Annotated in this window: 49 protein-coding genes and 1 pseudogene (2 of these 50 only partly in view); 19 read left to right on the top strand and 31 right to left on the bottom strand. The window is 67.0% G+C overall.

The genetic code is table 11. The annotated features are described in order from the left end of the window. The 6 genes in view from ACSYAO_RS19945 to ACSYAO_RS19970 are tightly spaced (at most 34 nt apart) and all read right to left on the bottom strand, a layout consistent with a single transcriptional unit that may run on beyond the window. A protein-coding gene (locus ACSYAO_RS19945) for a phosphatidate cytidylyltransferase (protein ID WP_032129555.1) crosses the window boundary here: on the bottom strand, positions 1 to 674 show its 5' portion. Its footprint begins 322 nt before the window's first position; only the first 674 of its 996 coding nucleotides appear in the window; it begins with the start codon at positions 672 to 674; its stop codon lies beyond the left edge, outside the window. Beyond that, positions 671 to 1,300 carry a lysophospholipid acyltransferase family protein gene (locus ACSYAO_RS19950; protein ID WP_032129554.1) on the bottom strand — a complete coding sequence of 210 codons (630 nt, stop codon included), beginning with the start codon at positions 1,298 to 1,300 and terminating at the stop codon, positions 671 to 673. The genes ACSYAO_RS19945 and ACSYAO_RS19950 overlap by 4 nt, the downstream gene beginning before the upstream one ends. Positions 1,301 to 1,313: 13 nt before the next feature. Next, positions 1,314 to 1,751 (bottom strand): hypothetical protein, encoded by a 438-nt coding sequence (locus ACSYAO_RS19955; protein ID WP_049463285.1) that lies wholly within the window; start codon positions 1,749 to 1,751, stop codon positions 1,314 to 1,316. Further along, a complete protein-coding gene (locus ACSYAO_RS19960) occupies positions 1,748 to 3,052 on the bottom strand; it encodes a phosphatase PAP2/dual specificity phosphatase family protein (protein ID WP_180862765.1) in 1,305 nt (434 codons plus the stop codon). Before ACSYAO_RS19960 ends, ACSYAO_RS19955 begins: the two co-directional genes overlap by 4 nt. A 23-nt stretch (positions 3,053 to 3,075) precedes the next feature. After that, positions 3,076 to 4,827 (bottom strand): bifunctional alpha/beta hydrolase/class I SAM-dependent methyltransferase, encoded by a 1,752-nt coding sequence (locus tag ACSYAO_RS19965; RefSeq protein ID WP_049463287.1) that lies wholly within the window; start codon positions 4,825 to 4,827, stop codon positions 3,076 to 3,078. Positions 4,828 to 4,861: 34 nt separating this feature from the next. Then, positions 4,862 to 5,479 carry a CDP-alcohol phosphatidyltransferase family protein gene (locus tag ACSYAO_RS19970; protein ID WP_049463301.1) on the bottom strand — a complete coding sequence of 206 codons (618 nt, stop codon included), beginning with the start codon at positions 5,477 to 5,479 and terminating at the stop codon, positions 4,862 to 4,864. Positions 5,480 to 5,688: 209 nt separating this feature from the next. On the opposite strand from ACSYAO_RS19970, the gene purH reads away from it, so the two are divergent. From purH to purD, 3 genes are read left to right on the top strand one after another with little or no spacing between them, the layout of a single operon-like run. After that, positions 5,689 to 7,272, top strand: coding sequence for a bifunctional phosphoribosylaminoimidazolecarboxamide formyltransferase/IMP cyclohydrolase (gene purH / locus ACSYAO_RS19975; protein WP_049463288.1), 1,584 nt, complete (start codon positions 5,689 to 5,691; stop codon positions 7,270 to 7,272). 16 nt (positions 7,273 to 7,288) lie between these two features. Beyond that, positions 7,289 to 8,167 (top strand): hypothetical protein, encoded by an 879-nt coding sequence (locus ACSYAO_RS19980; protein WP_134951647.1) that lies wholly within the window; start codon positions 7,289 to 7,291, stop codon positions 8,165 to 8,167. Between the two features lie 58 nt (positions 8,168 to 8,225). Beyond that, a complete protein-coding gene (gene purD, locus ACSYAO_RS19985) occupies positions 8,226 to 9,509 on the top strand; it encodes a phosphoribosylamine--glycine ligase (RefSeq protein ID WP_049463290.1) in 1,284 nt (427 codons plus the stop codon). A gap of 123 nt (positions 9,510 to 9,632) precedes the next feature. Here purD and ACSYAO_RS19990 read toward each other — a convergent pair whose 3' ends face one another. The 3 genes and pseudogenes from ACSYAO_RS19990 to rpoH form a co-directional block, all read right to left on the bottom strand. Continuing rightward, the gene (locus ACSYAO_RS19990) at positions 9,633 to 9,965 is read right to left on the bottom strand and encodes a helix-turn-helix domain-containing protein (protein ID WP_049401752.1); all 333 of its coding nucleotides are present in this window, start codon (positions 9,963 to 9,965) and stop codon (positions 9,633 to 9,635) included. Continuing rightward, positions 9,949 to 10,288 (bottom strand): annotated as a pseudogene (locus ACSYAO_RS19995) (type II toxin-antitoxin system RelE/ParE family toxin). Before ACSYAO_RS19995 ends, ACSYAO_RS19990 begins: the two are co-directional and overlap by 17 nt. 217 nt (positions 10,289 to 10,505) lie before the next feature. Further along, positions 10,506 to 11,381 (bottom strand): RNA polymerase sigma factor RpoH, encoded by an 876-nt coding sequence (rpoH, locus tag ACSYAO_RS20000; protein ID WP_049428989.1) that lies wholly within the window; start codon positions 11,379 to 11,381, stop codon positions 10,506 to 10,508. 358 nt (positions 11,382 to 11,739) lie between these two features. Here rpoH and ACSYAO_RS20005 point away from each other — a divergent pair, with 358 nt between their 5' ends. The 3 genes from ACSYAO_RS20005 to ACSYAO_RS20015 all read left to right on the top strand — a co-directional run bounded on the left by ACSYAO_RS20005 (position 11,740) and on the right by ACSYAO_RS20015 (position 15,321). Next, the gene (locus ACSYAO_RS20005; protein WP_049463302.1) at positions 11,740 to 12,132 is read left to right on the top strand and encodes a BlaI/MecI/CopY family transcriptional regulator; all 393 of its coding nucleotides are present in this window, start codon (positions 11,740 to 11,742) and stop codon (positions 12,130 to 12,132) included. After that, entirely contained in the window at positions 12,129 to 13,655 is a 1,527-nt protein-coding gene (locus tag ACSYAO_RS20010) for a M56 family metallopeptidase (RefSeq protein ID WP_049463291.1), read from the top strand. The genes ACSYAO_RS20005 and ACSYAO_RS20010 overlap by 4 nt, the downstream gene beginning before the upstream one ends. A gap of 130 nt (positions 13,656 to 13,785) precedes the next feature. After that, the gene (locus tag ACSYAO_RS20015; RefSeq protein ID WP_223224702.1) at positions 13,786 to 15,321 is read left to right on the top strand and encodes a serine hydrolase domain-containing protein; all 1,536 of its coding nucleotides are present in this window, start codon (positions 13,786 to 13,788) and stop codon (positions 15,319 to 15,321) included. A 37-nt stretch (positions 15,322 to 15,358) separates the two neighbouring features. On the opposite strand, the gene ung is transcribed toward ACSYAO_RS20015, so the two are convergent. From ung to rhlB, 5 genes are all read right to left on the bottom strand, one after another. Beyond that, complete coding sequence (ung, locus tag ACSYAO_RS20020) at positions 15,359 to 16,072, bottom strand: uracil-DNA glycosylase (RefSeq protein ID WP_049400766.1); 714 nt, start codon at positions 16,070 to 16,072, stop codon at positions 15,359 to 15,361. Positions 16,073 to 16,081: 9 nt separating this feature from the next. Beyond that, positions 16,082 to 16,924, bottom strand: a complete 843-nt coding sequence (locus tag ACSYAO_RS20025; RefSeq protein WP_032129540.1) for a response regulator — start codon at positions 16,922 to 16,924, stop codon at positions 16,082 to 16,084. Positions 16,925 to 16,931: 7 nt separating this feature from the next. Next, positions 16,932 to 17,879, bottom strand: a complete 948-nt coding sequence (gene ftsX / locus ACSYAO_RS20030; RefSeq protein ID WP_010481047.1) for a permease-like cell division protein FtsX — start codon at positions 17,877 to 17,879, stop codon at positions 16,932 to 16,934. Between the two features lie 3 nt (positions 17,880 to 17,882). Beyond that, complete coding sequence (gene ftsE, locus ACSYAO_RS20035; RefSeq protein WP_032129538.1) at positions 17,883 to 18,569, bottom strand: cell division ATP-binding protein FtsE; 687 nt, start codon at positions 18,567 to 18,569, stop codon at positions 17,883 to 17,885. A 178-nt stretch (positions 18,570 to 18,747) separates the two neighbouring features. Further along, a complete protein-coding gene (rhlB, locus tag ACSYAO_RS20040; RefSeq protein ID WP_032129537.1) occupies positions 18,748 to 20,472 on the bottom strand; it encodes an ATP-dependent RNA helicase RhlB in 1,725 nt (574 codons plus the stop codon). A gap of 511 nt (positions 20,473 to 20,983) precedes the next feature. Here rhlB and trxA point away from each other — a divergent pair. The 3 genes from trxA (at position 20,984) to ACSYAO_RS20055 (ending at position 25,072) form a co-directional block, all read left to right on the top strand. Continuing rightward, positions 20,984 to 21,313, top strand: a complete 330-nt coding sequence (gene trxA, locus ACSYAO_RS20045; protein ID WP_049463293.1) for a thioredoxin — start codon at positions 20,984 to 20,986, stop codon at positions 21,311 to 21,313. A 228-nt stretch (positions 21,314 to 21,541) separates the two neighbouring features. Beyond that, a complete protein-coding gene (rho, locus tag ACSYAO_RS20050; RefSeq protein ID WP_005414668.1) occupies positions 21,542 to 23,287 on the top strand; it encodes a transcription termination factor Rho in 1,746 nt (581 codons plus the stop codon). Positions 23,288 to 23,497: 210 nt separating this feature from the next. Continuing rightward, positions 23,498 to 25,072, top strand: a complete 1,575-nt coding sequence (locus ACSYAO_RS20055) for a sensor domain-containing diguanylate cyclase (protein WP_032130287.1) — start codon at positions 23,498 to 23,500, stop codon at positions 25,070 to 25,072. Between the two features lie 34 nt (positions 25,073 to 25,106). Here ACSYAO_RS20055 and ACSYAO_RS20060 read toward each other — a convergent pair whose 3' ends face one another. The 13 genes from ACSYAO_RS20060 to ACSYAO_RS20120 form a co-directional block, all read right to left on the bottom strand. After that, the gene (locus tag ACSYAO_RS20060) at positions 25,107 to 25,997 is read right to left on the bottom strand and encodes an energy transducer TonB (RefSeq protein ID WP_032130286.1); all 891 of its coding nucleotides are present in this window, start codon (positions 25,995 to 25,997) and stop codon (positions 25,107 to 25,109) included. A gap of 61 nt (positions 25,998 to 26,058) precedes the next feature. Then, complete coding sequence (aceK, locus tag ACSYAO_RS20065) at positions 26,059 to 27,789, bottom strand: bifunctional isocitrate dehydrogenase kinase/phosphatase (RefSeq protein ID WP_049463294.1); 1,731 nt, start codon at positions 27,787 to 27,789, stop codon at positions 26,059 to 26,061. A 96-nt stretch (positions 27,790 to 27,885) separates the two neighbouring features. Further along, a complete protein-coding gene (locus ACSYAO_RS20070; RefSeq protein ID WP_005419760.1) occupies positions 27,886 to 28,245 on the bottom strand; it encodes a hypothetical protein in 360 nt (119 codons plus the stop codon). 53 nt (positions 28,246 to 28,298) lie between these two features. Continuing rightward, a complete protein-coding gene (locus tag ACSYAO_RS20075) occupies positions 28,299 to 28,715 on the bottom strand; it encodes a roadblock/LC7 domain-containing protein (RefSeq protein WP_049463295.1) in 417 nt (138 codons plus the stop codon). After that, entirely contained in the window at positions 28,708 to 29,256 is a 549-nt protein-coding gene (locus ACSYAO_RS20080) for a GTP-binding protein (protein ID WP_049463296.1), read from the bottom strand. The genes ACSYAO_RS20075 and ACSYAO_RS20080 overlap by 8 nt, the downstream gene beginning before the upstream one ends. Next, a complete protein-coding gene (locus tag ACSYAO_RS20085; protein WP_049463297.1) occupies positions 29,249 to 30,214 on the bottom strand; it encodes a hypothetical protein in 966 nt (321 codons plus the stop codon). Before ACSYAO_RS20085 ends, ACSYAO_RS20080 begins: the two co-directional genes overlap by 8 nt. A gap of 308 nt (positions 30,215 to 30,522) precedes the next feature. Further along, entirely contained in the window at positions 30,523 to 32,745 is a 2,223-nt protein-coding gene (locus ACSYAO_RS20090; RefSeq protein ID WP_049463298.1) for an NADP-dependent isocitrate dehydrogenase, read from the bottom strand. 228 nt (positions 32,746 to 32,973) lie between these two features. After that, entirely contained in the window at positions 32,974 to 33,528 is a 555-nt protein-coding gene (locus ACSYAO_RS20095; protein WP_223224701.1) for a hypothetical protein, read from the bottom strand. 1 nt (position 33,529) lies between these two features. Next, positions 33,530 to 33,760: a hypothetical protein gene (locus tag ACSYAO_RS20100; RefSeq protein WP_134951482.1), complete on the bottom strand. Its 231-nt coding sequence runs from the start codon at positions 33,758 to 33,760 to the stop codon at positions 33,530 to 33,532. 162 nt (positions 33,761 to 33,922) lie between these two features. Next, positions 33,923 to 34,432, bottom strand: coding sequence for a hypothetical protein (locus tag ACSYAO_RS20105; protein WP_049401650.1), 510 nt, complete (start codon positions 34,430 to 34,432; stop codon positions 33,923 to 33,925). A 45-nt stretch (positions 34,433 to 34,477) separates the two neighbouring features. Beyond that, complete coding sequence (locus ACSYAO_RS20110) at positions 34,478 to 34,771, bottom strand: LysM peptidoglycan-binding domain-containing protein (RefSeq protein ID WP_049401651.1); 294 nt, start codon at positions 34,769 to 34,771, stop codon at positions 34,478 to 34,480. Between the two features lie 285 nt (positions 34,772 to 35,056). Beyond that, positions 35,057 to 35,875: an NADPH-dependent 7-cyano-7-deazaguanine reductase QueF gene (gene queF / locus ACSYAO_RS20115; RefSeq protein WP_049463299.1), complete on the bottom strand. Its 819-nt coding sequence runs from the start codon at positions 35,873 to 35,875 to the stop codon at positions 35,057 to 35,059. A 547-nt stretch (positions 35,876 to 36,422) separates the two neighbouring features. Further along, positions 36,423 to 37,742: a M20 family metallopeptidase gene (locus ACSYAO_RS20120; protein ID WP_149908985.1), complete on the bottom strand. Its 1,320-nt coding sequence runs from the start codon at positions 37,740 to 37,742 to the stop codon at positions 36,423 to 36,425. Between the two features lie 186 nt (positions 37,743 to 37,928). On the opposite strand from ACSYAO_RS20120, the gene ACSYAO_RS20125 reads away from it, so the two are divergent. From ACSYAO_RS20125 to ACSYAO_RS20170, 10 genes are all read left to right on the top strand, one after another. Continuing rightward, positions 37,929 to 39,170 (top strand): efflux RND transporter periplasmic adaptor subunit, encoded by a 1,242-nt coding sequence (locus ACSYAO_RS20125; RefSeq protein ID WP_049461638.1) that lies wholly within the window; start codon positions 37,929 to 37,931, stop codon positions 39,168 to 39,170. Positions 39,171 to 39,244: 74 nt separating this feature from the next. Continuing rightward, the gene (locus ACSYAO_RS20130) at positions 39,245 to 42,478 is read left to right on the top strand and encodes an efflux RND transporter permease subunit (RefSeq protein ID WP_149908984.1); all 3,234 of its coding nucleotides are present in this window, start codon (positions 39,245 to 39,247) and stop codon (positions 42,476 to 42,478) included. Positions 42,479 to 42,509: 31 nt separating this feature from the next. After that, positions 42,510 to 45,632, top strand: coding sequence for an efflux RND transporter permease subunit (locus tag ACSYAO_RS20135; RefSeq protein WP_149908983.1), 3,123 nt, complete (start codon positions 42,510 to 42,512; stop codon positions 45,630 to 45,632). A 337-nt stretch (positions 45,633 to 45,969) separates the two neighbouring features. Then, positions 45,970 to 48,027 (top strand): TonB-dependent siderophore receptor, encoded by a 2,058-nt coding sequence (locus ACSYAO_RS20140; RefSeq protein WP_149908982.1) that lies wholly within the window; start codon positions 45,970 to 45,972, stop codon positions 48,025 to 48,027. Between the two features lie 162 nt (positions 48,028 to 48,189). Continuing rightward, positions 48,190 to 50,367 (top strand): YccS family putative transporter, encoded by a 2,178-nt coding sequence (yccS, locus tag ACSYAO_RS20145; RefSeq protein WP_149908981.1) that lies wholly within the window; start codon positions 48,190 to 48,192, stop codon positions 50,365 to 50,367. Positions 50,368 to 50,507: 140 nt separating this feature from the next. Beyond that, positions 50,508 to 51,302: an SDR family NAD(P)-dependent oxidoreductase gene (locus ACSYAO_RS20150; RefSeq protein WP_049461643.1), complete on the top strand. Its 795-nt coding sequence runs from the start codon at positions 50,508 to 50,510 to the stop codon at positions 51,300 to 51,302. A gap of 139 nt (positions 51,303 to 51,441) precedes the next feature. After that, positions 51,442 to 53,331 (top strand): MFS transporter, encoded by a 1,890-nt coding sequence (locus ACSYAO_RS20155; RefSeq protein WP_049461644.1) that lies wholly within the window; start codon positions 51,442 to 51,444, stop codon positions 53,329 to 53,331. A 182-nt stretch (positions 53,332 to 53,513) separates the two neighbouring features. After that, positions 53,514 to 53,801 carry a CD225/dispanin family protein gene (locus tag ACSYAO_RS20160; protein ID WP_005419784.1) on the top strand — a complete coding sequence of 96 codons (288 nt, stop codon included), beginning with the start codon at positions 53,514 to 53,516 and terminating at the stop codon, positions 53,799 to 53,801. Positions 53,802 to 53,835: 34 nt separating this feature from the next. Further along, positions 53,836 to 54,114, top strand: coding sequence for a CD225/dispanin family protein (locus ACSYAO_RS20165; RefSeq protein WP_032127177.1), 279 nt, complete (start codon positions 53,836 to 53,838; stop codon positions 54,112 to 54,114). A gap of 43 nt (positions 54,115 to 54,157) precedes the next feature. Further along, a complete protein-coding gene (locus ACSYAO_RS20170) occupies positions 54,158 to 54,583 on the top strand; it encodes a DUF2752 domain-containing protein (protein WP_006473646.1) in 426 nt (141 codons plus the stop codon). Between the two features lie 568 nt (positions 54,584 to 55,151). Here ACSYAO_RS20170 and ampE read toward each other — a convergent pair. The 4 genes from ampE to ACSYAO_RS20190 form a co-directional block, all read right to left on the bottom strand. After that, entirely contained in the window at positions 55,152 to 56,039 is an 888-nt protein-coding gene (gene ampE, locus ACSYAO_RS20175) for a regulatory signaling modulator protein AmpE (protein ID WP_032127176.1), read from the bottom strand. Positions 56,040 to 56,173: 134 nt separating this feature from the next. Next, the gene (gene nudC / locus ACSYAO_RS20180) at positions 56,174 to 57,079 is read right to left on the bottom strand and encodes an NAD(+) diphosphatase (RefSeq protein WP_049424057.1); all 906 of its coding nucleotides are present in this window, start codon (positions 57,077 to 57,079) and stop codon (positions 56,174 to 56,176) included. Between the two features lie 146 nt (positions 57,080 to 57,225). Next, on the bottom strand, positions 57,226 to 57,618 hold the full coding sequence (erpA, locus tag ACSYAO_RS20185) for an iron-sulfur cluster insertion protein ErpA (protein WP_005419789.1): 393 nt from the start codon (positions 57,616 to 57,618) through the stop codon (positions 57,226 to 57,228). A 31-nt stretch (positions 57,619 to 57,649) separates the two neighbouring features. Further along, positions 57,650 to 57,671: the final stretch of a bactofilin family protein gene (locus ACSYAO_RS20190; RefSeq protein WP_006398829.1), read on the bottom strand. The gene runs 443 nt beyond the window's last position; the window shows 22 of its 465 coding nt (coding positions 444–465); its start codon lies off the right edge, out of view; it ends in the stop codon at positions 57,650 to 57,652.

Here is a 57,671-nt window from a genome sequence, read left to right on the forward strand (position 1 = left end):
ATCAGATGCCTGCCCAGCAGCTTGCCCCAGATGTACTGCAGCACGTCCGAAGACTGCACCACGATCACCAGGAAGGCGAACAGCAGCACGTTGCGCGACGGGTCATGGCCGGGCACGTGCAGGTTCAGCAGCAGCGGCACATGCGAGATGCAGAACACGCAGATCATCAACCCCCACTGCACCTTCGCGGTCCGCTCCAGGTAGTGCGTGGTATCACCGCCAATGGTCGACAGGATCGGCAGGAACAGGAACGCGTAGACCGGGATCAGCAGCGTGTACATGCCGTACCAGTCGATCCAGACCAGGTAGTACTGCCACGGCAGCACGATGTAGAACGCGGCCAGCAGGGCGTAGTAGTCGCCCGAGCGGGTCGGCGCCAGGGTGATGAACTCGCGCAGTGCGAACAGCGAGATGATCGCGAACAGCACGATCACCCCGGCACGACCGAAGAACAGCGCCAGCCCGACCACGATCGCCATCACCCACCACGCGCGGATGCGCGAGACCAGGTTGGCGATCACCGCGCTGGGCTGCCCACGCTGGCGCCAGCGCAATGTCTCGGCCACCAGCGTGGCCAGCACCAGCACCGCACCCACGCCAGCAAACAGCAGGCCGGTCTGCTGACCGACACTCTGCGTGGCCAGGTCGCCGGACACATCGATCAGGAAGCTCATGCCCTGCCCCCGTTCGGCGCCAGGTCCAGCAGCGCCTGCCGGCTGCGGGCCAGGAAGGCGGCCTTGTCCTCGTCGGCCTGCAGCCGCAGCGGCGTACCGAAGGTGGCCGTGCACAGCAGCGGCAGCGGCAGGAACCGGCCCTTGGGCATCACCCGCTTCAGGTTGTCGATCCACACCGGTACGAATTCCAGCTCCGGGCGTTGCCGTGCCAGGTGATAGATGCCGCTCTTGAACGGCAGCAGCGGCTCTTCGCCCACGTTGCGGGTACCTTCCGGAAACAGAATCAGCGAGCAGTCTTCGTCCACCGCATCACGCAGAGCCTGCAGTGGATCCTGCTGGCGATGGCCGGCCTCGCGCTCGACCAGCACGCCGTTGAACACCGCATCGATCAGGTAGCGACGCAGGCCATCGCGCTGCCAGTATTCGGCCGCGGCCACCGGGCGCACCTGGCGCCGCAGTGCCGGTGGCATCGACGACCAGATCAGCACGAAGTCACCATGGCTGGCGTGGTTGCCGTAATACACGCGCCGTTCGCTGGACGGCGCACAGCCGATCCACAGCGCGCGGGCGCCGGTAACTACATGGATCGCGCCACTGCAGGCGCGCGCAATCAATTCAGCGAACATCGGTCCCTCCGGTTCACGTCTGCGGCCACAACACGGCCAGCACCAGCAGCGCACCCTGCACGCCTGTCAGCAGGTACTGCCGCAGCAGCAGGCGACGCATGCCTGCCCAGCGCAGGTCCCAGCCGCGCAGCGGCGCATCGGACGATACGCGGCGCAAGCCGCTGTCATGCAGCACCTGATCGATACGGCGCGCGGCGGCTTCGCCGTCCAGGCCTTCATTACGCAGCAGCTGCAGCAGACTCGCGTCCAGACCAACCCGCCATGCCTGGTAAGCCTGCGCGAGGCCCGCGGCAACACTGAGCAGCAACACGCCGGCGGCAATCATCGCCAGGCCAGGTTCGGTGCCGAGCAGCAGCAGCGCCACCAGCAGCAGGCCCAGCGACAGGCCGGCCGGCCAACGGCCCTGCCGCAGCAGCAGCTGCATGGTCACCAGATCGGGAACGGTACTCACGTGCGTGCTCCCGCTGCAGCAGTGATGGCATGCAGATGCGCCGCGCCCAGCACGACGCCCGGACGTGCCGTGCGCACGATCGCCACCGCGGCATCGGTATCGGTGGCACGACCACTGCGCAGCAGCCAGGCCGCCACACTGGCAGCACTGCGCGAATAGCCCAGCGCGCAACACACCAGCAACGGTCCATGCGCACGCAGCCGCTCGATGACCTCGGCCGCCTCGCGCAACTGGTGCGGCGTGGGCACCACCAGGTCCAGCATCGGCACGCTGGCATACGCCGCGCCCGGTGCACGACAGGACAGTTCGGCACAGGCATCGACCACGCCGACCAAGGGTGCCGGCAATGCAGCGCAGGGAACACGCCCCAGCCATACACCGTCCATCACCGGCACCGGCTGCGGCGCACGCCGCGTCCACAGCCGCGAATTGATCCAGGCCGCACCCAGGTACGGCGCCAGCAGCCAGCGTGCCGCCATGGTCAGGCGACCATCGGCACGCTTCTGGAACATCGCCGTACCGAGCCCCGCATACGCCAACGCCACCAGCAGCAGCGATACCACCGGCCACAGCAGCCACAACGCCGCGCCACGCAGAAGCACCACCGGCACCAGCAATGCAGCGGCCCCCAGCAGGTACAGCGCTGCCAGGCGCCAACGTCTGGCGTCACGCGCGGTGCGCCAGGCACGCAACGGTGGCGCGCCCTGCTCCGGCCACAGCCAGACGCACAGCCAACCGGCCAGCAGGCCGGTCGGGATATCGATGAAATGATGCTGGAATGTGGTCAGCACCGAGACGCCGATCAGCAGCGCCCACACATGCAGTACCCAACGCCACACCCCATGCAGGTACTGCGCGAATTTCACCCACAGCACGATCAGCAACACGATGTGCAGTGATGGCGCCTGGTTGAACGGCTTGTCGAAGCCCAGCAGCACATCGAACAACCAACCGAACACACCGCCGATCTCCGGCCGCTCGAAACTGAAGCGCAGTGGCCACAGCAGGAAGCAGGTCACCGCGATCAACTGTGCACTGAACAACCGCAACGCATGCCGGTCCAGCTCCAACCGTTGCCGGCACAGGAAGAAGGAAACCGCATAGAACAGATCGATCGACCAGTACGGCACGATCGTCCACGGTACGAACGGAATCTGCGTTTCCCATCCGAACGCCATCACCGGCAGTTCGGCATGGCGGCCGGCCATCCAGTTGGCGAAGCCATAGCTGGCGAAGAAGAATGGGCCCAGCAGGGCCAGCCACAACAGGGCGCGCCGCCAGGGGCGCCCCTCTGCGGCCAGCGGGGATGCGGCGAGCGTCGCCATCACGCGGTCCGGCGCGCCAGCGACACCGTGAAGATGCCGAAGTCGTCGATACGCTGCGCCACCTTCGCGAACCCGGCCAGGCGCACCAGCTCGTCCATTTCCTGCTGGGTACGGCGGCGCATCACCCACGCGGCGCCGCCACGGTGGCTGGTCAGTGCGCGTGCGATGAACTCCAGCTGCGGGTGCCACGGCTGGCCGGTATAGGCCAGGTAGCCGCCCGCCGGCACCGTCGCAGCAATGCCCTGCAGCGAGCGCAGCACCGCATCGTTGTCGGGGAACAGTTCGTACAGGCCCGATACCACGGCCAGCGTCGGTGCTGGATCGACCTTGGCCAGCTGTGCCGGGTCGAACGCATCACCCTGCTCGAAGCGCGCGATGTCGGCCGCCCCCAGGCGCTCGATCAAGGCCTGACCCTGGGTGACGTTCAGATCACTGAAGTCGCGCAGCACGATGCGCTCGGCGCGCTGTTCGCCCTGGCCCAGCGCTTCCAGCACGTAGCGGCCATGGCCGGCAGCCACGTCCAGCACGCGCACCGGCGTGCCCTGCCCGCGCAGGCGCTGGGCAGCGTCGCGCAGCAGTTCCTGCAGGTGCTGGCCGCGAATGCGGATGCCGCGCCAGCCGATCGCATCCAGATAGTTGCGATCGACCATGCGCCCCAACGGGCCCTTGCCGCGCGCCTCATCGCGATAGATGTAGTCGAGCGTGCTGCCCGAATCGAATCCGGTCTGCAGGCCCAGCGCGATGCCTTCGGACAACGTTCCGCCGAAGCGCAGGCCGCCACGTACCACGCGCCAGCGCAGGTCGGCCAGGCTGTTGCGTTCCGGTGGCCAGGCCAGGATCTCCGATTCTTCGAAAGTCGGCCCATGGCGGTGCGCATCGCGCCGCGACAGTTCGCGCAGCGGCTCGGCGAAACGTGCCTGGATGAAACTGCGGATACGCGCCAGCGCCGGCGCCCGATCGCGCTCGCCCAGCGTGTCGTGGAAGAAGCCCGGCAGATGCACGCGCTCCTTGATCGGGCTGGACAGGCGCTCGTAGAAGCGGTCCTGCGGGCCACGGTGCACCACGAAATCCGAGCCGGACACCAGCAGCAGCACCGGCACGCTGATCGCCTGCGCATCGGCGACGATGCGGTCGGCCGCTTCGTACAGGCCCAGCAACACGCGCACCGAGATCGGTCGGGTGATCAGCGGATCGGTGCGGTAGCTTTCCACCCGCGCCGGATCGTGGGTCAGCCACTGCGGCTTGACGTAGCTGTTGACGAAGAAATTGCCGCGCAGCTTCTGCATCAAGGCCAAGCCCGGGCGTGCGAACGGCACGTACAGCTTCACCTTGAACGCCGGCGAAGCCATCACCAGCGCGCGCAGGCGCGGCGCGTAGTCGTGCACCCAGGTGGCGGCGACCACCGCCCCCACGCTCTGTGCGATCACCACGATGTCTTCCACCGCGATGCCGTGCTCGGCGCCGATGTGGGCGATGAAGCTGTCCAGATCACGCACCAGCGCCGGGAAGCCCGGGGCATCGCCTCGTGCGCCGGGCGAACGGCCATTACCGCGTGCATCCCAGGCGAAGAAGGCGGTGTCGGGCAGGTCCAGCTCATCGACCAGGTGGGTGACCCGGCCAGAATGTTCATGGCCGCGATGCAGCAGCACGACAGCCTTGGTGGCTGGGGTCGCGGTGGTGCTCGCCCAGTACCGGTAGAACAGCGGTACCTGGTCGAAGCTGTGGAATTCCCGTTCCTGCGCCTGACGCATGCAATCTCCTGATTGTCTTTTTGTATCTGCTTGATTAATTAGGCGAAACCGACGCTTCCCGCAGTCCGCGACGGACGCGATTGATCATCGTCAGCACGCACAGCACCGCCATGGCCGCGGCCACGCCAGTGACAGTCATCGCAGCCCCCCAGCCGAACGCCAGCAGCAGGCCCAGCACGCCGATGACGAACGCGCGGTCGCTCTTGCCCATCGGGCCGTCATAGCGGCGGCTGGCACCGACCATCAGCCCCAGCACCCCGGTGTACTCGCTCAGGGCCGCCGTCCAGGCCAGCAGCCACAGCGCTTCCGGGCGCACGCCCGGCACGCTGAGCAGGCTCAGGTACAGCGCCGCGTCGGCGATCACATCGCACAGCTCGTTCAGATAGGCGCCCAGCCTCGACTGCTGGCCGAACTCGCGGGCCAGCATGCCGTCCACCGCGTTGAGTGCCATGCGCAGCAGCATCCACAGCGGCAGCAGCAGGTACAGCAGGGGCTGGGCCGGCGCGCAGCACCACACGGCGGCAGCCACCAGCAGCGAGACCACGGCGGCGGCCACGGTCACCGTATTGGCGGTGATCCCCATGCGGTACAGGCCGCGTACGGCCGGACGCAACAGGTCCTGGAAACGTCCTTTCAATGCATAGATCGACACGATCTGTACCTGCTGATCCTTGGCAGTCCGGGCACAGCCTACCCGATCGGGGCGATGCCGCCCCATCGGATTGCTTGCAGTCTGCAACCAACCGGGCTGTGCCGAAGGGGGCCGCAGGCCCGCGCCGGCAGCCGATTTCGCCCGGCGGCGCCCGCCACCGGCCCCCACCGCCTACAATATCGGCCCCGCTCCGCTGCCGATTCTGTCCCATGACTGCTGATCTGTTGCCCGTCCGCCGGGCCCTCCTCTCCGTTTCCGACAAGACCGGCCTGGCCGAGCTGGCCACCGCGCTGGCTGCACGCGGCGTGGAGCTGCTGTCCACCGGCGGCACCGCCAAGGCCATTCGCGACATGGGCCTGGCCGTGAAGGACGTGGCCGACGTCACCGGCTTCCCGGAAATGATGGATGGCCGGGTCAAGACCCTGCACCCGATGGTGCACGGCGGCCTGCTGGGCCGTTCGGGCCTGGATGATGCGGTGATGGCCGAGCACGGCATCGGCGCCATCGACCTGCTGGTGCTGAACCTGTACCCGTTCGAGTCGGTCACCGCCAAGGCCGATTGCACCCTGGCCGACGCGGTCGAGAACATCGACATCGGCGGCCCGGCCATGCTGCGCTCGGCGGCCAAGAACTTCGCCCGCGTGGCGGTGTCCACCGATCCGTCGCAGTACGCCGAGCTGCTGGCCTCGCTGGAGGCCAACAACGGCCAGCTGTCGGCTGCCACCCGCTTCGCGTTCTCGGTGGCCGCGTTCAACCGCGTCGCCCAGTACGACGCCGCGATCAGCAACTACCTGTCGGCGGTCACCGCCACCGACGCTGCGGTGCCGGCGCGTACCGAGTACCCGGCACAGATGAACTCCACCTTCGTGAAGGTGATGGACCTGCGCTACGGCGAGAACCCGCACCAGAGCGGCGCGTTCTACCGCGACCTGTATCCGGTGCCGGGCACGCTGGCCACCTTCCAGCAGCTGCAGGGCAAGGAACTGAGCTACAACAACCTGGCCGATGCCGACGCGGCGTGGGAATGCGTGCGCCAGTTCGATGCGCCGGCCTGCGTCATCGTCAAGCACGCCAACCCGTGCGGCGTGGCCGTCGGTGCCGGCAACGGCGATGCCTACGAGCTGGCCTACGCCACCGACCCGACCAGCGCCTTCGGCGGCATCATTGCCTTCAACAAACCGCTGGACGCCGCCACCGCCAAGGTGATTCTGGACCGCCAGTTCGTCGAAGTGCTGATCGCCCCGGACTACGAGCCGGCCGCGCTGGAATACGCGCAGAAGAAGGCCAACGTGCGCGTGCTGCGCATCCCGCACGGCGATGGCCTGAACAACTTCGACAGCAAGCGCGTCGGCTCGGGCCTGCTGCTGCAGTCCTCGGACAACCGCGGCATGACCCGCGACGAACTGAAGGTGGTCAGCAAGCTGGCGCCGACCGACAAGCAGTTCACCGACCTGCTGTTCGCCTGGAAGGTGGCCAAGTTCGTGAAATCCAACGCGATCGTCTATGCCAAGGACAACCGCACCATTGGTGTCGGTGCCGGCCAGATGAGCCGCGTGTACTCGGCCCGCATCGCCGGCATCAAGGCCGCCGATGCGAACCTGGTGGTCGAGGGCTCGGTGATGGCCTCCGATGCGTTCTTCCCGTTCCGCGACGGCATCGATGCCGCTGCCGCCGCCGGCATCAAGGCGGTCATCCAGCCGGGCGGTTCGATGCGCGATGCCGAAGTGATCGCCGCCGCCGACGAACATGGCCTGGCCATGGTGTTCACCGGCGTGCGCCACTTCCGCCACTGATCCTGGAGCGACACGGATGTCCACAGTTTCAATGAAATCGCTGGCCGCCCTCGCCCTCGCGGGCGCGGCCATACTGGCGGGCTGCAGGCCTGCCGGCGAGCCCAGCGTGGCGCCGAAGGTGGATGCGCCTGCAGTGGCCCCCGCCTCACCGGCGCAGCATGTCAGCCGCACCGCACGACTGCAGGCGTTCCTGGTCCAGCGCTACGGCAGCAACGCCACGCTCTCCGCTGAATGGCGCGGCAGCTGGACCGACGATGGCGATACCCATGCGGTGGACTGGCAGGTCTGCGCGGAACAACCGGTGGTGAGCGGGGACAGCTGGCAGCAGTTGTTGGCCGTGTGCGGTGCGCTGGTCGATGGCGCGCACATCGACCCGGGAACCATCGAGTTCTTTGTGCTGCGCCCCAAGGGCGATGGCTTCGAGGTGACCAGCGAACTGACCGGCGAGCGCTTCGGTAGCGGCGGCCAGCCCGGCACCGCCAGCATCATCCGCGCCGGCAGTGACTTCTATGGTTTCCGCGTCGAGGACGGCTGGTTCGGGCAGGGCTTCTCGCTGCTCTCGCAGTCGCTGATCCTGCCGGGCCCGAACGGCCTGGTGGCCAGTGGCAGCGTGCGCAGCCATATCGACAATGACGCCCAGTACGAGTGCGACACGGTCGACGCCAGTACCGACCCGGACACCGCCAATGACTGCCGCACCCGCCGCTTCAGCATCGATTTCGCCCTGCGTTTCGACGACAGCGACCGCAGCGCGCGGGTCTGGCCGCTGCTGATCGACGAAACCGGCACCACCTGCGGTGGCAAGCAGGTCCGGCAGCAACACCGCTTCACCCTGGACCCGAAGACCTGGGCCTATTCCTTCCCCGAATCGCTGCGACGCGAAGGCTGCGAGTGAACCACGCGCGCCGCCGGGGATATCGATCTTCCCTTCCCACGCAATCTGGAATCTCGTGATGAACGTACTTGTCATTGGCTCTGGCGGCCGCGAACACGCCCTGGCATGGAAGCTGGCCCAGTCCTCCCGTGTCACCGAAGTGATCGTGGCTCCCGGCAACGCCGGCACCGCCAGCGAAGACAAGTGCCGCAACGTGGCGGTCAAGGTCACCGATATCGACGGCCTGCTGGCGCTGGCACAGGCCGAAGGCGTGGCGCTGACCGTGGTCGGCCCGGAAGTACCGCTGGTGGCCGGTGTGGTCGACCGCTTCCGCGCTGCTGGCCTGCGTATCTTCGGGCCGACCGCCGCTGCCGCGCAGCTGGAAGGCAGCAAGGCCTACGCCAAGGACTTCCTGGCCCGCCACGACATCCCCACCGCGTTCTACGCCGTGCACACCGACGTGGACGCCGCGCTGGCCTACATCCGCGAGAAGGGCGCACCGATCGTGGTCAAGGCCGATGGCCTGGCCGCCGGCAAGGGCGTGATCGTGGCGATGACCCAGGTCGAAGCCGAAGACGCTGTGCGTGACATGCTCTCGGGCAACGCGTTCGGCGATGCCGGTGCCCGCGTGGTGATCGAGGAATTCCTCGACGGCGAGGAAGCCAGCTTCATTTCGATGGTGGACGGCGTGCATGCGCTGCCGATGGCCACCTCGCAGGACCACAAGCGCGTCGGCGACGGCGATACCGGCCCGAATACCGGCGGCATGGGCGCCTATTCGCCGGCCCCGGTGGTCACCCCGGAGGTGCACGCCCGCGTGATGCGCGAGGTAGTGAACCCGACCGTGCAGGGCATGATCGCCGACGGCATCCCGTTCACCGGCTTCCTCTATGCCGGCCTGATGATCGATGCCAGCGGCGCGCCGAAGGTGATCGAATTCAACGTGCGCTTCGGCGATCCGGAAACCCAGCCGGTGATGCTGCGCCTGCAGTCGGATCTGGTGGAGCTGGTGGAAGCCGCCATCGATGGCCGGCTGGATCAGGTGGAAGCACACTGGGATCCGCGCCCGTCGCTGGGCGTGGTGCTGGCCGCGAAGCCCTACCCGGAAGCACCGATCACCGGTGACGTGATTTCCGGCCTGGATGATGTGCCGGCCAGTGCCAAGGTGTTCCATGCCGGTACGGCATTGGATGCGCAGGACCAGGTCGTCAGCGCCGGCGGCCGCGTTCTGTGCGTGGCCGCACTGGGCGACAGCGTGCGCGACGCGCAGGCGAATGCGTATGCAGGCGTGGCCAAGGTGACCTGGGCCAATGAGTTCCACCGCAACGACATCGGCTGGCGGGCGATCGCACGCGAGGGGTGAGGTCCGGCGCCGCAGCCACGCATGGCGTGGCTCTACAGGCGCCACACCGCCGGGGTGGATCCACGCCATGCGTGGATTGAACACCACGGAAAGGCAAAGGCCCGTCAGAACCGGGCCTTTGCTTTACAGGACTGCTTCGAGTCCCTTCCGATCAATCAGGTTAAGCAACTTCAGTGACGGTCCGCTGGGCTTCTTCTCGCCCTGTTCCCAGCTGCGTACGGTGGAAACGCTGGTATTGAGAACTCCAGCAAACACCGGCTGACTGAGCTGCAATGACGCACGCAGGGCACGGATCTGGGCACTGCTGTATTCAGGGACCGGCTCAAGGCAAAGCGCTTCGTAGCTGCTCAACCGACGTTTATCGATGAAGCCATGTGCGTGCAGACTCACAGCCGCATCATGCACCGCCTCAAGAAGCGCACTTTTCGCGCGCCGTCGCTCAGAGGTCTTCGTCATGGCTGATCTCCTGTAGATCCCCGTACTCCACGGCACGATTCAGCTGCGCCGTACTCATTTTCAAGAACTCCGATGCGTACAGCTGCAGCGCATCGCGTTCCGCATTCGTGATTGCAGCACGTTCATTCTTCTCGTAGCCGAAAAGGAAGAACCAATGCCCGCCTCGCTGTGTTGCGACGATGGTTCGAGCGCTTCCGCGCTTTCCTCGCCCCGGCAAGGCAACGCGCTTCTTGAAGATTCCGCCGCTCAGCATCCACCAGACCCGCTTCCATTTCACGTACCGACCGGTACAGCGCAGCATCGGACAGGGTGGTCCTGCGCATGCTGCGATTGAAACTTCGGGTGCGGAAAACGCGTGGGATGATCTTACCGTGCCACCTGGTGGTACGGCGTGAACATCAGGATCCAGCGCATGACCCGGTCGGCGCAACCACCGCCCCGGCGTCAGAGTAGAGCCACGCCATGCGTGGATGAGAACGCCACCAAAAAGAAAAGGCCCGGCAATGCCGGGCCTTTTCATTGCTTCAACGCCATCCCGCCTTACGCGGTGAACAGCGCCTTCATCTTCTTCAGCGCGTTCGCTTCAACCTGGCGGATGCGCTCGGCCGATACGCCGTACTCGTCAGCCAGTTCCTGCAGCGTCACCTTGCTGTCGGCATCCAGCCAGCGACGGCGGATGATGTCGCGCGAACGGGCATCCAGCTCGGCCAGGCCTTCGCGCAGCAGCTGCATCTGGTTGTCTTCGCTGTCGGCACGCTCGTAGGCCATCGACGGGTCTTCGTCGTTGGCGACCAGGAACGCAGCCGGAGACGGCGGCGCGTGTTCGTTGTCCTCGTCGGTCGGCGCATCGAAACCGATATCGCGACCGGACAGGCGCGACTCCATTTCCATGACCTCGCGCTCGGACACGTTCAGGTCCTTGGCCACCGCGCTCACTTCGGCCGCGTTCATCCAGCCCAGGCGCGTCTTCGACTTGCGCAGGTTGAAGAACAGCTTGCGCTGCGCCTTGGTGGTGGCGACCTTCACGATGCGCCAGTTCTTCAGGATGAACTCGTGCATCTCGGCACGGATCCAGTGCACGGCGAAGGACACCAGGCGCACGCCCATTTCGGGGTCGAAGCGCTTGACCGCCTTCATCAGGCCGATGTTGCCTTCCTGGATCAGGTCGCCCAGGGCGAGGCCGTAGCCGTTGTAGCCGCGGGCCACGTGCACCACGAAGCGCAGGTGCGAATGCACCAGTTCGCGCGCGGCGTCCAGATCGTTGCCGTCGCGGAAGCGACGGGCCAGGTCCTGTTCGTCATCGACCGACAGCACCGGGATCTGGTGCACGGCACCGATGTAGGCGTCCAGCGAACCGAGCGCACTGGGAATCGGGAGATTGTTTGCCACAAGGGCAGTAGAGGTGTTCTGGCTCATAGGCACCCATCTTAGCAGTCCGGGATTTGGACTGCTAAAGGAGGAAAAAGTTCCAGCATCCTATTGATGCAACACTGGTCCCAAACAGAGCCCTACCGTAGCGCGATTTGATGACAGTGGCGAGCGCGCTTTTCGGGATTCACAATCCCTTGGAATTCAAGCAATTACCTACCGGAAACCGGCCGATTCCGGTCAAGCGGAGCTGAACGGGTAGGCCTGGAGGCGCATTCAGGGGCGGGGATGTTGCCAGATGTTCAGCCCCGCGCGCCACAGGCTCGATGTTTTACTACTAAAAAACCCGTTGACAGCCATGCGGCAGCATGCTCCGATGCATCAACTAATTCATACGTAGATGCGCATGGCCCGCCCCGCCTCCCAGACTCCCACCCCGGCCGAGCAGGCCATCCTCGACATCCTCTGGGACAAGGGCGAAGCCTCCGTGCGCGAAGTGGCCGATGTGCTCGGCGAACACAAGCCGGTTGCGTACACCACGGTGCTGACCATGTTCAACGTGCTGGCGAAGAAAGGCTTTGTCAGTCATCGCCAGGAAGGTCGCGCCTACATCTATCACGCCACGCTCAGCCGCGAGCAGGCCCGCCGGCAAGCGCTCGACCATCTGCTGCATCAGTTCTTCGACGGCTCACCAAACGTGTTGGCACAGCACCTGGTGGACGAACGCGAAATCGACCGCAACGAACTGCAGGCACTGCAGCAGCGCATCAGCGATGCCAGGGCCGGGAGGAAGGAATGAACCTCATCGACATGGCGATGGCACTGGGCCTTCGGCAGTTGCTGTTGTCTGCCGTTGTGCTGCTGCCCGCGCTGTGGCTGGCACGGCGGCGGGCCCTCAGTGCCGAACAGCGCTCCTGGCTGCTGACCGCCGCGATGGCAGCAGCCCTGCTGTTGCCGCTCAGCGCCTTCCTGCCGGGCTGGTCGACCACCCTGCCTGCACCGGCACCGCCCGCCGCCGCGTTCCACCCCCTGCCCGGCGAAGGCGCAACGGCGGGAGAGGCCATCTTCGAAGCTGGACGGCAGCCCGACATCTATTACGTCGAACTACCGAAGACCCTGCCGACAGTGCTTGCAGTGGTGTGGCTGCTGGGCACCCTGTGGCTGGGCATGCGCCTGCTGGACGCGATGCTGCACGCGCGCCGGCTGCGGCGGCTGGCACAACCGGCGTCCGCCGGACTGCGCGCGGCCCTGGCCGACATCGTGCCCGCCCACGTGACGATCGCCACCTGCGCCGTCGACGGGCCGATGGTGGTCGGCCTGTGGCGCCCGCAGATCCTGCTGCCCCGCCCCTTGCTGGCACGGCTGGACAACAACGTGCTGCGCGACATCGTCCGCCACGAGGTTGCACACCTGCATCGACGCGATCTGTGGACAAGCACGCTGCTGCGGGCGGGAACAGCACTGTTCTGGTGGAATCCACTCCTGCACCTTGCCCAGGCACGCCTGGCGCTACTGCGCGAAATGGCCTGTGATGCACGCGCTGCGATGCAGGCACGCGAACCGCTGGACTATGCAGGCTCGCTGCTGGCCGGTATCGAACAGCTTCAGGCCCTGCGCGAAGAGGCGCCGACGCTTGCACTGGGCATGTTCAGTGCACGCAGCCAGCTGGCGCAGCGCATCGACCAACTGCTGGACGCCCCGTCGTACGCCCCTCGGCGCCGCAGTCTGTTGATGCTGGGCCTGCTGCTTCTGCTGGCCTGCGTCGGCACCGCGGTGGCTGTCTCACCACGACTGGCCTCACCAGCGGCCAGCACCTCCGATACGCGCGTCAACACTCTGCTCCAGGCCGCCAGCACGCATGACCTCGCGCAGGTCCACGCGTTGGCGGTGGCGGGCGTCGATCTCGATGCGCGCGTGCTCGGCGATGGCACGGCGCTGATCCAGGCCATCCGCGCACGCGATCCGGTGATGGTCGACGCCCTGCTGCAGCTGGGAGCCGACCCTGATCGCGCTGCGCTGGGCGAAGGCAATCCGTTGATCGTCGCCTCCGCGCTGGGCCTGCAACCCATCGTCGAGCAGCTGGTGCAGGCCGGTGCAGACGTCAACCGGGTCGTGACCTATGACGAGACGCCGCTGATCAATGCCTCGCGCGAAGGGCATCTGGTCACCGTGCAGTACCTGCTCGCGCACGGCGCCGATATCAACCTGGGGGTGGAAGCCGACGGCTGGCTGGGCCGCTGGCGGACACCGTTGAACCAGGCCGGCACCGCGGCCGTACGCGATTACCTGCTGACGCAGGGCGCCCGCCGCGAACGACGCTGACTCCGCCGCCGCATCGCCTTCTGCGCTGCGGCGGCAACCTGTTCCACCCGCAACGATCGGACGCGGCAGGCGTGCGTGGCAACGCCTGCGCCGATCCCAACCCTCTTCCACTCCCGCAAGGATGTCGATGATGAACCGCCTGTTGCTGTGTTCGCTGCTGGTCTGCCTGACCCCGTTCCACGTGATGGCCACTGACGCCAGCGCAGAAGACGCCGCGCGCTTTGCCCAGGCAATGGCCCACGGCCTGCGCCCCAGCACCGCGCAGCTGGGCGCGGCGCTGCCGCAGTGGTCGATCGAGGAACGCCTTGCCCATTACAAGGTGCCGGGTGCCGCCGTTGCGGTGATCCGCGATGGCAAGGTGGTGTACGCCGCCGGGTACGGCCTGCGCCAGGCAGGCACGCGCGACGCGGTGGATGCCGATACCGTGTTCTCGGTGGGCTCGGTCAGCAAGATGGGCGCTGCGGCGACCACCCTGAAGCTGGTTGCTGCCGGCAAGGTCTCGCTGGAGGAGAACATCGATCCCCGCCTGCACCGCTGGCATGTGCCTGCCGATGCGCAGGGACTGCACCCGCCGATCAACCTGCGCATGCTGCTCTCGCACACCGCCGGCTTCAACGTGCATGGCTTCCAGGACTACCAGCCCGCCGAGCGCTTGCCGACCCTGCTGCAGACACTGGATGGACTGGCGCCTGCAAAGAATGAACCGATACGCCTGATCCACGCACCCGGCCAGCAGGTCGACTATTCCGGTGGCGGCTACACGGTGGTGCAGCTGGCGATCGAAGACCTGACGGGCAGAGCATTCGCTGACGTCGCACGTCGCGAGGTGTTCGCGCCACTGGGCATGTCCCGCAGCACGTACCAGAACCCCTTGCCTGCCGGCTACGGCAACGTTGCCCATGCGCACGACAACAAAGGCCTGCCGGAGGCCCTGCCACGCGGCTGGCAGAGCTTTCCGGAACAGGCGGCGTCCGGGCTGTGGACCAGCGCCAACGACATGGGCCTGTTCGTCGCGGCCCTGCTGCGCAGCATCCGCACGAAGGATGGATGGCTGCCGCAGTCATTGGCCCTGCAGATGGTCAGCGAAGTGGCGCCGGCCGGTCGTGGCCTGGGACCGGAGCTGGCCGGCACCGGTGCCAGTCGCCGCTTCTTCCACAATGGCAGCAATGACAGCTATCACGCCGGCATCGAAGGCTACCCGGAGAGCGGCGATGGATTCGTCATCCTGACCAATGGCGACAACGGCCCCGCGCTGCGTGGGGAGATCCGCAATGCCCTGTCCGATGCGCTCGGCCACAACGCCAAGCCGGTCATCCGCACGCTGGATCCTGCATTGCTGGCGGAGGGCTATCCGCGCTTCAGCGGTCGCTTCGTACTCGATGACACCCTGCCCATGGATCTGCGCAGCGGCCTGGCCGATTGGTTCGACGTCACGACCCTGGACGTGCAGGCGGTCGATGCTGGACTGCAGTTGCGCCTGCCCGGGCGTGATGCACCGGTCGCGCTGCAGGCGCTGACGCCCGTCCGCTTCCTGGCAGGCAGTGCGGGGGCGGAACTGCTGTTCCATCGCGGCGGCGATGGCACCGTGCAGGCGTTGAGCGTGATCGCCGAAGGCGCGCGTGCCTACTACCGGCGCGCGGATCCCGCACCAGCAGCGAGCCACTGATCCATCGCTGGCGGCGCCGGGCCCCTGCCCGGCCCGCTCAGAGCGCCGAACGCGGCGGCAGCGACCAGTCGATCGGGGCCTGGCCGCGGCGCTGCAGGTACTCGTTGGCCATCGAGAAATGCTGGCAGCCCAGGAAGCCGCGGTGGGCCGACAGTGGCGACGGGTGCGGCGACTTCAGCACACGGTGGCGGCGAGTGTCGATGACCTTGCCCTTCTTCTGCGCGTACGCGCCCCAGAGCATGAACACCAGGCCGTCGCGTTCGCGGTTGAGCACATCCACCACGTGGTCGGTGAAACCTTCCCAGCCACGCCCCTGGTGGGCACCGGCCTGGCCCTCTTCCACCGTCAGCACGGCATTGAGCAGCAGCACACCGCGCTGCGCCCACGGGATCAGGCAGCCATGGTCCGGACGCGGGATACCGAGATCGCTCTCGATCTCCTTGTAGATGTTCAGCAGCGACGGCGGCACCGGCACTCCGGGCGCCACCGAGAAGCTCAGCCCATGCGCCTGACCGCGGCCGTGGTACGGGTCCTGGCCGAGGATCACCACCTTCACCTGCTCGAACGGCGTGGCATCGAACGCAGCGAAGATCTGCGGGCCGGGCGGGAACACCGCCGCACCGCTGGCCTTGCGCTGGCGCAGGAAGCTGGACAGCTCGCGCATCTGCGGCTGCATCAGGTAATCGCCGACATGCTGCTTCCAGCTCGGCTCGAGCTGGATCGTCGGGGTGCCGGCTACTTCATCAATCATCACGCCACTTCATCGAATCAGGGGTCCATCGTTCAACCGGGCCAGGCGCAGCTGGAACAGCACCTTGGTGACCAGCAGGCGCTCTTCGATCGGCTTGAGCACCAGGTCGTTGGCACCGGACTGCAGCAGCCCGGTCTGGTTGTGCGGGTTGCCATCGCCGGTCATCACCAGCACCGGCAGGCGACGCTTGCCGTAGCCGAAGTCCACGCGCACGCGCTGCACCACGTCGCGACCGCTCAGTTCGCCCTTCAGGGTGACGTCGGTCAGCACCAGGTCGATGCGGTGGCGACTGCGGCCCAGCGACTCGGCAGTGAGCAGGGTGAACGCCTCTTCGGCGCTGACCACGTGCAGCACGTTCAACTGCTGGCGTTCCAGCATGCGCTTGGTAGCCTCGGCGACCACGCGGCTGTCCTCGATATAGAGGATGGTGGCGCCGGGAATGGTCTGCGGCTGCACGTAGCCGCGGATGAAGGTCGCCAGTGCCTCGTGGCCCAGCGCCTTGTCGAAATAGTCGGTGACGTACTCGGTGAAGCGGCGCTGCTCCAGATGCTGCTGGGCATCGCCGGAGACCACGATCACCGGCACATAGGCCTGGCCTGCGGCTTCGCGGACCATCCGCGCCAGTGCCAGGCCGTCGCCATCACGCAGGGTCAGCGAGGTGGTCACCAGATCCACCGGGCCCTGCGCCAGCGCCAGCTGCGCATCCTCGATGCTGTCGCAGCCGATCACTTCCACGCCCGGCAGGTCGCGCTGCAGGACGTCGGCGATCAGTTTGCGGACCAGCTTTGACCCATCGACCACCATCACCCGCGTCGCGGGCCCTTCAAGGTGCTTCAGCGCTTGCGGTTGCATGCCGGTCTCAGGTGTCGGTCGGGCGGGTCTGGCGAAGGAAATGGCCGGTCACCAGCCACGCGCCCAGCCAGCCCAGCAGCAGTGTGCCGAGCAGGACCAGGCTGCCATGCAGCAGGTCCAGGCCGTGCAGCACGAACGGGCTGCCGTAGCTGCGCGAGAGTTCGGCCAGCGGCACGCGCAAGGCAGCGCCGGCCGCAGCAATCAGGGCCAGCGCCACTGCGCCGGCACCCAGGCCATACCACGCGCCCAGGTACAGGAACGGGCGGCGGATGAAGCCATCACTGGCGCCGAGCAGCTGCAGCACGCCGATCTCTTCGCGGCGGGCCTGGATGTCCAGGCGCACGGTGTTGCCGACCACCAGCGCGGCGCCCACGCCGAGCAGCACCGACAGCACCTGCACCAGCCGCGCACCGAACGCGAGCCAGGCATCCAGGCGCTGGCGCCACAGCGCATCGTGCTGCACCAGGTCGGCCTCGGGCAGGCTTTCCAGCGCGCGCGCCAGGCGTGCGTCGTCCTTGCCCTGGCCCGGAGTGATCACCAGCAGCGAGGGCAGCGGGTTGTCGTTGAGTGCATCGATCGCCTCGCCGAGGCCGGCATCGCGCAGTTCCTGCAGGCCCTGCTCCGGCGTGCGCACGTTCACTTCGGCCACGTCATCGCGATCGCGCAGCTGGCCGGCCAGGCGCAGCGCGCCGGGACCATCGACGTTGCCCTTCAGGAACACGTTGATGTCGCGCGACTGCTGCACGCTGCCGGCGAACTGCTTGAGGTTGTCCAGCGCGATCGACAGGCCCAGCGGCAGGGCCAGCGCCAGCGCCATGACCATCACCGTCAGCAGGGTCGCCCACGGCTTGCGGCAGGCGCGGCCGAGGCTGAACACCACGCTGTGCACGTGGTGCTGGAACCAGACGCCCACACGCGACGGGGCGGCGGCTTCGCTGTTTTCGTTCTTCGCCATCGATTACTCCGCCAGGTCCTGCGGCGAGATGTCATCCACCAGCCGGCCGTGGTCAAGGATCAGCACGCGCTTGCGCATGCGGCGCAGCAGCGGCAGGTCGTGACTGACCACCAGCACGCTGGTGCCGCGCGCGGGCAGCTCGGCGAACAGGGCCATGATCTCCGCCGCCAGGGTCGGGTCGAGGTTGCCGGTCGGCTCATCGGCCACCAGCAGCTTGGGCTCACCGACAATGGCGCGGGCGATGCCGACGCGCTGCTGCTCACCGGCCGACAGCTGCGAGGGCAGCGCCTTCTCGCGATGGCCCAGGCCCATCCGCTCGAGCACCGAGCGCACGCGCTTGTTGATGTCGCTACGGCGGGTGCCGCGCAGGATCAGCGGCAGCGCCACGTTCTCGGCAATAGAGCGGTCCATCAGCAGGCGGTGGTCCTGGTAGACCGCGCCGACCGCGCGTCGATGGCGGGGCACGTCGCCACCGCGCACCTTCAGCAGGTTGCGCTCGTCGAACACCACCGCGCCGCGGCTGGGCCGCTCGTCCAGGTGGATCAACTTGAGCAGGGTGCTCTTGCCCGCACCGGAATGGCCGGTGACGAACAGCATCTCGCCCGGCGCGACCTCGAAGCTGACATCGGTCAGCGCCTCGTGGCCACCGGCGTACTGTTTGCTGACATTGTCGAAGCGCAGGACACTCATGCCCCGATTATGCAGGACCGGCGCGACGTCGTGGAGACGGTCATATGATCGGTAGTGCCGGCCGCTGGCCGGCAGCGGTGTGGGTTGCCGGCCAGGGTGGGTGCCGACCGTTGGTCGGCACACCGGTCAAGGTCACCCGACCAACGGTCGGGTGCTACCCGCTGATCGGCAGCGCCGATCAGCTGCCCGACAGCATCCGGCGGATCTTGCGGCCGATGCGGGTCAGGAACGAATCGCCGGTATCAGCAGCCGTGCGCACCGGCTTGGCCACCACCTGCACCGGGGTGACCGGGCTGGCGCCATTGCCGGCGGCGTTCTGCACACCCTCGGCACCTTCGACCGGACGGCCGTGGCGACGACGACGGCGCTTGCGCGGCTTGTGCTCACCGTCCACCGCACCTTCCGGTGCGCCTTCAGCACGCGGCGGGCGCGGCGGACGCGGGGCCTGCGCGGCAGCGCCTTCGGCACCGGCGGCCGGGGCGGCAGCGCCCTGCTCGCCTTCCACGCGCGGCTTGCGCGGGCCACGCGAACGGCGCTCGCCGCTGCGCTCACCGTCGCGGCCACCGCGGCCACCACCACTGCCGGAACGGCCGCCACTGCGGCCACCGCCACGGCGCTCTTCCTCGGCAGCGCGGGCTTCGCGCGCTTCGCGGAAGATCTGGCCGACGCTTTCGTTGTCCTCGCCTTCCTCGCCCGCAGCCGGGGCCGGGCGTTCCGGGCGCGGCAGCGGCGTCAGCAGTTCCTTGGTGACCGGCTCGGACGGAATCTTCTGCTCGATATAGGCCTCGATGTCCGGCAGGCCCATCGCGTAGCGCTCGCAGGCGAAGCTGATCGCATCGCCCTCTTCGCCCAGGCGCGCGGTACGGCCGATGCGGTGCACGTAGTCTTCGGCGTCGAACGGCAGGTCGTAGTTGTAGACGTACTTGATGCCATCGATGTGCAGGCCGCGCGCAGCCACGTCGGTGGCCACCAGGATTTCCAGCTGGCCCTTCTGGAAGCGGTTGAGCAGGCTCTCGCGCTTCTTCTGCGGCACATCACCGGACAGCACGCCGACACGGTAGCCGGCCTTTTCCAGCGAACGCGCCACGCGCTCGACGAACACCTTGGTGTTGACGAAGACCATGGTGCGCGCGCCTTCGCTGCGCGACAGCAGGCCCAGCAGCAGCGGGATCTTCTCGTCGTCGGCCGGGAAGTAGATGCGCTGGCGCACGCGCGCGGCGGTGATGGTCTCGGCTTCGACCACCAGCTTCTGCGGCTCGTTCATGTGCTCGTAGGCCAGCTCCAGCACGCGGTGGCTGAGGGTGGCACTGAACAGCAGGGTCTGGCGGGTGGTGCGCTCCGGCATGCGGCGCAGCAGGAAGCGGATGTCCTTGATGAAGCCCAGGTCGAACATGCGGTCGGCTTCGTCCAGCACGCAGATCTCGCAGGCGTGCAGCGACACCACCTTGTGCTGCTTGACGTAGTCGATCAGGCGGCCCGGGGTGGCGATGATCACGTCCACGCCCTGCTGCAGCAGCTCGCGCTGCTTGTCGTAATCCACGCCGCCGTAGACCAGGGCGAAGCGCAGGCCCAGGTCGGAACCGAACTTCACCGCATCCTTGTGGATCTGGATGGCCAGCTCGCGGGTCGGGGCGAGGATCAGCGCACGCGGATCTTCCGGCTTGCGATCGGCCAGCGCCGGACGCGTCAGCAGGCGGTTCACGACAGCGACCAGGAAGGCCAGGGTCTTGCCGGTGCCGGTCTGGGCCTGGCCGGCGACATCACCGCCGGGCAGCGCGACCGGCAGGGTCAGCGCCTGGATCGGGGTGCAGCGGGTGAATCCGGCTCCTTCAAGGCCGGCCTGCAGGGCCGGGTGCAGCTCGAAGGAGGAAAAGGTCAAATCGGTCAGCGGTTTGTCGCTCATGAGTCCGTCTTGGTATGGCCGCCGGCCCGTGGGGCGGCTGGCACTTCATCGTCTAGGGGCACCGTCGCAAACTGCGGCCCCTGCGGCGGGTTGGCAGGCTGGGACCACCCGGTCCGCGCGCCGCACAATGCCCCAGTTTAACGCACTCGGGCAGGCAAACCGGAATGCCCGGTCTCACCGGATGGAGAGACGACGCGCCTTCATCCAGCCACACAGGACTTGAACGACCCCGCCGGTCCCGCTGGTGTCGCCCGCTGCCACCCCCATCTTCGGGAAGACAGTGAAATCCGACACATACCGGGCTTCGAAGCGATCACGATACGCTGGGTTCCAGCCGGCGCCTGTCCCCGCCCTGCGATAGGGGTACACTGCCGGCCGTGAGCGTCCAGGCATCCCGCCGAACGCACCGCGGCAGTGCGCCGCGAGGCAACGACGAGGGTCGCGCCACCGGGCATGGCCCAGTTCACCCACCTCCGGCATGGCCGGGTGCAATCCAAGACGAGAAACCAAGATGAGCGACAAGGTTGTACATGTCGGCGACGCCGACTTTGATAGCGCAGTGCTGAATTCCAAGGAACCGGTGCTGGTCGATTTCTGGGCCGAATGGTGTGGCCCGTGCAAGATGATCGCCCCGGCGCTGGACGAACTGGCCGATGCCTACCAGGGCCGCGCCAAGATCGCCAAGGTCAACGTCGACCACAATCGTGCGCTGGCCGCCAAGTACCACGTGCGTTCGATCCCGTACCTGGTCGTGTTCAAGGACGGCGAGAAGGTCGGCGAGCAGATCGGTGCGGTGGGCAAGGCCCAGCTGGCCGGCCTGCTGGACAAGGCCCTGACCTGATCCTGCTGTTTTCCGGCAGCCGCCACCCGCGGCTGCCGGCGGACGCCCAGCGTCCATGATGAATGCTGTTCCCGGCAGCCCTTGCACGGCGCCGCAGGCCGATGATAGTGTCGGCACATCCGGCCGCGTTCGCGTGCCGCACCCTCTGGACGCAGTTTCTTCCAGACCCATTCCCAACGTTCGCCGCCCCAGCCGGGCGCTCGCACCTTCAAGCGAGGAATAACGCTCTTGTCCGATAACACTTCCGAAACCGGCAGCGCCGATGCGCCCGCCGAAAAGCGCGTGCGCAAGCCCCGCGTGAGCAAGGCCGCCGCCCCGGCAGCCGCCGAAACCAGCGCCGCTCCGGCGCAGCCGACCCTGCCGCTGGCCGCCGCGCCCGAGGCACCGGCCCCCGCCCCCGCACCGAGCGCGCCCGCCGCCGAGGCCCCTGCCAGCAGTGGCGGTGGCGAAGGTGGTGAGGGTCGCGAATCCGGCCAGCCGCGGCAGCAGAACCACCAGGGGGGCGGCCAGAACCAGGGCCAGAACCCGTACAACCAGAACGGCCAGCAGGGCCAGGGGCAAGGCCAGGGCAACCGCCGTGACCGCTTCCGCAACCGCCGCGACCGTGACCGCAACAACAACCGCTTCCGCGACGACGGCATGCCCAACGACGGCGGCGAGCAGCAGCCCTTCGTGCCGCGTCCGCACGCCAACGTGCCCGAGGGCTTCCCGGTCTACTCGCTGAGCGACCTCAAGCGCATGCCGGCACAGAAGCTGCTGGAAATCGCCGAGCAGCTGCAGATCTCCGAAGGCGTGGCCCGTGCCCGCAAGCAGGACGTGATCTTCGCCCTGCTGAAGGTGCTGACCCGCCACGGTGACGGCGTCGCCGCCGACGGCGTACTGGAAATCCTGCCGGACGGCTTCGGCTTCCTGCGCGCGGCTGAAGCCAGCTACCTGGCCGGCCCGGACGACACCTACATCTCGCCCAGCCAGATCCGCCGCTTCAACCTGCGCACCGGCGACCACATCTCCGGCCGCATCCGCTTCCCGAAGGACGGCGAGCGCTACTTCGCGCTGAACATCGTCGACACCATCAACGGCGAGCCGATCGAAGCGTCGAAGAACAAGGTGCTGTTCGAGAACCTGACCGCACTGTTCCCGCGCCGCCGCTTCACCCTGGAGCGCGGCAACGGTTCGTCGGAAGACATCACCGGCCGCATCCTCGACCTGATGGCCCCGCAGGGCAAGGGCCAGCGCTCGCTCATCGTGTCGCAGCCGAAGGCCGGCAAGACCATGATGATGCAGCAGGTCGCCACCGCCATCACCACCAACCATCCGGACGTGCACCTGATCGTGCTGCTGATCGACGAACGCCCGGAAGAAGTGACCGAGATGCAGCGCACCGTGCGCGGCGAGGTCATCAGCTCGACCTTCGACGAGCCGGCCGCGCGCCACGTGCAGGTGGCCGAAATGGTCATCGAGCGCGCCAAGCGCCTGGTCGAGCACAAGAAGGACGTGGTGATCCTGCTCGACTCGATCACCCGCCTGGCCCGCGCCTACAACAACGTGGTGCCGAGCTCGGGCAAGGTGCTGACCGGTGGTGTGGACGCCAACGCCCTGCACCGCCCGAAGCGCTTCTTCGGTGCCGCGCGCAACGTGGAAGAAGGCGGCAGCCTGACCATCATCGCCACCGCGCTGGTCGATACCGGCTCGAAGATGGACGAGGTGATCTACGAAGAGTTCAAGGGCACCGGCAACAGCGAAGTGCACCTGAGCCGCCGTATTGCTGAAAAGCGCGTGTTCCCGGCCATCGACATCAACCGTTCCGGCACCCGCCGCGAAGACCTGCTGATCGAACCGGAGCTGCTGCAGAAGATCTGGATCCTGCGCAAGCTGCTGCATCCGATGGATGAAATGGCCGCGATGGAGTTCCTGCTCGACAAGATGAAGAACACCAAGTCCAACGACGAGTTCTTCGGTTCGATGAAGCGCTGATCCCTGGCGCTGCATCAGAAGAAACCTGCCGCTCGCTGCGGCAGGTTTTTTTTTGCCTGCAGGGCGACGCACTTCACTTCGCTGGCGCCCGCTTTTGGCGATAATCCGCGCGATACCCTGCCCGGCCCCCGTGGGCCCTGCCACCGATTCCCGCTGTCGCCCCTTCCGGAGAACCGGTCGGGTCCAGCCTCCTGCCGGATCCGTCGACGCATGCGAACGCTGTCTCCCCGCCTCAACCTGGGCAAGCTGATCCTCGCCCTGGCCCTGCTCAGCGCCATCATCGCGCTGGCCAACACCCTGCTGGCCAGCTACCGGGTGCAGCGCGACCAGCTGGTCGGCAATACCCTGGAAGCCAACCGCGTCTACGCCACCAAGCTGGCCGAGACCACCCAGAACTTCCTGCTGGCCGCGCAGCAGCAGCTGGCCTATGCCGCGACCCGCCTGGGCGAGGACGACCTTGATCCGAAGCAGGCCCAGGATGAAGCCAGCCGCCTGCAGCTGCAGTCCAGCAGCTTCAACTCCTCGCTGGTGGTGGATGCCGACGGCCTGGTGATCGCCACCTCGCCGCAGACCCTGCAGCTGCAGGGTGAGGTGCTGCACAGTGTCGGCAACAACGCGGCACTGGCGGCGCGCCAGCCGATGATCAGCGATCCCTACCAATCGGCCACCGGCAAGCTGCTGGTGTCGCTGTCGCACCCGATCTTCGACCGCCAGGGCCGCTATCGCGGCTATGTCAGCGGCACCCTGTACCTGCGCCAGCGCAGTGCACTGCACACGCTGCTGGGCAAGCACTACTACCGCGACGGTTCCTACCTGTACGTGGTGGACCGCAATGGCCGCCTGCTGTACCACGCCGATGGCAAGCGGGTGGGTGACTACGTGGTCGGCAACCCGGCGGTGAAGGCCGTGGTGCGCGGAGAACGGGGCGCACAGCAGGTACGCAACAACCGCGGCGTGTCGATGCTGGCCGGCTATGCACCGGTGGCGGCCACCGGCTGGGGCATCATCGCGCAGCGCCCGACCGAGGCCACCCTGCAGCCGCTATCGCGGTTGATGACCGCAGTGATCTGGAATGCGATTCCACTCGGCCTGCTGTCGCTGCTGGTCACCTGGTGGTTCGCGCGCCGCATTTCGATGCCGCTGTGGCAGCTGGCGCGCAACGTGCAGGGCGGCGAGGACACCGGCAACGCGATCAACCACGTCAGCGGCATCCGCGCCTGGTACTTCGAGGTCGCCCAGCTCAAACAGGCGGTGCTGCACAGCTTCAATGCGCTGCAGGATCGTATCGGCACGCTCAACCGTGCCAGCCGCACCGACCCGCTGACCGGCCTGCTCAACCGCCGCGGGCTGCAGCAGGCGCTGGATGCGCTGCAGGTGCAGGGCATTCCGTTCGCGATCCTGGCGCTGGACATCGATCGCTTCAAGTCGATCAACGACAGTTACGGGCATGACGTCGGCGACAACGCCATCGTCCACATCGCCGACCAGATGCGCCGCTACTCGCGCGACAGCGACATCCTCTGCCGCGCCGGCGGCGAGGAATTCCTGCTGCTGCTGCCGGGCATCAGTACTGAATCGGCCCGCCAGGCCGGTGAACGCCTGCGCCAGCACATCGCCGACCATCCGTTCGAACCGGTCGGCACCATCACCGTATCGCTGGGCGTGGCCCACTTCCCCAGCTTCCATGTCGACGCAGAACAGGCGCTGCGGCTGGCCGACAAGGCGCTGTACATGGCCAAGGAACAGGGCCGCAACCGGGTGGTGGTCTACCCGTACGCCGACTGACGCGGAGCCGGGCTGCCCGGCTCCGCAGCGGGTCTCAGCCCTGCGCCAGCGGGGTCAGCAGGCGCAGGCCGCGCTTGGCGCCGTCCACCATGTAGACGCCGCCTTCCGGCAGCAGATCGCTGCCGACCTGCTCGACCGGGTCCGCCTCGCGCCACGGGACGGTCTGCCGCGGCCCCGGAATGAAGGCGCGCCAGCGGCCATAGCGTTCCGCCACTGCATTGGGATCATTGTTCAGGGCGAAGTTCACCGGGATGCGAACCGTCCAGCTGTCCCGGGTGCTGTCCTCGCCGGTGGTCGGCGGCTTGAAGGTCCACGTGCGGGCGGTGCTGACACTGGCTCTGGCCAGGATGTCGCGCATCTTGGCCAGGGTCCGCTCAGGTGCGACCACGGCCATGTTCACCTGCTCGGCGGCCACATCGGCCACTGTTCCGTCACGGGCCACCTTGACCAACAGCAGCACCTCACCCTGGCCACCGTTACGGTAGGCCGCTTCCGGGTAGCGCGGCGGCGTCATGTGCAGCTGGGTCACCGAATCGGTGGCCTTCGGATCGTACTCGCTGAAGTCGACACTGGTCATGCTGATTTCATAACCGCCATCGGCCGCAGCCTTGCCGCGCAGGCGAACGCGCAAAGGGGCCCGCGTGGCCACCGCCTGGCCATCGCGCAGCGTGGGCTCGAAGCGCCAGCCACCGATGGTGCCTTCCACGAAGGAGGCGATGCTCGGGGCCACCATGGCTTTCTGGTCCAGCACCAGCGAACGGACCGCGCCCTCCGGCGTGACCTCGATATGACCGGACAGCACCATGCTCATTTCCGCAGTCGCACGTACAGCACGTGCGGTCTGCGCAGTGGCATCGCCTGCAAGCAGGGGGGCGCCGGCACCTACGGCCAGCGCGAGGGCGAGAAACAGTGGGGAACGCATCATTGCCGGATCCTTGGTGATGAACGGCGAGCCTATCCCAGTCCCAGCCGCCATGACAGCCGGTTCACGCCAGCCGGTGTGCGCCCGCGTAGGGCGGCGTGTCCGGATAATCACCCCGGGCGAAGCGTTCCTGCAGGCCCTGCCACCAGCCCGGGTCGAACAGGTGCCGGTAGTGCTCGCGCACGGCTGCCAGCTCCGCAGCAGGCAGGCCCATGAACGGACCGAAGCGCTCGGGAAACACGTCGCGCGGGCCGACATGGAACCACGGCTCGTCGGCCATCGCTTCCTCTGGCGTGCGTGGCTGCGGCCAGGCGCGGAACACGCAGTCGCTGACCAGGCACAGCTCGTCATAGTCATAGAACACGGCCCGGCCGTGCCGTGACACACCGAAGTTCTTCGGCAGCATGTCGCCGGGGAAGATGTTGTTGCGCGCCATGTCGGTGATCGCCTGCGCGTAGTCGAGCACCGCCGCGCGCACCGCCTCGCCGGACTGCTCGCGCAGGTACAGGTTCAAAGGTCGGAAACGACGTTGCACATAGCACAGTGCGACTTCGACCTCGTCGCCATCGACACGTACGCTCTGCGCGCACTGCTGCAGCAGCTCTTCCAGCAGGGCCGGCGCGAAGCGCTCGCGCGGGAAACGCAGGTGGCGATAAGGCTGCGCATCAAGCAGGCGGCCGACACGATCGAGATTGAACACCAGCGCGTACTTCTCTTCCACCTGCTGCCGCGACATTGCCTTGGGCCAGGCGAAACGGTCACGGATCAGCTTGAACACCAATGGATAACTGGGCAGGGTGAACACCGCCATGACCATGCCCGGCGTGCCTTCGGCATGCACCAGCCGTTCCTGCGGATGCTCGTTGAAGTGGCGGAAGAAGGTTCGGTAGCGCTCGGTCTTGCCCTGCTTGGCACGTCCCAGCACCGTGTAGATCTCGTCGATCGGCTTGCCCGGCAGCAGGCTGCGCAGGAACACCACCGCGTCGCCCACGGTGCCCAGGTCAGCCTGGAAGTAGCTGCGCGACACGCCAAACAGATGGGCGACATCACGGCGCCGGGTCAGCACCGCATCGGCACGCAGGCCGCGCGCATCGTTGACCAGGGCAATCACGCATGGCGAAAAGCGATGCTCGCCGAACACGCGGCCAACCAGGTAAGCGCGGCGCTCGCGGTAGAACACCGTGTCGAGCAGTTCGATGCTGCGTACCGGCGTGTCCCCCCAATGGGCGAGGTCGTCCTGCAGGCGCACGGCGATGGCCGCCGCACAGCGCAGCTGGTGCGCATAGGGGATGTCGAAGCGGTAGTCGGCCAGCACGCGTTGCAGGGCCTCCACCGGCCGCGTCGGCGAGACCGCGTAGGTATGCCGCGCGACAGGATGGGTGATTGCATCGGAGGGCTCGACGTCGAAAGCAATGAATTCCAGCGCCGGGTCCACGCCGCGGGTAGCGAACAGGCGCCGCGACAGCGTGTTGTAGAAGGTCTTGTACAGCTCGGCGTCGATCAGGCCCTGCAGCAGCGCGCTGTACTGCGCGTGCACCTGCAGCCACAGCGCGCGCTCGCCGATCGCGTCATCGGCGAGGCGGCGCAACGCATCCATCTGCTCGGCGATGCACAGGTCGTACAGGGCGATGCGCTCGACCGCATCCTGTCGCGCACCAGCCCAATCGCGCTGCTCGAAGCGCTGCCGCGCCCGCGCGGTGATCGCCGCGAAGCGGGCATGGTACTGCTCGAAACCATCGCGGATGGCACCGGCGATACGCGGCGCCAGTACGGTTGCGATGACAGGCTCTGACATGCACGGCGTACCCGGGGAGGACCGTCTCCACCATACGCTGGCGTGGGGTGGCTTGTGTAGAGTCGAGCAAGCTCGACTCTACAACGCGCCGGTGGATCAGATCGCCAGTTCGGCCTCTACGTCCTGCACCTTGCGCCGCGCCAGCGCCAGGTTGGATTTGGTCCGGTCCAGCACGATGTAGAAGAACAGGCCCTTCTTCTTCGCCACCGGGCGCATGATGTGGTACGCCTTGCCCAGCGAGATCAGGATGTCCTCGATGCTGTCGTTGAGGTTCAGCGACGCGGCGGTCTTCATCTTGGCGCGGATCACTTCAGTGTTGCCGGCGGCGGCCACTTCCATGTCCATGCCGGCACCGGCTTCGCCCAGCAGCATGCCGCTTTCGTAGTCGACCAGCGCCACTGCCTGCGCGCCGTCGATGCCCATCAGTGCGTTCAACGATTCATTCAATCCAGCCACGTCGCACCCCTTGTCGATGTTGGTTCGAGCCCCTCGTTCCCCTGCGGCCGGGCTCACGATCCGCCGAGTTCGGCCAGGATCGCCTGGCCACATTCCCTGCTCTGCCACAGCACCTGGCCGATCACGCTGCGCTGGTCGCAGGCCGCCATCAGCAGCAGCGGTGCGCGCCCTTCGGCCTGGATCGCCAGCATCAGCACCTTGCCGCCCCCGGCCTCCAGCATCAGCGTCTGCAGATCGCCCAGCAGCAGTTCGCGGCCCACTGCCGCGGCCAGCGCCAGCATCGCGCTGGTCATCGCCGCCAGCCGCTCACCGCGCCCTCCGGCCCCGGCACTGACCAGGGCGAAGCCATCGACACTGGCCAGCACCACCGTGCGCACGCCTTCGACCCGCTGCTGCAGGTCCTGCAGCAGCGGCTGCAGTCGCTCACGCTGACCGGCATCGGGCAGTACCGCCATCTGCCCGTCAGCCATGCGCCGCCACCAGTGCGTGCGCTTCCATTTCGCTCATCAACACATCCATCAGCAACAGTCCCTGTTCGCGGTCGCGGGCATCCACCGCCAGCAGCGGCAGTGGTTGGTCGTCAAGGCTGGCACGGGCGGCCCAGTCGTCCAGTGCGGCCTGCGGTGCCTGGTCCAGGTGGGTGACCGCCACCACCAGTGCCAGGGATGATGCGAACGGCTGCAGCACCTGCAGGTAGTCCTCCAGCTCGCTGGCCAGCCCGGCACGACGCGCATCCAGCAGCAGCACCGCGCCACGCGCGCCCTGCAGCAGGATCGGCCACAGGAAATCGAAACGCTGCTGGCCGGGTGTGCCGTAGAGACGCAGGCGTTCGCCATTGGGCAGGTCGATGTCTGCGTAGTCCAGCGCTACGGTGGTGGAGGCCTTGTCGGCGCCGAAGCGATCACTGTTGGCCACATCCGTGTCGACCACCGCGCCAACCGCGATGCTGCGTACCAGGGTCGACTTGCCGCTGCCCATGCCGCCAAGCACCACCACCTTGTGCTCACGCATTGCGTTCGCTCCCGCGCAGGTGCCGCCACAGGCGGGCAAGCAGGCCGTTGTCGGTGCGGGTGCCACCTGTCGCCATCAGCGGCGCCGCCGGTGCAGTCTGCAGCTGCGCGTAGCCGCACAGGTAGGCGGCATGGATGAAATCGCGCACCGCCGCAGCCGGCAAATCAAGCAGCATCACGCACTCGTCAACCGTGCACGCGCGCTTGAGCAGCAGCGAACACAGGCGGAAGCCATCATGGTCGTGGCCCAGTACGCGGAAGTCCGGCCAGCGCAGCAGCTTCACTGAAGCGCCACGCAGGCGTTCGTCCAATGCCTGCCAATGGCGGCTGCGTTGCGCCCACTGCCACAGCAGCGGTCGCAGTGGCTGGCGTGGCCGCTCACCGGCCAGCGCCTGCAGGCGTGCGGGTGTCAGCGCATCCAGTTGCAGGCGTTCGAAGGCATCGGCCAGACGCTCCACCAGCGCCGCAGCCGGTTCCTGCAGCAGCACGGCCTGGTCGTGCTCCAGATCCATCAGCAGCAGAGGCTCGCCCGCATCACTCAACAGTGCCTGCCCCTGTCGCAGCGGCAGCCGCTCGCGCAGCAGGCGGGTGATGGCGTGTGCACCATCGGCCAGACGGATCGGTGCGGGTGCGTGCATGGCCATGGGCTCCGGTGCCAACTGCATGCGGCGCAGCGCGCGGCCGATGGCACCATCGTCAAGCACGTCCTGGTGCCCATCACCGTCACGCAGCTGGCCGCCCAGGTCTTCGATCCAGCACTGCAGTCGCGGACGCTGCTGACGCATGCGCTGGGCCGCGTTGCGCAGCGCCGGCGTATCGCGGATGACCAGCAGATCGCAATCATCCAGGTCCTGGCTGCGGCGGATCTGGCCGTCCGGCAGGGCCGATGCCACGCGCAGCCGCTGCAGCAGGGCCTGCTCGCCCTGGATGTCGGTTCCCACTACCAGCACGCGTGCCATCCGTGTTCCCCGTGCGGCCACCTCCCCGGTGGCCTCGCGTCGCCAAGGCTAGGGCATCGCCAGCGGCAGCCGTCGTGATCGACTGCTCAGATCGAGGGCGGTTGCAGGCTGTCTCCTATCCGTTCTGCGACGGCCATCGCGGGCAAGTTTCATGCCCCTTTGACGGCATTCCGACAGCCGATGGATGTCACGGTTCTGGTCCCCGGTAGATCCACGCCATGCGTGGATGAAGGGCCGCAGTAATCCTGGCCCAAAAAGAAACCCGCGCCGAAGCGCGGGTTCCGGTGTCACGGCCGAGCGGCGATGGATCAGCCGCGCAGCTGCTCCAGCGCGGCGTTGAAGGTCGCGCTCGGGCGCATCGCCTTGCTGGCCTTGGCCACGTCCGGGCGGTAGTAGCCGCCGATGTCCACGGCCTTGCCCTGCACCGCGATCAGCTCGTCAACGATCTTCTGCTCGTTGTCGGTCAGCGCCTTGGCCAGCGGGGCGAAGCGTGCCTTCAGTGCGGCGTCTTCGTCCTGCGCGGCCAGCGCCTGCGCCCAGTACAGCGCGATGTAGAAGTGGCTGCCGCGGTTGTCGATGCCACCCAGCTTGCGCGACGGCGACTTGTCGTTGTCCAGGAACTGGCCGTTGGCTTCGTCCAGCGCCTTGGCCAGCACGCGGGCTGCGGCGTTGTCGTAGCGGTTGCCCAGGTGTTCCAGCGACGCGGCCAAGGCCAGGAATTCGCCCAGCGAATCCCAGCGCAGGTAGTCCTCTTCAACGAACTGCTGCACGTGCTTCGGGGCCGAACCACCGGCGCCGGTCTCGAACAGGCCGCCACCGGCCATCAGCGGCACGATCGACAGCATCTTGGCGCTGGTACCCAGCTCCATGATCGGGAACAGGTCGGTCAGGTAGTCGCGCAGCACGTTGCCGGTCACCGAGATGGTGTCCTCGCCCTTGCGGATGCGGTCCAGCGAGAACGCGGTGGCTTCCACCGGCGGAAGGATGCGGATATCCAGGCCGCTGGTGTCGTGGTTCTTCAGGTACTGCTCGACCTTGGCGATGACCTGCGCGTCGTGGGCGCGGGCGGCATCGAGCCAGAACACGGCCGGGGTGCTGCTCAGGCGGGCGCGTTCGACGGCCAGCTTGACCCAGTCCTGGATCGGCGCGTCCTTGGTCTGGCACATGCGCCAGATGTCACCGGCTTCCACGGCGTGCTCGAACACCACGGTGCCGGCATCGTCAGTGACCTTGACCACGCCATCGGCAGCGATCTGGAAGGTCTTGTCGTGCGAGCCGTACTCTTCGGCCTTCTGCGCCATCAGGCCGACGTTCGGCACCGAACCCATGGTGGCCGGGTCGAAGGCGCCGTGCGCCTTGCAGTCGTCGATGACGGCCTGGTACACACCGGCGTAGCAGCGATCCGGAATGACCGCCTTGGTGTCCTGCAGCTTGCCTTCGGCGTTCCACATCTTGCCGGAGTCGCGGATCATCGCCGGCATCGAGGCATCGACGATCACGTCGCTCGGCACGTGCAGGTTGGTGATGCCCTTGTCCGAGTTGACCATGGCCACGCCCGGACGCTGTGCGTACTCGGCGGCGAGGTCGGCTTCGATCGCAGCGCGGGTGGCTTCCGGCAGCGACGGCAGGCGTGCGGCCAGGTCACCGATGCCGTTGTTGGCATCGAAACCCGCCTGCTTGAGCACGTCGGCGTGCTTGGCCAGCACGTCCTTGTAGAACTCGTTGACCGCCACGCCGAACATGATCGGGTCGGAGACCTTCATCATGGTCGCCTTCAGGTGCAGCGAGAACAGCACGCCCTGGGCCTTGGCATCGGCGATCTGCTCGCCGATGAAGGCGGCCAGTGCCTTGCGGCTCATGACGGCGGCGTCGACGATCTCGCCGGCCTTGACCGCGGTCTTTTCCTTCAGCACGACGGTGCTGCCGTCCTTGCCGTGGAAGGTGATCTTCAGCGAACCGGCGTTGGCCAGGGTGGCCGACTTTTCGCTGCCGTAGAAATCACCGGCGGCCATGTGCGCGACGTGCGACTTCGAATCCGAGGCCCAGGCGCCCATGCGGTGCGGGTGCTTGCGCGCATAGTTCTTCACCGACAGCGGTGCGCGGCGGTCGGAGTTGCCTTCGCGCAGCACCGGGTTCACCGCGCTGCCCTTGACCTTGTCGTAGCGCGCCTTGTAGTCGCGCTGCTGGTCGTCAGCCGGGGTTTCCGGGTAATCCGGCAGCGGATAGCCCTGGTCCTGCAGTTCCTTGATGGCCGCCTTCAGCTGCGGCACCGAAGCGGAGATGTTCGGCAGCTTGATGATGTTGGCGTCCGGGGTGGTCGCCAGCTGGCCCAGCTCGGCCAGGTCGTCGCTGACCTTCTGCGCGTCGCTCAGCAGCTCAGGGAACAGCGACAGGATGCGGCCGGACAGCGAGATGTCACGGGTTTCCACCACGATGCCGGCAGTGGCGGTGTAGGCACCAACGATCGGCAGCAGCGACTGGGTGGCCAGGAACGGTGCTTCGTCGGTCAGCGTGTAGAGGATCTTGGACATGGGGGACTTGGACTCTGTAGCAATGCTCAGGGGAAGGCCGGCGCCAGCGCCGGGCCACGTGCAACCGTGTCACTTCCCCCGCCGCCGTCAGGGTGGGCGCGCGGCGGGGAAACCCCTGCATTGTCGCGTTTTCAGCCGCGCGGGGCAAAGCCGTGCCATACGCAGCGGTACTGGACCGCTGTGTTTCGTCGTTGGCTCGCTTCCGGTCTGGAAGCTGAGGCTTGATGGCTAGTTCGACTTCGCGCTCGTGGAGGAACGCATGACCCATTCCGACAATCGCGGCCCCCACTCGGCACGCCTTGGACAGGTCAATGTCTGTGAGCGCTTGCTTTGCTGGAAGTTGCAGATGCGCAATCCCCCAACGACGGCGGCCAGGCTGGCGAGTTCATCAGCCGTCGCTGCAGAGCCGCGGATGTGCAGCGAACCGGCGCCAGACGATCCGGGTCGAACGTAGACGTCGTACCGGGTGGAACCTCCTTCCGCCCTTGCATACCCCGACACGACATATCCGCCGTCCGTGAAGCGCAGATCCGGCGTGCTTCCTGACGCAGGCTTTTCGGGGGCATCGCCCTCGTAGATCAAGGCGACTTCCCTACCTTCATACCTGATTCGGTGCAGACCAAAGTCAACGGGTGCCTCGTAGGTCACGGACATGCCTGTCGGCACGCGCAGGCAGGCGCCGTACAGAAAGTGGTCGCAGCTGTAGCTCCACAGGCTAGATTCCTGGGCCCACGAGGTGAGCGGGCACAAGAAAGCGAAGAAAACCAAAATGCGTGCAAGCATCTCAACGCTCCCGTTTTTGAACCGCCGAATCGCCTTCCACAATTCCACCGATGGTATGGCTGTCAACCACACCGGGAACCCTATTCATGATTCCGTCGCCACGTGCAGGATTGGGCAGCCCCGTCGTCTTGTCATAAAGATCATCCACACCGCCAAGATGTGACACTTCATGAGGAACAACACCCTTGTCAAATCTATCCAGGACATTGATCTCGCCCTTCTTTCCGCCCAACTCCGCGAAACTCCGTCCGCTGCGGTGGGAGGTTTCCCCGTTGACAAGCTTTATCTCATTACGGGCGGCCCGCGGAGTGCTTCCGAGTATCGCCCAATAAAAAAGGACGCAGCCTCGCGGCTGCGTCCATCGTGAGCCCTGCCGGGAGAGAGTCGGCAGGACTTACTTGACCTCGAACTCCTGCGGCGTTCCGGCCGCCTTGCCATCGACGGTGACTTCGGCGCGGTACTTGCCGGCCGGCCAGCCCTTTGCATTCTTGAACGTGACGTTGGTGGTTTCCGCGCCACTGGAGTTCAGGGTGGCGTTCTGTTCGCCGGCCACCTGGCCGTCCTGGTAGGTCAGCTTCGCGCCAACGGTGACGTTGTTGGCAGCGCCGTCGGTCTTGACCGAGACGATGACGTCATCCTTCGGTGCGAACAATGCTGTCGTCGCAACCGACTTGTCGGCGGCTGCGGTCTTGCCGACGGTGACGGCCGAGACGCTGACGGCAGCGGCTTCTGCCATCGGCGGCGGTGCGCCGGTCATCGGCGCCGGGGCCGGCTCAGCCGGCGCGGTCGCTGCCGGAGCGGCATTGCTGTCGGTCGACTCTTCCTTCTTCTTGCAACCGACCAGGGCAACGCTGCCCAGCAGGGCGGCGATCAGGGCGGTCTGGAGCGGGGTGGTCTTGATCATTCGGGGTTCCTCCCAGGGATTGTCGGACGGCGTTCGATCGCCGGCTTACTTCGGCGGCAGTTTCAGGGTCTGGCCCGGGAAGATCTTGTCCGGGTCATCAAGCACATCGCGATTGGCTTCGAAGATCTTCTTCCAGGCGTTGGCATCGCCCAGGTGCTGCTTGGCGATCTTCGACAGCGAGTCACCCTTCTGCACGGTGTAGGTGCCGCCGCTCACAACGTCGGCGGTGCTGTCCACCGAAGCGCTCACGCCGGAGAAGTCCGCCTTCGGCACCTGTTCGGCGGTACTGTCGACGCTGGCACTGACGCCGGAGAAATCGGCTTTCTTCTCGGTACTCATCCACAACTCCCGTCTGCATGACTACGTGGTTCGCACGGTGCCATGGAGGTTGTTAAATGGGGATGGTGCAGATGTGAAGCCGCCCCCGGGGGCGGCTGAACAATCGGGAGAGCCGGTGCCCGGTAGTGCCGGCCGCTGGCCGGCTGTGCCAGGGGGATCCGGCCTTGGCCGATTGCCGGCCAGCGGCCGGCACTACCCGTAACCGCCTGCGAATCATGGTAGTGCCGGCCGCTGGCCGGCGCTCGCCGGGCATGGTCCGGCACAACGGGCAACCGCCTGCGGCGGTTACTGGCGCAGTTCGCGGTAGGTCGCGACCGGGGCGGCAATGCCGGGACTGGCGCGCCACGGGTTGATGTCCAGGCCGCCACGGCGGGTATAGCGGGCCTCCACTTCCAGCCACTGCGGCTGGCAGCGGGCGGACACTTCGCTGAAGATCCGCTCAACGCACTGCTCGTGGAACTCGGCGTGCTCGCGGTAGCTGACCAGGTAGCGCAGCAGGCCCGCGCGGTCGATCTTCGGCCCACGGTAACGCAGGCTGACCGTTGCCCAGTCCGGCTGGCCGGTGACCGGGCAGTTGGACTTCAGCAGCGACGAGACCAGGGTCTCCTCCACCACCTCGCCCGCGTCGGCAGTCAGAAAGTCCGCCTGCGGCGGGCCGTAGCAGTCGATCTCCACATCCAGCCCGTCGATGGATTCACCGAGCGGCGTCTCACGCAGGCCCGGCAGGCCGAACACGATCTGGACCGGCGCACCGGCGCAGGCAGACAGGTCGTCGACGATGCGCGCGCGCAGTGCCTCGGCGCTGTCGATACGGGTGCTGTTGAGGGAATTCAGGTACAGCTTGAACGACTTCGATTCGATCAGCCGCGGCGAGGTGCACGGCACCTGCACGGTGGCGACGGCGACCTGCGGCTTGCCACGCGTGTCGAGCCAGCTCAGCTCGAAGGCATGCCAGCGGTCATGGCCGACGAACGGCAACGCGGCGTCGTCGAGGCCGATCTCGGCGCGGGCGCCGCTGCGGGGGATGGGAAACAGCAGGCCGGGATCGTACTGCGACGGGTAACTGACCTCGCGACCGAGGCTGGAATCCTGTGGGGTGTTCATGGGGGGCATTGTATCGCGCGGACGGCGGGCCTTCGGCCGGGCCGGCCAACGGCGGAGCCCCTCCGTGGTGGTTTTGTTGGTTGGTCGTGGAAGGCGGTCTATCGGCCTGGCCGGGTGGGTAGGCGGGTCGGGGGACGCCGTTAACCCGTCCCTGGGGGCTTGGCCGCGGCATCCATGCCGCGGACACCCCCGCCCCGCCTACCCACCCGGCCCCTGACAGTTCCCTGCACGCGGCCACCACCACGGGAAAGATCAGAAAAATCAAAATCAAAAGCCAATCCTTCAGACGTTCACGACGCCTGCCGTGTCGACCAAGGTCGACACCCACCAGAAGCAGAATGTCGTTCCGACAGCCGCGGGAAACTGTCGAAGGCGGGGTGGGTCCGGTGGCAGGGGCGTGAGCCGCATGGATGCGGCGACCGAGCTTACATGGACGTACTTGCAGCGTCCCCTGCCACCGGACCCACCCCGCCATCCCGCGGAATGCCCGCTTTTGACGTTGACGTTGCTTCGGCGGGTGCAGGGCTGCAAGCCCTGCCGGAAACCCTCACCCCGCCGGAGTGCCGGCACCGTGCAGGTAATCCAGGCTCACCTGCAGCAGCGCGCGCAGTCCGACATCCAGCGCCTTCTCATCCAGCAGGAACTTCGGGGAGTGGTTGGCCGGCGCCGTCGCCGGGTCGATGCCCACGCTGGTGGAACCGACGAAGAAGAACATGCCCGGCACTTCCTTCGCGTACAGCGAGAAATCCTCCGCGCCCATCTGCAGCGGTGGCTCGTACACGTTGTCCTTGCCCACCACCGCCTGCAGGCTCGGCAGCATCTTCGCGGTCAGCGCCGGGTCGTTCACCGTGGCCGGGTTGCCCTCCGATTCGTAGATGTCGGTCACCGCCTTCGCACCGTGCGCGGCGGCGGTGTGTTCGGCCACGTTGCGCAGGTCGGCGAAGATCTGCTGCCGCATGCCCTCGTCGAAGGTGCGGATGGTGCCGACCATCTCCACCTCGTCCGGAATGATGTTGTAGCGGATGCCGCCGTTGATCGCACCGAAGGTCAGCACCGCCGGCTGCTTGGACAGGTTCGCGCGGCGGCTGACGATGGTCTGCGCCGTGCCGACCAGGTCAGCGGTGGCGACGATCGGATCAACACCATTCCACGGCGCCGAGCCATGCGTCTGGCGACCGATCACCTTGATCCCGAAACGATCCGAGGCGGCCATCAGCGGGCCACCGCGCACCGCGATCTGCCCAGCCTGCACGCTGGAGAACACATGCAGGCCAAACACGGCTTCCGGCTTGAAATCAGCGAACAGGCCTTCCTTCAGCATCAGCGCGGCGCCACCCTCTTCCGGCGGCGGTGCGCCCTCCTCGGCCGGCTGGAAGATCAGCATCACCTGGCCCGGCAGGTCCTTCTTCATCGCGACCAGTGCTTCGGCCACGCCGAGCAGGGTGGCGGTATGCGCGTCATGGCCGCAGGCATGCATCACGCCCACCGTCTGCCCGCGGTACTGGTCAGTGGCCTTCGAGGCGAACGGCAGGCCGGTCTGCTCGGTCACCGGCAACGCGTCCATGTCGGCGCGCAGCGCGATCTTCGGGCCTGGCTTTCCGCCTTCGATGATCGCCACCACGCCGTGATGGGCGATGCCGGTCTTCGGCTTCAAGCCCATCGCACGCAGGCGCTTGGCGACCTCGGCCGAGGTGCGTGCCTCGCGGTTGGACAACTCCGGATGCTGGTGGAAGTCGCGGCGCCATTCGACCACCTTGGCCTGCAGCCGCTGCGCGGCGGCGGTCACCTCCGGGCGTTGCCCGTCCTGGGCGTGGGCAAGAGCCGGCAGGGCCAGCAGCAGGGCGGACAGCAGCAACGAACGGCGCATCACGATCTCCACGGCAGGGGGTTCCAGCTGAATGTAGGGCAACACCGCCGCTACGGGAACCTCCGCGGCCGGATCCGGTCTTAGCGCCCGTCCCATCCGTCATGCAGGAAACGTGATGTGGCGCAGGTATGCTTTGCGCATTGCCAACCGGGGCCGTGCCCCGTCCAGCCCTCTTGGAGTCCTTGAATGTCACGTGTTTGGAAGATCGTGCTGCTGGTCGTGGCGGTACTGGTGCTGGCCGTGGTCGGCCTGCGCGTACTCGGCGGGGGCAAGGACAAGGCCGGTGGCCCGGCGGCAGCTGCGCGCCAGGGCGGTGAAGACCCGGATGCCGGCCCGGTGCCGGTGACCGTGGTGGATGCGGCACGCCAGGACGTGCCGGTCTATGCCAGTGCGCTGGGTACGGTGACCGCAATGAACACCGTCACCGTCAGCCCGCAGGTTGGCGGCCAGCTGATGAGCCTGAATTTCCGCGAAGGCCAGGAAGTGAAGAAGGGCGATGTGCTGGCGGTGATCGACCCGCGCACCGCCCAGGCCAGCTACGACCAGGCGGTGGCATCCAAGCGCCAGAACGAGGCGCTGCTGGCCACCGCGCGTTCCAACTACCAGCGCTCGAACGCGCCGGAGTATCGCCAGTTCGTCGCCAAGACCGATCTGGATACACAGCGAAATCAAGTGGCACAGTACGAAAGCGCTGTCGCGGCGAACGAGGCCAGCATGCGCTCGGCGCAGGTGCAGCTGCAGTACACCAAGGTCACCGCGCCGATCACCGGCATCGCCGGCATCCGCGCGGTCGACGCCGGCAACGTGGTCAACGCCGGCACCGCGCTGGTCACGCTGACCCAGATCCATCCGATCCACGTGCTGTTCAACCTGCCCGAGCGCCAGCTCGGCGATGTGCGCCAGGCGCAGGCCGCCGGTGCGGTACCCGTCGCGGCACTGGACCGCGCCGATTCGCACGTGCTGTCCGGCGACGGCAAGCTTGACGTGGTCGACAACCTGATCAGTGCCGACAGCGGCACGTTCAAGGCGCGCGCGATCTTCGACAACACCGACAACGGCCTGTGGCCGGGCCAGTTCGTCAACGTGCGCATGCAGCTGCGCACGATTGCCGGTGGCGTGGTCATTCCGACCCAGGCGGTGCTGCGTGGCCCGGACGGCGAGTACGTCTATGTGGTGCAGGGCGACAACACGGTGAAGATGCAGACCGTGCGCAGCGGCGTGGAAGTGGGTGACAGCCAGGTGCAGATCGCCGAGGGCCTGAAGGGCGGCGAGCGGGTGGTCAGTGAAGGCCAGTTCCGCTTGAAGCCGGGCAGCAAGGTCACCGCGCTGAAGCCGGGCGAAACCCCGGCGGTGCCGAGCGAAGCCGAGCTGAAGGCCGCCGAGCAGAAGAACGGCGGCGGTGGCCGTCGTGGCGGCGGCCCGCGCTGAGCGCAGGCTACCGACCTCCCTCGCGCCGGCAAGCCTGCCGGCGCCGACATTGAAGTGCCAGCAAGGATCAGTCCGTGGGCTTTTCGACGATCTTCATCCGCCGCCCCATCGCCACCTCGCTGCTGATGGCGGGCCTGTTGCTGCTGGGCATCCTCGGTTACCGCAAGCTGCCGGTGTCGGCGCTGCCGGAAATCGATGCGCCCAGCCTGGTGGTCACCACCCAGTACCCCGGCGCCAACGCCACCACCATGGCCTCGCTGGTCACCACGCCGCTGGAGCGCCAGTTCGGGCAGATCTCCGGGCTGGAGCTGATGACCTCCGACTCGTCGGCCGGGTTGTCCACGATCATCCTGCAGTTCTCGATGGACCGGAACATCGACATTGCCGCGCAGGACGTGCAGGCGGCGATCCGCCAGGCCACCCTGCCCTCGTCGCTGCCCTACCAGCCGGTCTACAACCGGGTGAATCCGGCCGACGCGGCCATCGTTACCCTGAAACTGACCTCTGACACGCGCCCGCTGCGCGACGTCAACAACTACGCCGACTCGATCCTGGCCCAGCGACTGTCGCAGGTGCAGGGCGTGGGCCTGGTCTCGATCGCCGGCAACGTGCGCCCGGCCGTGCGCATCCAGGTCAATCCGGCGCAGCTGTCGAACATGGGCCTGACCCTGGAACAGCTGCGCAGCGCGCTGACCCAGGCCAACGTCAACGCGCCGAAGGGTTCGCTGAACGGCAAGACCCAGTCCTACAGCATTGGTACCAACGACCAGCTCACCAGTGCCGCCGAGTACCGCGACACCATCATCAGCTACAAGAACGGACGTCCCGTGCGCTTGTCCGACGTGGCCGAAGTGGTTGATGGCGTGGAGAACGACCAGCTGGCCGCCTGGGCCGATGGCAAGCCGGCGGTGCTGCTGGAAGTGCGCCGCCAGCCCGGCGCCAACATCGTGCAGACCGTCGAGCGCATCCGCGCGATCCTGCCGCAGCTGCAGGGCGTGCTGCCAGCCGACGTGCACCTGGAGATCTTCAACGACCGTACCGAGACCATCCGCGCCTCGGTGCATGAGGTGCAGTTCACCCTGATCCTGACCATCGGACTGGTGGTGGCGGTGATCTTCGTGTTCCTGCGCCGCCTGTGGGCCACGATCATTCCCTCGGTGGCGGTGCCGTTGTCGCTGGCCGGCACCTTCGCGGTGATGGCCTTTGCCGGCATGTCGCTGGACAACCTCTCGCTGATGGCGCTGGTGGTGGCCACCGGCTTCGTGGTCGACGATGCGATCGTGATGATCGAGAACATCGTGCGTTACATCGAGCAGGGCAAGAGTGGCAAGGAAGCGGCCGAAATCGGTGCGCGCCAGATCGGCTTCACCGTGCTGTCGCTGACCGTTTCGCTGGTGGCGGTGTTCCTGCCGCTGCTGCTGATGCCCGGCGTCACCGGCCGCCTGTTCCACGAGTTCGCGTGGGTGCTGAGCATCGCCGTCGTGCTGTCGATGCTGATCTCGCTGACGCTGACCCCGATGATGTGCGCCTACCTGCTCAAGCCCGACGCCTTGCCCGAAGGCGAGGACGCACATGAGCGTGCGGCGGCGGCCGGCAAGCAGAACCTGTGGACGCGCACCGTCGGCCTGTACGAGCGCAGTCTGGACTGGGTGCTGGACCACCAGCGCCTGACCCTGGCCGTGGCCGGCGGCGCACTGGTGCTGACCGTGCTGCTGTACGTGCTGATTCCCAAGGGCCTGCTGCCCGAACAGGACACCGGCCTGATCACCGGCGTGGTCCAGGCTGACCAGAACATCGCCTTCCCGCAGATGGAGCAGCGCACCAAGCAGGTGGCCGAAGCGCTGCGCCAGGACCCGGACGTGACCGGCGTGTCAGCCTTCATCGGCGCGGGCAGCATGAACCCCACGCTCAACCAGGGCCAGCTGTCGATCGTGCTGAAGGAACGCGGCGAGCGCGACGGCCTGGACAAGATCCTGCCGCGCCTGCAGAAGGCGGTGGCCGGCATTCCGGGCGTGGCCCTGTACCTGAAGCCGGTCCAGGACGTGACGCTGGATACCCGCGTGGCCGCCACCGAGTACCAGTACTCGCTGTCGGACGTCGATCCGGCGACCGTGGCCACCCAGGCCACACGCCTGACCGAAGCGCTGCGCAAGCGCCCGGAACTGACCGACGTCGACAACAACCTGTCCAACCAGGGCCGCGCGCTTGAACTGAACATCGACCGCGACAAGGCCAGCGTGCTGGGCGTGCCGATGCAGACCATCGACGACACCCTCTACGATGCGTTCGGCCAGCGCCAGATCTCGACCATCTTCACCGAACTCAACCAGTATCGGGTTGTGCTGGAAGTGGCGCCGGAGTTCCGCACCAGCACCGCGCTGATGGAACAGCTGGCCGTTGCCTCCAATGGTGCCGGTGCACTGACCGGCACCAATGCCACCAGTTTCGGCCAGGTCACCTCGTCGAACTCATCGACGGCTACCGGCATCGGCGCGCAGAACACCGGCATCACCGTCGGCGCGGGCAGCATCATTCCGCTGTCGGCACTGGCCGAAGGCAAGGTCAGCAGTGCACCGCTGGTGGTCAGCCACCAGCAGCAGCTGCCGGCAGTGACGGTCTCGTTCAACGTGGCGCCGGGCTATTCGCTGTCCGAAGCCGTGCGTGCAATCCAGGAGACCAAGGACAGCCTGGACATGCCCACCCACCTGCATGCCGAATTCATCGGCAAGGCCGCCGAATTCACCGGCAGCCAGACCGATGTGGTGTGGCTGCTGCTGGCCTCGCTGGTGGTGATCTACATCGTGCTGGGCGTGCTCTACGAGAGCTACATTCACCCGATCACGATCATCTCCACGCTGCCGCCGGCCGGTGTCGGCGCGCTGCTGGCACTGATGCTGTGCGGGCTGAGCCTGTCGGTGGATGGCATCGTCGGCATCGTGCTGCTGATCGGCATCGTCAAGAAGAACGGCATCATGATGGTGGACTTCGCGATCGAGGCGCGCCGCGCCGGCGCCAACGCGCATGAAGCGATCCGCCGCGCCTGCCTGCTGCGCTTCCGCCCGATCATGATGACCACCGCCGCGGCCATGCTCGGCGCGCTGCCGTTGGCACTGGGCACCGGCATCGGTTCGGAACTGCGCCGCCCGCTGGGCATCGCCATCGTCGGCGGCCTGCTGCTGTCGCAGCTGGTGACCCTGTACACCACGCCGGTGATCTACCTGTATATGGAGCGCTTCTCCGAATGGCTGGCCCGCCGCCGCGAGCAGCGCGCACTGCGCGACGGTTCGCTGCAGGAGCCGCAGGCATGATCCACGCCCCGCTGCCGCGGGGGGCCGCACGATGAACCTGTCCGGCCCCTTCATCCGCCGCCCGATCGGCACCGCGCTACTGGCCATCGGCCTGTTCATGGTCGGCCTGATCTGCTACCTGCGGCTGGGCGTGTCGGCGCTGCCGAACATCGAGATCCCGGTGATCTTCGTGCACGCCAGCCAGTCCGGTGCCGATGCGGCAACCATGGCCTCCACGGTCACCGCGCCGCTGGAACGTCATCTCGGCCAGCTGCCGGGCATCGACCGCATGCGCTCGTCGAGCTCGGAAGGCAGCTCGCTGGTGTTCATGATCTTCCAGAGCGGCCACAACATCGATTCGGCCGCGCTGGACGTACAGACCGCGATCAACTCGGCACAGGCCGACCTGCCTTCGGGCATGGGCTCGCCGATGTACCAGAAGGCGAACCCGAACGACGACCCGGTGATCGCCATCGCGCTCACCTCGCAGACGCAGTCGGCCGATGAGCTGTACAACGTGGCCGACTCGCTGCTGGCGCAGCGCATCCGCCAGATCAGCGGTGTTGCTTCGGTCGACATCGCCGGTGCCTCGACGCCGGCGGTACGCGTGGACGTCAACCTGCGCCTGATGAACGCACTCGGCCTGACCGCCGACGACCTGCGCAACGCCGTGCGCGCGGCCAACGTGACCTCGCCCACCGGCTTCCTCAGCGATGGCAACACCACCACCGCGATCATCGCCAACGATTCGGTGGCACGCGCCGCCGACTTCGCCGACCTGGTGGTCAAGACCCAGGGCGATGGCCGGGTGATCCGGCTGAAGGACATCGCCAACGTCTACGACGGCCAGCAGGATGCCTACCAGGCGGCGTGGTTCGACCACAAGCCGGCGGTGGTGATGTACGTGTTCACCCGCGCCGGCGCCAACATCGTGGAGACCGTGGACCGGGTCAAGGCACAGATTCCCGCCCTGCGCGACTATCTGCAGCCGGGTACAACGATGACGCCGTACTTCGACCGTACGCCGACCATCCGCTCGTCGCTGCATGAAGTGCAGATCACTCTGCTGATCAGCCTGGCGATGGTGGTGCTGACCATGGCGCTGTTCCTGCGCCGGCTGGCACCCACGCTGATCGCCGCAGTGACCGTGCCGCTGTCGCTGGCCGGTGCCGCGCTGGTGATGTACGTGATGGGTTTCACCCTGAACAATCTGAGCCTGCTGGCGCTGGTGATCGCGATCGGCTTCGTGGTCGACGATGCGATCGTGGTGATCGAGAACATCATGCGCCACCTCGACGAAGGCATGCCGCGCATGCAGGCAGCGCTGACCGGCGCGCGCGAGATCGGCTTCACCATCGTCTCGATCACCGCCTCGCTGGTGGCGGTGTTCATCCCGCTGCTGTTCGCCAGCGGCATGATGGGCGCGTTCTTCCGCGAGTTCACCGTCACCCTGGTGGCGGCCATCGTGGTCTCGATGATCGTCTCGCTGACGCTGACCCCGGCGCTGTGCAGCCGCTTCCTCAGCGCCCACGACCACACGGCGCCGCCGTCGCGCTTCGGCCGTTGGCTGGATGCCGGCCACGAGCGCATGCTGCGCATCTACACCGTGTTCCTGGATTTCTCTCTGCGCCATGCGCTGCTGCTGTCGCTGACGCCGCTGCTGCTGATCGGTGCCACCGTCTTCCTGTTCGGCGCGGTGAAGAAGGGCGCGTTCCCGCCGCAGGACACCGGCCTGATCTGGGGCCGCGCCAACTCCAGCGCCACCGTCTCCTTCGAGGACATGGTCGCCCGCCAGCGCCGCATCACCGACATGCTGATGGCCGACCCGGCGGTGAAGACCGTGGGTGTGCGCCTGGGCAGCGGTCGCCAGGGCTCCAGCGCACAGTTCAACGTCGAGCTGAAATCACGCAAGGAAGGCCGCCGCGAAACCACCGCACATGCCCTGGCGCGACTGAGCGCCAAGGCCGACCGCTACCCCGACCTGCAGCTGCGCCTGCGCGCGATCCAGGACCTGCCCAGCAACGATGGCGGTGGCTCCAGCCAGGGCGCGCAGTACCGCATCTCGCTGCAGGGCAATGACCTGGCGTCACTGCAGGAATGGCTGCCCAAGCTGCAGGCGGAGCTGAAGAAGAACCCGAAGCTGCGCGACGTCGGCACCGATGTGGACAATGCCGGGCTGCGCCAGAACATCGAGATCGACCGTGCCAAGGCCGCCCGCCTGGGTGTTTCGGTCGGCGCCATCGACGGCGCCCTGTACGGTGCGTTCGGCCAGCGCCAGATCTCGACCATCTATTCGGACATCAACCAGTACAGCGTGGTGGTCAACGCCCTGCCCTCGCAGACCGCTACGCCGGCAGCGCTGGACGAGGTGCATGTGCGTGCGCGCAATGGCGAGATGGTGCCGATCACGGCGGTGGCCAAGCAGGTGCCGGGGCTGGCGCCTTCGCAGATCACCCATGAGAACCAGTACACGACGATGGACCTCAGCTACAACCTGGCGCCGAACGTGAGCATGGGCGAGGCCAAGGCGATCATCGACGCGACCGTGGCCGGCATGCGCATGCCCGGCGACATCCGCCTGGCTGATGACGCCGGCTTCGGCTTCAACTCCGACCCCAGCGACATGCTGATCCTGGTGTTTGCCGCGATCCTGACCGTGTACCTGGTGCTGGGCATGCTGTACGAGAGCCTGATCCACCCGGTCACCATCCTGTCCACGCTGCCGGCGGCGGGCGTGGGTGCGCTGCTGGCGTTGTTCGGCACCAATACCGAACTGTCGGTGATCTCGATGATCGCGCTGGTGCTGCTGATCGGCATCGTCAAGAAGAACGCGATCATGATGATCGACTTCGCGCTGGTGGCGCAGCGCGAGCACGGGCTGGCGCCCCGCGACGCCGCCCGCGAGGCCAGCATCGTGCGCTTCCGCCCGATCATGATGACCACCATGGTGGCGATCCTGGCGGCGGTTCCGCTGGCGATCGGCCTCGGCGAAGGGTCCGAGCTGCGGCGTCCGCTGGGTATCGCGATGATCGGCGGCCTGCTGTTCTCGCAGAGCCTGACCCTGCTCAGCACGCCGGCGCTGTACGTGATCTTCTCCTGCCTGGCCGAGCGCTGGCGCGCACGTCGCACACGCAGGCGCGAAGCGAAGCTGCTCAAGCGCGCGCAACGGGCGTAGAAGAGCCCATCCACGCAGGGCGTGGATCTACTGGTAGCGCCGGCCGCTGGCCGGCGTTCTCCGTACAGCCAATCTGCCGGCCAGCGGCCGGCACTACCGTGGGAGCGGATGGTGGGTACGAACCGTGGGCACGGATGGTGGGTGCGGACCGTTGGTCCGCATACCTCCGGGTTTGACGCACGGTAACGAAAAGAGAACAATTCTCATCCAGCCATGGTCCTGCGCCCCTTCGCGGCGCCCCGCTGCCATCTCCGGCCAGCCTGCGTGATCCCAGCCACTGCCCCTTCCCCCACCCGTGGGCGGATGGCCTGTGGCCGTCCGTCGAGGACCACCATCGATGCTGCCTTCCCGTTCCCCCCGCCTGGCCCTGCTGGCCATCGCCCTGTCAGCCGCCTGCGCTGCCCATGCCGAAGCGCCGGCCGTCAGCCGTAACGCCACCGATCTGGATGCGGTGAAGGTCACCGCCGAACGCACCCATACCGACGCCGGCGCACTGGGCGACCGCGCCCTGCGCGACACTCCGTTCGCGATCACCGCTGTTGGCCGCGAGCAGATCGAGCAGCGCCAGGTGGTCTCGCTGGGCGAAGCCTTCCTGCTCGACCCTTCGGTCAGCACCCAGGTCAGCGCCTATGCCAGTGGCTGGAGCTCGCCCATCCGCAACCGCGGTCTGGAGCTGAACTACGACAGCTACCGGGTCAATGGCCTGCAGGTCTCTTCCTGGGGCACCGAATGGCCGCTGGAAGTGATGGAACAGGTCGATCTGCTGAAAGGCCCGGGCGGATTCCTGTATGGCTTCGGCACCCCCGGCGGCATCGTCAACTACATCACCAAGAAGCCGACGGACACGCCCACCTTCTCCGCCCAGCTGGGCTGGCGCGAACAGGGCATCGCCAGCGGCGGCATCGACGTTGGCGGCCGCTTCGGCAACGAGCAGATGTTCGGCTACCGCTTCAACGCCTTCCAGGAAAAAGGCGAGACCTTCAATGGCGGACACGTCGATCGCAAGGTTGGCGCACTGTCGCTGGACGCGCGCCTGAGCGATGCGCTCACCTGGACCTTCGACGGTGTGTTCCAGTCGCGCGACCTGCGCGAGGAATCGCCGCAGTACTACTTCCGTGGCCTGACCTCGTTGCCGCGGCCGATCGCCGGAGATACCGACAACAGCGTGCCCGGCACCTACTACGACACACGCTCCAGCCTGCTGTCGACCGGCTTGAACTGGCAGATCAACAGCGACTGGAAAGCCAGCCTGAGTTACGGCGTCACCACCTCGTGGAATGACGTCAACAAGATCTTCGCCTACATCGACGATCTCAACGGCGACTACGACGTCAACGTCTACGAACTGGGTGGCAAGAGCGAGTGGAAGCTGGCCCAGGCGATGCTGCAGGGCAGCTTCCGCACCGGCCCCCTTCAGCATCAGGTGGTGGCGGGCATCAGCCACCAGACCGGACTGGGGTGGGACCGCCCCTACGAGTGGAACCTGATTGGCCGCGCCAACCTGTACCAGCGCCATGCCATCCGCCACGACGCCGTTGGTTCGCGGGTGATGACCCGCGGCGACGAGACGGTGCAGCAGGCGGTGTTCGCAAGCGATACGGTGAACCTCGGCAGCGGCTGGTCGGTGCTGGCGGGCTGGCGCTACAACGACTTCGAAACCAAGGGGCGGTACCACACCTACCCGGTCACCCCGACCTACGCCGTGATGTTCAAGCCCAGCGAGGCGGTCACCCTCTACGCCAGCTACATCGAGTCGCTCGAAGCGGGCAGCCGCGTAGGCAACAGCTACATCAACGCCGGTGACGTGCTCGATCCCACCATCAGCAAGCAGTACGAGATCGGGGCCAAGGTCGAAGCGGCGCGTTGGAATGCGAACGTGGCCGCGTTCCGGCTGGAACGTGGTGCCAACATCGATGAGCTCACGCCGGCCGGCAAGCGCCTGGTGCAGGACGGCATCACGCTGTACGAAGGCATTGAAGCCAGTGCCGACCTGCACCTCAACGATGCACTGACCGTCGGCGGCGGCGTGACCTGGCTGGATCCGACCTACGACAAGCTGTCCCCGGGCAGTGCCGCACAGGAAGGCAACCGCACCGCCGGTGCTGCGCGCTGGAGCGGCGTACTGCACGCCACCTACCAGCTGCCGTGGGTAGACGGCTTGGAAACCTATGCCGCCGTGCGCTATTACGGCGATGTCTGGTACGACGCCGACAACACCCTGAAGCTGCCTGACTACACGCTGGTGAATGCAGGCATCGGCTATCGCCTGCTGGCGTCCGGCCATCCGGTGACTCTGCGTGCCAGCGTCGAGAACCTGGCCAACCGGAAGTACTGGTCCAACGCCGGCGCCGGCCTGCCGCGCACGTTCGCGGTGAGCGTGCGGTTCGACATGTAATGCCCGGCAAACCGGTAGAGCCGGCCGCTGGCCGGCTTCTCGCACCTCCGTCCGGGCACATGAGAGCCGGCCAGCGGCCGGCACTACCGGGTATTCCTTCGCGGGCTGTCCCCTTCACCCCGTACCCGCAATAATGGTGGGAGACCCTTCCACCGAGCCCGCATGCCCGCCCGCGAATCCCGCCTCAGCCGCCTGTGGGCCCACGAAAAGGCCAGTTATGGCCTGCGGGTGTTCATCGCCCTGACCGCAGCGCTTGCCGTGTGCTGGCAGCTGGACGCGCTCACTGCCCTGCCCGGCGTGTTCCTCGGCATCATCGCCAGCGCCATCGCCGAGACCGATGACAACTGGTGGGGCCGTACCAAGGCGGTTCTGCTGTCGCTGCTGTGCTTCTGCCTCGCCGCCGCTTCGGTGATCTGGCTGTTCCCCTGGCCATGGATCTTCATCGGCGCGCTGGCGCTGTCCACCTTCGGGTTGACCCTGCTGGGTGCGCTCGGCGAGCGCTATGCGTCCATCGCCCAGGCCACGGTAACGCTGGCGATCTACACCATGATCGGGCTGGAGCAGCATGGCGCCAGCGACCTGCACAGCGCGCTGGACGCGGTCAGCCACCTGCTGGCCGGTGCGGTCTGGTACGGCCTGCTGTCGATCCTGTGGACCGCACTGTTCGCCAACCGTCCGGTACGCGAACGCGTGGCGCGACTGTACGTTGAACTGGGCCGCTACCTGCAGTTGAAGGCAACACTGTTCGAGCCGGTGCGCGAGGCCGACCTGCAGCGTCGCCAGCTCGACCTGGCCGAACAGAACCGGCGCGTAGTCGGTGCATTGAATGAAGCCAAGACCGCGATCCTGGCCCGCTTCGGCCGTTCCGGGCGGCCCGGCGTGAACTCCGGCCTGTACCTGCGCCTCTATTACATGGCACAGGATTTCCACGAGCGCGCCAGCTCCTCGCACTACCCGTACGGCGCGCTGGTCGATGCCTTCTTCCACAGCGATGTGCTGTACCGCTGCCAGCGCCTGCTCGACCTGCAGGGGCAGGCCTGCGCACGGCTGGGCGAGGCGATCCGCCTGCGCCGTCCATTCGTGTACGGCGAAAGCAACCAGCAGGCCGGGCGCGACCTGGCCGATGCGCTGGCCTACCTGCGCGACCAGCAGCGTCCGCAATGGCAGCGCCTGCTCGGATCGCTGGATCTGCTGGTGCACAACCTGCGCAGCATCGAGCGCCGCCTGCTGGATGCGGAGCGCTCCGAGGCCAGCCTGGACAACGTCGATACCCGCCTGCGCGACAGCAACCCGCACACCCTGCGCGAGATGGGCGTGCGCGTGCGCCAGCAGCTCACGCCCGGCTCGGTGCTGTTCCGCCACGGCCTGCGCATGGCATTGGCCCTGATCGCCGGCTTCGCGGCAATCCGCTTGTTCAATGCACAGAACGGCTCGTGGGTGCTGCTGACCATCGTGTTCGTGTGCCGCCCCAACTTCGGCGCGACCCGCCAGCGCCTTGCACAACGCATCGTCGGCACCGTGGCCGGCCTGGTACTGACCTGGGCACTGCTGCAGCTGTTCCCACAGCTGCACGTACAGCTGCTGATCGCGCTGCTGTCGGCGCTGCTGTTCTTCTTCACCCGCACCGACCGCTACCTGGTGGCGTCGGCGGCGATCACGGTGATGGCCCTGACCTGCTTCAACCTGATCGGCGACGGCTTCGTGCTGATCGTGCCGCGCATGGTCGATACGCTGCTGGGTTGTGCGATCGCCGCCGCGGCCGCCTTCCTGATCCTGCCCGACTGGCAGGGCCGGCAGCTGCATCTTGTGCTGGCGCGGGTGCTGGACACCGCCGCGCGCTATCTGGATTCGGTGCTGGGCCAGTACCGCAGCGGCATGCGTGACGATCTGGCCTACCGCATCGCCCGCCGCGACATGCACAACGCCGACGCCGCGCTGTCCACCGCGTTGTCGAACATGCTGCGTGAGCCCGGCCATGTGCGCCGCAATCTGGATGCCGGCTTCCACTTCCTGGCGCTGTCCAACACACTGCTCGGGCACCTGTCGGCGCTGGGTGCGCACCGCGACCAGGTGGACAGCTACGCCGGCGATCCGCTGGCGCTGGCTGCCGGTGAGCGCGTGCGCAAGGCGCTGCAGCAGCTGGCGACGGCCCTGACCGCTCGGCAACCGGTCGCGGAAGAGGACAATGATGCCGACCGCGCGGTGGCCGCCGAACTGGAACAGATCGACGAGGCGATGCCGCCGAAGCTGCAGCTGATCCGCACGCAGATGGCGCTGGTGCTGCGGATGCTGCCGAAGGTGCGGGCGGCGGCGAATAAAGCGGTGCGCAGCCTGACCTGATCCCTCATCGCTGGTCGGACATTCCATCCACGCATGGCGTGGATCTACTGCATCGCGTGCAACCGTGCGTTGCGTATGGCGATGCATCCCGATCACGTTCCCGCGCGGATACTGGGTGATCCCCTGCCCCGGATTCCTCCATGAAGATCGAACTCACCGGCCGTACCGCGCTGGTCACCGCCTCCACCGCCGGCATCGGCCTGGCGATTGCCCAGGGCCTGGCCAACGCGGGCGCGCGGATCATTCTCAACGGCCGCAGCACCGACAGCGTCGAACGCGCCCGCCAGCGCCTGCTCGCCGCCGTTCCGGGTGCCGACGTGCTCGGCGTGGCCGCCGACCTCTCCGATGCGGCCGGCGTCGACACGCTGCTGGCAGGCCTGCCCAAGGTCGACATCCTGGTCAACAACGCCGGCATTTTCGGCCCCGAGGACTTCTTCGAGACCGAAGACGCGACCTGGGAACGTTACTGGCAGACCAACGTGATGTCCGGCGTGCGCCTGTCGCGGGCACTGCTGCCGGCGATGGTCGATGCCGGCTGGGGTCGCGTGCTGTTCATCTCCTCCGAATCGGCACGCAACATTCCGGCCGACATGATCCACTACGGTGTCAGCAAGACCGCGCAGCTGTCGCTGTCGCGCGGCCTGGCCAAGCGCGTGGCCGGCAGCGGCGTCACCGTCAACGCGGTGCTGCCCGGCCCGACCCTGTCCGACGGTTTCGCGGCGATGTTCGAAGATGAACGCCAGCGCAGCGGCAAGCCACTGGAGCAGATCGGCCGCGAGTTCGTGATGGCTCACCGGCCGTCTTCGGTGATCCAGCGCACCGCCACGGTCGAGGAAGTGGCCAACATGGTGGTGTATCTGGCCTCGCCGCAGGCCTCGGCGACCTCGGGTGCGGCGCTGCGCGTGGATGGCGGCGTGGTCGACGATATCGTCTGAGACCTATCAAGGTGTGCGGACCAACGGTCCGCACCCACAGTTGTGGGGCTTCAGTAGATCCACGCCATGCGTGGATGCATCCCGCCATGGTCCCGGCGGATAGGCAGGAATGCTAGGCTGCGCCGGTCAAGGAGGCTCCATGTCCGGTCACAACCAGTTCGCCCTGCTGCGCCAGCGCCGTTTCCTGCCGTTCTTCGTCGTCCAGGCACTCGGAGCGTTCAACGACAACGTGTACCGGCAGGCGATCATCAGCATGTTGCTGTTCATGGCCGTACCGGAGGAAGAACTGGGGCTGTACGCCACGCTGGCACCGGCCATCTTCATCCTGCCGTACTTCCTGTTCTCGGCGCTGGCCGGGCAGATCGCCGACAAACTGGAAAAATCGCGGCTGATCGTGATCACCACCACCATGGAGATCGTGATCATGTCGCTGGCAGCCACCGGCTTCCTCACTCAGAGCCTGCCGTTGCTGCTGGTCGCCCTGTTCTGCACCGGCATGCAGTCGACCCTGTTCGGCCCGGTGAAGTACTCGGTGCTGCCGTCGGTGCTCAAGCCCGAAGAGCTGACCGGTGGCAACGGCCTGGTTGAAATGGGCACCTCGATGTCGATCCTGTCCGGCATGATCGTCGGCGGCCTGGTGTTCACCGTGGCCGGCAGCCACGGCACGGTGGTGGCGGCCTGCGCGATCATCGGCCTGGCGATCTGCGGCAACATCGCCGCGCGCCTGATTCCCAAGGTCGATGCCGGCGACCCGAACCTGAAGATCAACTGGAACCCGCTGCCCGAATCACTGGCGGTGCTGCGCATGGCGCGCCAGCAGAAGGCGGTGCGCAATTCAATCCTGGGCGTGTCCTGGTTCTGGTTCGTCGGCACCGTGCTTACCTCGCAGCTGCCGGCCTATGCCGTGACCAACCTCGGCGGTGAGCCGACCCTGTATATCTTTGCGCTGGCCCTGTTCTCGGTCGGCACCGGCGTTGGCTCGTTGCTGTGCGAGAAGCTGTCAGCACGCACGGTGGAAATCGGCCTGGTGCCGCTGGGTGCGTTCGGCATGACCGCGTTCCTGCTCGACCTGTATTTCGCCCGCAGCGGCGAAGCGACCGTGCACGGACTGACCATCGGGACGTTCCTGCAGCAGCCGGGCAGCATCCGCATCGTCATCGACCTGATCGGCATCGGCCTGTTCACCGGCATCTTCGTGGTGCCGCTGTTCGCGCTGATCCAGAGCCGCACGCCGAAGGCGCAGATGTCGCGCGTGTTTGCGGCGCTGAACATCCAGAACTCCGGTTTCATCGTCGGCGCAGCCCTGCTGTCGCTGGCCGCGCACAAGCTGCTGCACTGGTCCATCCCGCAGCAGTTCCTGGCGCTGGCCATCGCCAACGCACTGGTGGCGATCTACATCTTCACCATCGTCCCCGAATTCCTGATGCGCTTCCTCAGCTGGCTGATGGTGCGCACCCTGTACCGCCTGCGCCCGCACGGCATCGAGGCCAACGTGCCGGACGAGGGCGCCGCGCTGCTGGTCTGCAACCATGTCAGCTACATGGACGCACTGATCCTGTCGGCGACGATCCCGCGCCCGGTGCGCTTCGTCATGTACTACAAGATCTTCAACATCCCGGTGATGCGCTGGATCTTCCGGACCGCCAAAGCGATCCCGATCGCCGGTGCGCGCGAAGACCCGGCGCTGATGCAGCGCGCGTTCGATGACATCGACGCTGCGCTGGCCGAAGGCGAGCTGGTCTGCATCTTCCCGGAAGGCGCGCTGACCAAGGATGGTGCGATGGCACCGTTCAAGTCCGGTGTCGAGAAGATCCTCGAACGGCGGCCGGTGCCGGTGGTGCCGATGGCGCTGCGCGGCATGTGGTCGAGCATGTGGAGCCGGCGCGACAGCCGCCTGGGCCGCATGCGCGTGCCGCGCCGTTTCCGCGCCACCGTCGAGGTGGTGGCGGCAGCGGCCGTGGATGGCCACAGCACCAGCGCGCCGGTGCTGGAGGCCCAGGTGCGGGCCCTGCGCGGCGATCACGCCTGACGAGATGGGCCCGCCGAGCGGGCCCAGCGGACTCCCCCACATACGTCACCGTCCAGTGGTGTACGCGACATGTCGTGACTGTAAACGCATACATGCAACGCAGGTTGCGGTAGATTACGCACCCACAGGGGGGAGGTCCGGCCGATTCATCATGGCCGGCCACCAAGGAATGGAGTCTCGCTTTGAATCAACCACCACCGCTCAGCCGTCCGGTCTACATCCCCAACCATCTGGTCTGGGCGATCCTGACGACGCTGTTCTGCTGCCTGCCGTTGGGCGTGGTGTCGATCGTGTACGCCTCCCAGGTCGATGGCCGCCGCGCGGCCGGCGACCTGCCGGGGGCCTACAGTGCGTCGCGCAAAGCGGGCTGGTGGGCGGTGGCTTCGGCCGTGGCCCTGCCGGTCCTGTTGCTGTTGTGGTTCGGGCTGTTCGGCGGCTTGGCCGTACTGGGCGCTCTTTCCGACCAATGATTCACCACCACCACCCATCAAGGAGCTTGAACCCATGAATACTGCTACTCCGCAGGTCCCGAACAACCTGGTCTGGGCGATCCTGACCACCCTGTTCTGCTGCCTGCCGGCCGGCATCGTGTCGATCGTCTACGCCGCCCAGGTCAACGGCAAGCTGGCGGCCGGCGACATCGCCGGCGCCCAGGACTCCGCCGCCAAGGCCAAGAAGTGGGCCATGTGGTCGGCCATCGCCTGGGTCGTGCTGGTCGTGCTGTACGTGCTGTTCTTCGTTGTGCTCGGCGGCATGGGCGCGATGAGCAACGGCAACTACTGATACGCCTGGACGGATCCGGCGCCTGCGCCGGATCCGTTGTTGCATGTCCGCGCTTCCCGCTCGTTCCCGACTCGCCCGCTGGGCACCGCTGCTGGTTTCCGCCGGCCTGGCCGTGGGTGCCACGGTGGTGCTGCGCAACGTCAATCCGTATGTCGCCGGCAATCCCCTGCCGAGCTGCCCGCTGTACGCGCTGACCGGCCTGTACTGCCCGGGCTGTGGCAGCACGCGCTGCCTGTATTCCCTGGTCCACTTCGACCTGCCCGGCGCGATGGCGATGAACCCGCTGCTGGTCATCAGCCTGCCGTTCCTGTTGTTGATGCTGCTGAACATCGCCGGCATCCGCCCGCGTGTGCTCGACCCGCTGATGCGGGTGCTGGCCAATCCCGTGTTCTGGCTCTGGGTGCTGCCCGGGTATGCGCTGCTGCGCAACCTGCCGTGGGCACCGTTCACCGCACTGGCACCGATCTAGGTTTCCAGCCAACGGCGCAGCCCCTCGTGGTGGGCGGCGTTTGTCGATCATGGGGTTGGCCGGGCGGGATGGGTTTGCGGGGGACGCCGTGAATCCGTCCGTGGAGGCTTGGCCGCGGCTTGCTCGTGTGCGCTGTCCTGCGCACACGGCAAGACCGGGGTTGAGCCTCCTGCCCAACCCGCCCGAGGCATGCCTCGGGCCCATGCCGCGGACACCCCCGCAAACCCATCCCGCCCGGCCACGGACAGTTTCCGTGCGCGTCCACCACGGAAAAGAAAGAGAAGATCAAAAGCGGAAGCGGATCGCTTCGCTCTGCATCCACGCATGGCGTGGATCTACCGTGTCGACCAAGGTCGACACCTACCAACAGCCGCGGGAATCTGTCGAAGGCGGGGTGGGTCGGATGGCGGGGGTGTGAGCCGCATGGATGCGGCGACCAAGCCTCCATGGACGGATTCACGGCGTCCCCCGCCATCCGATCCACCCCGCCAGCCCGCAGCAATCCTGCCGTTGCCGTTGCCGTTGCCGTTGCTTCTGCAGGTGCAGGGCTGCAAGCCCTGCAAAGCAACTACGTCACCCAGCCTGCAATCACCAGCAGGGCCAGGATCGCCAGCCACAGCAGCAGCATCCTCCACACCAGGCTCATCGCATCCCGCAGGTCCGGCAACCGCTGCCACACCGGCAACAGCCCCGCCTCGGTGTAATCGTGCGCATCCTCGCGCAGCTCGGCATTGACGCTGGCCCGCGCCACCGCGCCGAGGAAGCCGATGTTGCCGGCCAGGCGCTCGCCGTGGGCCTGGCGCCAGGCCTTCCACGCCGTATCGAAGTTGCCCACCAGCGCCATCGAAAATGCCATCAGCTGCGCCACCGGCCACTCGATCCAGCCCAGCAGGCGCTGCGCCAGCGCCAGCGGCTCCACCGGCACGCGGGCACGCATCGGGCTTTCCGCCATCAGCGCCAGCAGCCGGTAACCGAGAGCACCGGCCGGGCCCAGCAGCAGGAACCAGAACAGCACCGCGAACCAGCGCCGCAAGGCGTTGAGCACGGTTGCCTCGACCAGTGACGGAATGTCCTCGCGCAGGCTGCCACCGGCCGCCTGCAGGTTACGCACCGCGGCCTGGCGCGTCGCCGCGTCATCGGCATCGATGATCGCTTCGATATCGCGGTCCAGATCGCGCGGGCCCCAGCACCACGCCAGCACCGCCACGCCCAGCAGCAGCGACGGCAGGCCGAACAGCACCCCACGCAGCAGCCACGCCAGCAGCGCCATCAGCAGCAGCGGCGGCAGCAGTGCCAGGGCAACGCCTGCCGGCCCCTGCCAGGCCTTGCCACCGCGCGCGTCCAGCCAGCCCAGCCAACGCCGGAAGCCGTCGAAACGGCGCAGCGAGGCGGCAGCGGCCGGGGCAACATGGCCCAGGGCCAGTGCCACCAGCACGGCGGCCAGAGTGGTGAACATGGCAGGTCTCCCTACGAAACAGAACGCTCGGCGTCGCTACCTTACCTGTCGCAGCGGCGCCCTCAGCGGTGAACCGGACTGTAACCCGGGCCGTGTTCAGGTGGCGGCAATACAGGCGCCACCGTCAGCCCCGCTCAGCCCTTCTGCTGCCGGTACCAGTGTTCGATCAGGCCGCGCGAAATCGAGATCGGCGGCGACAGGCGGATGCCCTGGCCATCGTCCTCCACATCGCGTGCCAGTGCCGCGCCGACCTCGTCGGCACTGAACCAGCGCGCATCTTCCAGCTCGCCATCCACGGTCGGCAGGTCATCCTGCGCCTGTGCACGGAAACCGATCATCAGCGCGCCCGGGAACGGCCACGGCTGCGAACCGAGGTACTGGCAGGCGGTCACCCGTACCTTGCTCTCCTCGTGCACTTCACGCACCACGGTCTGCTCGAAGGTCTCGCCGGGTTCCACGAAGCCGGCCAGCACCGAGTAACGCCGCGGTGCCCAGTTCGACTGCCGGCCCAGCAGCAGCCGGCCCTGGTTTTCCACGGCGACGATCACGGCGGGATCGACACGCGGGTAATGCTCGGTGGAACACTGCGCGCAACGGCCAACGAAGCCGCCACGGGCAAACGCCACGGCACCGCCGCACACGCCGCAGAAGCGGGTGCGCGAATGCCAGTAGGACATGCCGCGGGCATAGCTGAAGGCGGTCGCATCGGCCATCGGCCACAGCAGTGCGGCCTGGCGCAGGTCGAGGCGGCGCGGGGCCGTGACGGTAACGTTGGCGGCTTCGACCGAGAACCAGGCCTGCTCGCCACGCAGGCCAAGGAAGATCGCGGCACCGGGGCCGCCGCCGATGTCGGCGCCGGTCAGCGCCAGCGGCTGGTCGTCATCGCCGGTGAAGGCGCTGCCGTCCTGATCGAGCACGAGAATGCGCGCGCCCGGCCACAGGCGCGCCAGTGCATCGGCATCGTCGCGCAGGGCATCGGCGCGCTCCAGCGGTTCGCCAACGAAAGCGAAACCGGAAAGCGGCGAAGGAGTATTGGGCATCCGGCAAGCGTGCCGCCAATCGATGCAGGTGGCAAGTTCGGCGCTGTGCGCAATCTGCCGGTGTGGGCGTGCAGGCACAGCATCCACGCATGGCGTGGATCTACTGAGGTGCCAACCTTGGTTGGCACATTCCGGCCACAGGCCTCTTACATGCTGAAGCTGCTGCCGCAGCCGCAGGTGGTCTTGGCGTTCGGGTTGCGGATCACGAACTGGGCACCGGTCAGGCTCTCGGTGTAGTCCACCTCGGCGCCCATCAGGTACTGCAGGCTCAGCGGGTCGACCAGCAGGGTCACCCCGCTGGTCTGTACCGCCAGGTCATCCTCGGCACGGTTCTCGTCGAACTCGAACCCGTACTGGAAGCCCGAACAGCCACCGCCTTCGATGTACACGCGCAGGGCCAGGTCGGGGTTGCCCTCTTCCTGGATCAGGGATTTGACCTTGGCGGCCGCCGACTCGGTGAAGTTCAGCGGGCGCTCCAGCGACTGGTAATCGGGCGCGGCAACCGGGGTGGCGCCGGGCAGGGAGACTAGCGTGCTCATGGTGTCAGCATGGGGGTGCCGACGATGGCTTTCAAGCCATCGCCTCGGCCAGC

The sequence above is a fragment of the Stenotrophomonas sp. STK16_22 genome (assembly GCF_051984505.1).
Classification (GTDB): domain Bacteria; phylum Pseudomonadota; class Gammaproteobacteria; order Xanthomonadales; family Xanthomonadaceae; genus Stenotrophomonas; species Stenotrophomonas maltophilia_A.

Coding starts and splice junctions, on each gene's coding strand:
- ACSYAO_RS20105 (WP_049401650.1), bottom strand. CDS start 34,432: ATGATCAAGACCACCCCGCTCCAGACCGCCCTGATCGCCGCCCTGCTG.
- ACSYAO_RS20090 (WP_049463298.1), bottom strand. CDS start 32,745: ATGTCCAAGATCCTCTACACGCTGACCGACGAAGCACCGTTCCTGGCC.
- ACSYAO_RS20155 (WP_049461644.1), top strand. CDS start 51,442: ATGTCCGGTCACAACCAGTTCGCCCTGCTGCGCCAGCGCCGTTTCCTG.
- trxA (WP_049463293.1), top strand. CDS start 20,984: ATGAGCGACAAGGTTGTACATGTCGGCGACGCCGACTTTGATAGCGCA.
- ACSYAO_RS19980 (WP_134951647.1), top strand. CDS start 7,289: ATGTCCACAGTTTCAATGAAATCGCTGGCCGCCCTCGCCCTCGCGGGC.
- ACSYAO_RS20095 (WP_223224701.1), bottom strand. CDS start 33,528: ATGCTTGCACGCATTTTGGTTTTCTTCGCTTTCTTGTGCCCGCTCACC.
- ACSYAO_RS20055 (WP_032130287.1), top strand. CDS start 23,498: ATGCGAACGCTGTCTCCCCGCCTCAACCTGGGCAAGCTGATCCTCGCC.
- ACSYAO_RS20135 (WP_149908983.1), top strand. CDS start 42,510: ATGAACCTGTCCGGCCCCTTCATCCGCCGCCCGATCGGCACCGCGCTA.
- ACSYAO_RS20125 (WP_049461638.1), top strand. CDS start 37,929: ATGTCACGTGTTTGGAAGATCGTGCTGCTGGTCGTGGCGGTACTGGTG.
- ACSYAO_RS20150 (WP_049461643.1), top strand. CDS start 50,508: ATGAAGATCGAACTCACCGGCCGTACCGCGCTGGTCACCGCCTCCACC.
- ampE (WP_032127176.1), bottom strand. CDS start 56,039: ATGTTCACCACTCTGGCCGCCGTGCTGGTGGCACTGGCCCTGGGCCAT.
- ACSYAO_RS20140 (WP_149908982.1), top strand. CDS start 45,970: ATGCTGCCTTCCCGTTCCCCCCGCCTGGCCCTGCTGGCCATCGCCCTG.
- ACSYAO_RS19965 (WP_049463287.1), bottom strand. CDS start 4,827: ATGCGTCAGGCGCAGGAACGGGAATTCCACAGCTTCGACCAGGTACCG.
- purH (WP_049463288.1), top strand. CDS start 5,689: ATGACTGCTGATCTGTTGCCCGTCCGCCGGGCCCTCCTCTCCGTTTCC.
- ACSYAO_RS20010 (WP_049463291.1), top strand. CDS start 12,129: ATGAACCTCATCGACATGGCGATGGCACTGGGCCTTCGGCAGTTGCTG.
- ACSYAO_RS19950 (WP_032129554.1), bottom strand. CDS start 1,300: ATGTTCGCTGAATTGATTGCGCGCGCCTGCAGTGGCGCGATCCATGTA.
- ACSYAO_RS20015 (WP_223224702.1), top strand. CDS start 13,786: ATGAACCGCCTGTTGCTGTGTTCGCTGCTGGTCTGCCTGACCCCGTTC.
- ung (WP_049400766.1), bottom strand. CDS start 16,072: ATGATTGATGAAGTAGCCGGCACCCCGACGATCCAGCTCGAGCCGAGC.
- nudC (WP_049424057.1), bottom strand. CDS start 57,079: ATGCCCAATACTCCTTCGCCGCTTTCCGGTTTCGCTTTCGTTGGCGAA.
- rpoH (WP_049428989.1), bottom strand. CDS start 11,381: ATGAGCCAGAACACCTCTACTGCCCTTGTGGCAAACAATCTCCCGATT.
- ACSYAO_RS20120 (WP_149908985.1), bottom strand. CDS start 37,742: ATGCGCCGTTCGTTGCTGCTGTCCGCCCTGCTGCTGGCCCTGCCGGCT.
- ACSYAO_RS20060 (WP_032130286.1), bottom strand. CDS start 25,997: ATGATGCGTTCCCCACTGTTTCTCGCCCTCGCGCTGGCCGTAGGTGCC.
- ACSYAO_RS20075 (WP_049463295.1), bottom strand. CDS start 28,715: ATGGCTGACGGGCAGATGGCGGTACTGCCCGATGCCGGTCAGCGTGAG.
- erpA (WP_005419789.1), bottom strand. CDS start 57,618: ATGAGCACGCTAGTCTCCCTGCCCGGCGCCACCCCGGTTGCCGCGCCC.
- aceK (WP_049463294.1), bottom strand. CDS start 27,789: ATGTCAGAGCCTGTCATCGCAACCGTACTGGCGCCGCGTATCGCCGGT.
- ACSYAO_RS20110 (WP_049401651.1), bottom strand. CDS start 34,771: ATGAGTACCGAGAAGAAAGCCGATTTCTCCGGCGTCAGTGCCAGCGTC.
- queF (WP_049463299.1), bottom strand. CDS start 35,875: ATGAACACCCCACAGGATTCCAGCCTCGGTCGCGAGGTCAGTTACCCG.
- ftsE (WP_032129538.1), bottom strand. CDS start 18,569: ATGAGTGTCCTGCGCTTCGACAATGTCAGCAAACAGTACGCCGGTGGC.
- ACSYAO_RS20170 (WP_006473646.1), top strand. CDS start 54,158: ATGTCCGCGCTTCCCGCTCGTTCCCGACTCGCCCGCTGGGCACCGCTG.
- ACSYAO_RS20080 (WP_049463296.1), bottom strand. CDS start 29,256: ATGCGTGAGCACAAGGTGGTGGTGCTTGGCGGCATGGGCAGCGGCAAG.
- yccS (WP_149908981.1), top strand. CDS start 48,190: ATGCCCGCCCGCGAATCCCGCCTCAGCCGCCTGTGGGCCCACGAAAAG.
- ACSYAO_RS20085 (WP_049463297.1), bottom strand. CDS start 30,214: ATGGCACGCGTGCTGGTAGTGGGAACCGACATCCAGGGCGAGCAGGCC.
- ACSYAO_RS20165 (WP_032127177.1), top strand. CDS start 53,836: ATGAATACTGCTACTCCGCAGGTCCCGAACAACCTGGTCTGGGCGATC.
- ACSYAO_RS20025 (WP_032129540.1), bottom strand. CDS start 16,924: ATGCAACCGCAAGCGCTGAAGCACCTTGAAGGGCCCGCGACGCGGGTG.
- rhlB (WP_032129537.1), bottom strand. CDS start 20,472: ATGAGCGACAAACCGCTGACCGATTTGACCTTTTCCTCCTTCGAGCTG.
- purD (WP_049463290.1), top strand. CDS start 8,226: ATGAACGTACTTGTCATTGGCTCTGGCGGCCGCGAACACGCCCTGGCA.
- ftsX (WP_010481047.1), bottom strand. CDS start 17,879: ATGGCGAAGAACGAAAACAGCGAAGCCGCCGCCCCGTCGCGTGTGGGC.
- ACSYAO_RS19990 (WP_049401752.1), bottom strand. CDS start 9,965: ATGACGAAGACCTCTGAGCGACGGCGCGCGAAAAGTGCGCTTCTTGAG.
- ACSYAO_RS20005 (WP_049463302.1), top strand. CDS start 11,740: ATGGCCCGCCCCGCCTCCCAGACTCCCACCCCGGCCGAGCAGGCCATC.